Raw genomic sequence first — 56,104 nt, forward strand, 5'->3', positions numbered from 1 at the left:
CCGACACCAAACAACAACAAACAACTCAATACAAACAACGAAGAGACCGTTAAAGCACCATCATTGCTTTAACGGTCTCCTTCTCGTTTTCACAACGCGGCAGGTCTGCACTTCCAGGTCTGAACAAATAGCTTTTTACTGACAGATTCATTAGGCCCCGCCTCGGCAATTGGGCCTAATCATGTTCACCTGAAAGCGCTGATAAACAAGGCTCATACCCACCCGGGTAGCTGCCTAGTTCCTAACTACTGCGAAAGGGCCACGGAAGTATGATCTACCCCACCAATGCTCGGGCGTCTCGTCCTCATACAGAATTGTAAACTGGGCACCGAGTTTTCTGGCTAAGTAGCCAACCCGGTCCGGGATTAGGGTACGGAGAAGATGTTTGAATTCCTTTTGTTTCTCGTTCCTTCAGTGCTTTATATCATTTTTCAGCGCAAGAGAATTGGGGTTTCTCAAGCTCGGGCAAATGTGGGTTGGCGATTGGGAAATTGGCAAACAGTAGTACTAGGCATCATCCTTTTCCCCGTGCTGATTGGAATAGGATACGTTGGTATCCGTCTTGTATCGACGGCTAGTCTGGCCATACCGGGGGTGGTTCTGTCTCAAGGGGTAAGCCTTGCTGTCATTTTCAGGGCTATAGGCGAGGAAGTGTTTTTCCGAGGATTTGTTGGCGGTTTACTTCTTCGATCCTGGGGGTTCTGGGGTGGTAACACGCTCCAAGCGGGAGTTTTTCTTCTGCCTCATTTGATGTTGTTGAGCTTCGATGCGCAGTTGTGGCCCATACTTCCGGTTCAGTTTCTCTGCGGGTGGATCCTGGGAGTGGTGCGATACCGCTCGGGAAGCGTCATTGAATGCGCAATATTGCACGCTGCTATTAACCTTGCAATTGGACTGCTTGCGGGATAAGCGAAGGATTGTGCGCGGGCGCTCAGGGCGGTTAGTGGCTGTCAATTCGCACCAAAGATTGGGGCGCGTGCCTATTTGTCACGTAGCAGTCCTCGTACGGCTTCGCGGACACTCTTCTGTATCCAGTTAGATTCCTAAGACGGTCTTTGCAATGAAGAAGTAGATGATCAAGCCCGTTGCATCACAGAAGGTAGAGATGAATGGGTTAGAGAAGACCGCAGGGTCCGCGCCAACAGTCTTAGCCACAATGGGCATGAGACCACCAACAGTCGCGGACATCGAACAAATGAGAAACAGCGTGGAGCCGATGACGAGGCCGATATCGAGGCCATAGATGACCGTCGCCAAGACAAGACCGGCCAGCCCCAGTACGGCGCCGAGCAACATTCCGACGCGCAATTCCCGCCACATGACTGCCAAGAGGTCGCGCGTGCGGACGTCGCCAAGCGCGAGCGCGCGGGTCACAGTAGTAGCTGCCTGGTTTCCTGTATTGCCGCCCGTGCCGGTGAGCAGAGGGATGAACAGAGACAGTACAACTGCCTTGGCCAAGGTGTCCTCGAAGGAATCGAGAACCCGCACGGTCAACAGAGCCGATACGGCGAGAACGAGCAGCCAGAGAATGCGGGAGCGGACGAGCTTGAGAAGGGGCGTCGACAAGTACGGCTGCTGGAGAGCTTCCGTACCGCCGGAACGAGCCGAGTCCTCGCTGTCCGCCTCTTCCATAATGTCGGTTGCATCATCCCAGGTAAGAAGGCCAACGAGGCGGTGTGAATCATCCACAATCGGTAGCGCCAGCATGTCGAGGGGCAAGAACCAGCGGACGGTCTCTTCGGCGTCGGCAGTCGCGTATGCATACACCGGCTCGTTCATGATGTCCTCAATGAGAATGCCGCGTTCAGCCGTGAAGAGCTCGCGCAGGCTGACGACGCCCACCAGACGCCGGTCCTTACGCGTCACAGGAACGGTATAGATGGTTTCCAGCTCATCGGCGTTGTCGCGGAGGGTGCGCAGGGCATCTTCCATGCTCATTTCCGGGTGGATATTGGGCACCTCCGGCGACATACGGCGGCCGACGGATCCCTTCGTGTACCCGAGAATCACTCCGGTCACATCGCGCTGAGTCTGAGTCAGCGAACGGAGGAGGCGATCCGCAATTTCCGCAGGAAGCTCGTCCAACAGCGCCACGCGGTCTTCGGGATCCAGCTCGTCGAAGAATTCGTAGACATCGGCGTTGCCCAACTCGTCAATGATGTCCGCTTGGTGTTTGGCATCAAGCGCATCGAAGACCGCGATAGATTTTTGACGCGGCAGCAGCCTTAACGCCAATGCGGCGCGGAGAGCATTCTGGCGCTCCACAATCGCGATGAGCTCTTGACGTGGAACGCGAGCTAAGAGCTCTTGGAGCCGAGGAGCCTTTTGGGGGTCGATGGCGTCTTCTTGCTTGAGCCACTCCTCAACAATTTCGGCGGCCTGCTCAATCGTTTCTGCCATCGGCCTTTCGCCCTTCTACTCGACGTCAACCTCCTCAGACTACGCCATGGAGCGCTGCGTAGCCTTTTCACGTATGTACTATTGCGGCATGCTTTCCCTCTACCGTGAATTCTCGGACAATGACGTCGTCAGCTCTATCCTGCGCTGCGAGGAGGCAGAGTTTCTCTTCGTTGTGGCAGATGTGCCGAAGAAGTGGGTGAGCGATGATCCCTACGCTGAGGACAAGACGCATATTCAGCTCATGAACATGCCTGGAGTCGCCTTAAAGATTTTGCCTGAGGGCGAGCTGATTACTGGTGACGTCGACGTGCGCTATCCGCAGCTCTTCCAGACAGTCGCAGGAAAGACGCTGTGGGATCCGCGCGAAGTTGCAGAGCTTGAGCCTTTCACGGTGATTCATGCTCGGGGCAGCCACCACTTCCACGAGAGGAACAAAGAACACTACGTCGATATCTGGGAGATCCTCCCAGATGCGGAAGACGAGGCAATGGAGCAGCTCCTCGCTCGGATTGCCGTTCCGGTAGAGCTCGATTCCAAGTTCGGTCCGTTGGTGCTCGATCGCAGTACGAACACGTTCGACGGTAGGGCAGAAGAGCTCGGAGTTGATTTCAGCATCTGGTACGAAGGGGAGGAGCTTCTCCTCGCGGAGAGCGCGAACCTGAGGCGAAAATTCAAGGCACCCCTCACCGTTATCAATAAGGTCCTCAGTGCTGAGTTCATCGATGAGGCCCGGCGCTTTGCCGCCAAAAAAGCTCTTCGAGCTGCGAACCGCTGGCGCCATGACGTCGCCCTGTCCGAGGGCGCAAACGTCCCGGCACCTGAGCTCACGGCCGGCGACGTATACGCCAAACTCACGCCCGTTGCCGTTGAAGTCCCCCAACGCGGACACCTCAGCGTGGAATTCGATGATGGCTATCTTTTTGGTGGGCACGCCGTGACGGTGAAGACTAAACGCAGCGGTGCACCCGCAGCCCTTGAGCTTGACGCTTAGTGCTGTTCGCGCATCCGCGTGATGACATTGTGCGCGGAAATGAGGCACATCGGTACACCAACACCCGGTACCGTCGTACCGCCCGCGTAGTACAGGTTCTTGAGTTTTCGCGAGGCATTGCGCCCGCGGAAGAAGGCGGATTGCCGCAACGTATGCGCGGGTCCCACCGCGCCACCAGCCCAGGAGTTGTAGCGCCGCGCAAAATCAGAGGGGCCGACCGTCCGGCGCACCACGATGCGCTCAGCAAAGTCGGGAATGCCAAGCCACGTGCCGAGTTGGTGAATCGCGGCATCGGCAATTGCGCCAACGCGGGGCGATTCTTCTTCGCCATAGGCGTTACCCGCGCCGAAGTTTTCCTCCGCCGGCACGGGGACCAGCACAAAGAGATTCTCGCAGCCCTCCGGCGCCACGGCAGGATCCGTCGCGGAGGTCTTCGACACGTAGATGGACTCCGACGCCCCCAGCGGGCGCGAAGCCTCCGGAGCGTGATACACCGCCCGGAAATCGGGCTCCCAATCCTTGCTGAAAAGAAGGGTGTGGTGGGCCAGCTCCGGCAGCGCGCCCCGCACGCCGAGGAAGACCAACACCGTGCCGAGGCCCGGGTCGCGTCGCGCGAAATAGCTCTCGGGATATGTCCGCGCTGACTGAGGCAGCAGAGCAGTTTCAGTATGGCGCAGGTCCGCCGCGGACACGACGGCCTCGGCGGAGATGAAGCGGCCGTCGTCCAGCCGCACGCCAGTCGCACGACCTTCTGCGCGCTCAATCGCCGTCACCGCCGTATCCATGAGGAAGGTTGCGCCTTGTGCCTGGCGCGCAATCGCCGCGACCACCGCGGCGAAACCACCTTGCGGGTAGCGCACGCCTTCGACCAAATCGGTGTGGCTCATCAAGGAGTACAGCGCCGGTGCAGCTGTTGGCTCCGTGGACAAAAACACCGCCGGGTAGGTTAGCACCTGGCGCAGGCGGTAGTCCTGAAACTGTGCTGCCACCAGCCGGTCCAAGGACCGCGTGAGAAGTAGCGCCAGCGTACCCAGCCGCGTGAGCACGTCCCGGGTTAAAAGCTGCGTGGGGTGGGAAAACGTGGTGTACAAAAAGCTGCTTAGCGCCACGGCATAGATATCAGAGGAGCGCGCTAAGTAGGCGCGCACGCGCTCGCCTGCGCCCGGCTCGATGGACTCAAAAAGCCGAACAACGTTGTCCACGCCGCTGTGAATGTCGAGGAAGGCGCCGTCGTCGTTGTAGACGCGATAGGCGGGGGAGAGGTCAACCAAGTCCAGCTCGCGCGCGGTGCTCGTCCCGCAGGCACGGAAAAACTCGTCGAAGGCTTCCGGCATGAGGTACCAGGACGGGCCCGTATCGAAGCGGAAACCGTCGACCTCCAGTTCGCCTGCGCGCCCGCCGACGCTGTGCTGCTTCTCGACGACCACCACGTCCCAACCCTCACGCAGCAACAGCGCCGCGCTGGCCAGGCCAGCGATGCCCGCGCCGATGACGACAACACGCTTGCCCATAGCTACTTCACCGCCGATGCCGCTGCCCGGCTCACCAAGAATGCCTTGCGTGCCGGCGAGACGGAGACTCGTGTCGTGAGAATATCGGCGGCGGGGGTGGCCGCGAGCTGGTCGGTGAGCTCGGTAAACAGGGCCGTCGCAGCCGCCACGCCCACCCGCGAACCACGCGGCAACTTCTCCATCGCGCCGCGCGCTACAGCCAGGTCGCGCCGAATATCAGCGATGATTGCCGTTTTCCGCTCCTCATCCAAGCTGGCCGGGTCCGGCAGGTCCGGGAAATAGGAGCGGCCCAGCTCTGCGGAATCCTCGCGCAGGTCGCGCAAGAAATTGATCTTCTGAAAGGCCGCGCCCAGGCGCCGCGCGCCTTCCTCGATTCCGGACGGGCGGGGCCCGCCGGCGTAGAAGGCGTCCAGGCACAAGAGCCCAATGACCTCCGCGGAGCCGCACACGTAATCCTCGAAGGAGTCGTGGGTGTGCGTGCGGTGCGTCAGATCGCAACGCATGGAGGAAAAGAACTGTGCAACGTGCTCATCGCTGAACCCGCAACGCCGCGCGGAAAGCGCAAAGGCATGCACGATCGGATCAGCGTGAAAACGCTGGGACGGGGCGGCGCGGACGGTGGCCTCGTAGGCGTCGAGAAGCACGGCGGCGTCCTGGGGATCGAGCCCGGCGTCGACGATTTCATCGGCGGTGCGCACCATGGCGTATAAATTGCGGATGTCCACCCGGACCCTGGGGGAAAGAAGCCGCGTGGCCAGGGAAAAACTGGTGGAGTAGTGGCGCATGATTTGAGCCGCGGCGGCTTCGGCACAGCGGTCGTAATGTTCCAGAGCGGAAAGAGATGCGCGCATGGAGCATATTTTAGACCACACGCGTCACATAACTTACCCAGGGCAGGATAGGGTAGGGACGTTACTTTCCCCATCTATAAGGAGAACACGTCCATGACAACCCCAACGATGACTGCTGCGGCTCGCGCCGTCGACCTGTTCAAACAATACGGTCAGGGAGATACCGCAGTTACCGCGTTGGACCACGTCGACGTTGAGTTCGCGCGCAATACCTTTACCGCCATCATGGGCCCTTCGGGCTCCGGCAAGTCCACGCTCATGCACACCATGGCGGGGCTCGATTCGGCGACGTCCGGCTCGGCCTTCATCGGTGACACCGACATGTCGCAGCTCAGCGACAAGGATATTACCGCCCTGCGCCGCGACCGCTTGGGCTTCATCTTCCAGTCCTTCAACCTGGTGCCCACGCTGACCGCGGCAGAGAACATCACGCTGCCCACCGATATCGCTGGCAACAAGGTAGATAAGGAATGGTTCGATGAGGTCACTTCCCGTCTGGGCCTGTCCAACCGCTTGAACCACCGCCCATCAGAGCTCTCCGGTGGCCAGCAGCAGCGCGTGGCTTGCGCGCGCGCTCTGGTTTCGCGCCCGGAAATCATCTTTGGCGATGAACCGACCGGCAACCTGGACTCCAACTCTTCCGCCGAGGTGCTCGATATTTTGCGCACCGCAGTGGATCAGGACGGCCAGACCGTCGTCATCGTGACGCACGATGCGAAGGCCGCATCCTACGCAGACCGCGTGGTCTTCCTTGCTGATGGTCGCCTGGTCAACGAGCTGAACAACCCGACCATGGAGTCCATCCACGCCGTGATGGCAGAAATCGAGGGCTAGAGCATGGCCACAAAGAACACCATGCGCACGGTGTCCGTGCGCAATATTCTCGCGCACAAGCTGCGCCTTGCCCTGACCCTACTGGCGGTGGTGCTCGGCACCGCCTTCATCTCGGGGTCCTTCATGTTCACCAAGTCTTTGTCGAACACCTTCGACTCTGCGGTGTCTACCGCATTTACCGGTGTGGATGCGGCTGTGAGCCAGAAGGAAGGCGGCCCAATCCTCGACCAGAAGATGCGCGATGACATCGCCGCCGACCCCGACGTGCGCGCAGTCAACATGCAAAGTAGCCAGACCGTCGTGGTTGCCAACAAGGATGCCGAGGCCTTTCAAACCGGTGGCGGCACCTCCAGCGTGCAGCCCTACTACCCGGAGGACCAGTCCGTCGGTGAGCCCGCCACGCTTGTCGACGGCTCCGCGCCTCACGGGACCGGTGAGGTTCTCATCAACGACTCGGCTGCGGAAGAGTTCGATATCAAGATCGGCGACAGCCTCCTCGTGGTCCACCCGGACCAGCGTGATGAGGTTAAGGTCGTGGGCGTCGTCAAGCCTGTGGTGGACCAAGGCCCCAGCCTGACGCTGCTCATGGACCACGAGGCCTTCGTCGAGCGATACGGCAATTCCGAACAGCTGAAGGTCGCTGCGGCCGAGGGAGTGAGCGCCGATGAGCTCGTGGATCACCTCAACGAGACCTTCGAGGTTAAGGCGGAATCTGGCCAGAAGCTGGCCGATGAGATTTCGGATCAGATTTCCTCTGCCCTGAAATTCGTCAACTACTTCCTCATCGCCTTCGGCCTCATCGCGCTGCTGGTGGGCACGTTCATCATCGCGAACACGTTCTCCATGATCGTGGCTCAGCGCACCAAGGAGTTCGCGCTGCTGCGCGCACTCGGTGCATCCCGCGGCCAGATTACGCGCTCGGTGGTGACGGAGGCCTTCATCGTGGGCCTCGTGGGCTCTGCCGTGGGCGTGGCAGCGGGCATGGGCCTGGTGGCGATCATTAAGGCCGTCTTCGAAGCCAAGGGCATGCCCATGGGCGGCGGCCTGGGCCTGAGCTTGAGCGCTGTGCTTGTGCCGTTGATTCTGGGCGCATTGGTCACCATCGTTTCCGCGTGGGCACCGGCGCGCCGGGCAGGCGCGGTCAAGCCCGTGGAAGCCATGCGCACCACCGAGTCCGCGGCGGGCGCTTCGCTGCTGGTGCGCAGCGTGCTGGGCGGGCTGCTGCTCGTCGTCGGCATTATTTTTGCGCTCGTGGGCGTGCTTGTCGACGCCTCCACGGGCATCCGCGCCACACTCGTGGGCCTCGGCTCGCTCAACCTCATCCTCGGCTTCTTCCTTGCGGGACCGGCCATCTCCTTGCCTATCGTTCCGGCGATCGGCCGCGTGGTTGGCGCGCCCTTTGGCGCGGTCGGCAAGCTGGCATCGACGAACTCGGCGCGCAATCCGCGCCGTACCGCGGCGACTGCGTTCGCTCTCATGCTGGGCGTGGCGCTGGTGACATCGATCGGCATGTTGGGTGCGACGATGAAGGCCTCGGTGGCCGACGCCGTCGAGCAGGACGCCCGCGCGGACTTCTTGCTGTCCGGGCCGACGTCTGGAAACTTCCCGACGCCGAACGAGACGGTGCAGCGCGCCCGCGATACCGAGGGCGTCGGACAGCTCGTGGCGATGAGCACAGCACCCCTGCAGGTGGATGGTCAGGCTTCGATGAATTATGGCCCGGAAATGATGATCAGCCAGATCATCGATGGCAACGCCGATGACATGCTCAACCTGACCTTGGTAGATGGTGCCCTGAATACGGGTGAGGAACCGGGCTTCATCGCCGACTCTGCCCTGGCTGAGAAGCAAGGTTGGGAGGTCGGCCAGAGCTATGAGCTGGCGGGGCCCGATCCCTCGCGTACCGCGCAGGTAAAACTCCTCGGCACCTATGAACCTTTCCAGATGCTTCCGGGCCTGGCCGTATCCCAATCCGCGGCAGAAGAGGTCATCGACCCCAGCAGCCTCGACGTCACGGTGGTTTCCGTGAACGCGGAAGAAGGCTATGACAAGGAGAAGCTGCGCGCCAACCTGGAGAAGTCCGTCAGGGACCTCGTTGTGGTACAGGTGCGCACCAGCGAGGAATACGCCGGCGAGGCCGCCGGAATGATTGACCAGATGCTCACGATTCTCTACGCGCTGCTGGCTTTGGCTGTGGTCATCGCTGTCCTGGGCATTGTCAATACCCTCACCCTCGGCGTGATCGAACGCCGTCAAGAGATCGGTATGCTGCGCGCGGTGGGTACTCAACGCCGCCAGATTCGCACAATGATCACGGTGGAATCGGTACAGATCGCCCTCTTCGGCGCGCTCATGGGCATCCTCATGGGATTGGGGATGGGGTGGTCCTTCATCTCCGTGCTTTCCGACGAAGGCCTCGATTCCGCGACGGTGCCGTGGATGATGCTCGCGGTCATGTTCGTGGGCTCGGGAATCGTCGGTGTGCTGGCGGCCCTGTGGCCGGCGCAGCGCGCGGCGAAGACCCCGCCGTTGGACGCTATCGCCGACTAACACAGCCTGTGGCTGCACAAGGGGCGTGGGAGGCGGGTTAGGCCAGCAGCGAGCCGACCCACGCCCCGCGCCAGGCCACGATGATTCCTAGGCCGATGGTCCAGAAGAGATAACGTGCCAAGCGCCACCAACGCTTGGCCTTTATCATTTCACCGAGTTCCTTGGCCATCGTGGACCACGTGGATAGCCCGCCGGCGAGTCCGGCCGCCAGCAGGGGTAGGAAATACTCGGGGGCGTGTGCATGCGTGGCATAGCCATAGGCCACACCGGCCACCGCCGCGCCGACGAGGTTGGCGGCAAAGGTACACGTGGGGGAGGGGAGCACACGGGTGAGCAAGTAGCGCCCGCAGCCGCCAACAAAGCCGCCGGCGAGGACCGCCAAGATGGAGAGGATCATGCGCGGCCCCGATCCTGGAGACGGTCACCCATGAGATAAGCGGCAGTACAACCGGCGACTGTCGCAACGACGTACGCCCCCGCCTGCGCTGGGCCGAAGCCGGAGGTGAGGAAGGCGAAAGCGGCAAAGCTAGTGAAGCCGCCTAAGAAACCCGTGCCCCAGAACGCTGGTGGCTTGGCATAGCCCATGACAGCACTGCCAAGAACGTTGATGAGTAGCAGCGGCAGCGCGCCACCCCCGAGAAGCGTAGTGAGGACGAAGCGAGTCAGCGCCCCGAGCGCGGTCCCGCAGCCCACAAGAAGGATCTGTGGCATAGGCACCATCCTAATTGGGATGCGAAACCAACGTGAAGCAGGCAAGCTTAGGGTGTATCCACGTCTCCAAGGAGGAACCCACCATGGCACACGAGCGCGCCGGCCAGCTAGCCCAGCCTTCCGATCTCATCGATATTGCAGAACTAGTCACCGCGTATTACACCCGCACCCCCGATGCAGATAACCCCGACCAGCAGGTCGCCTTCGGCACCTCAGGGCACCGCGGCTCCGCCTTGGACACCGCCTTCAACGAGGCTCACATCTTGGCGATTACCCAGGCCATCGTGGACTACCGCGCTGAGCAGGGGACCACGGGCGCCATTTTCATCGGCCGCGATACCCACGCTTTGTCCGAGCCCGCCATGGTCTCCGCCCTTGAGGTTCTCCTTGCTAATGGGTTGGAGGTTCGCGTGGATGACCGCGGCCGCTACACCCCGACCCCGGCCGTCTCCCACGCCATCCTGACCAACCCGGGCACCGATGGCATCGTGATCACTCCCTCCCACAATCCGCCGCGCGATGGCGGCTTCAAGTACAACCCGCCGACGGGCGGCCCAGCAGACACGGATGCCACCGACTGGATTGCAGCCAAGGCCAACGACTATCTGCGCGCCGGGTTGGAGGGCGTCAAGCGCGTGGCGGTTGACGGCGTGCTCGATGAGCGCTGCGTGAAGCACAACTACCTCGACTCCTACGTGGCTGACCTAGCCAACGTTGTGGACATGGCGGCCATTAAAGAGGCCGGTGTGCGCATCGGCGCGGACCCGATGGGCGGCGCCTCGGTGGACTACTGGGCGGCCATCGCCGAGCACTACGGGCTCAACATGACGGTGGTGAACCCAGAGGTAGACGGCACCTTCCGCTTCATGACTCTGGATACTGACGGCAAGATCCGCATGGACTGCTCCTCCCCGGACGCCATGGCTTCGTTGGTTCAGAACCGCTCCAAGTACGACTTGGCCACGGGCAACGACGCGGATTCTGATCGCCACGGCATCGTCACCCCGGATGCGGGTCTGATGAATCCGAACCACTACCTAGCGGTGGCCATTGAGTACCTGTTTAGCCACCGTCCCGAGTGGGGTGAGGCCGGGGTGGGCAAGACCTTGGTGTCTTCCTCCATGATCGATCGCGTCGTGGCCAGCCTGGGCCGTGAGCTCGTGGAGGTTCCGGTGGGCTTCAAGTGGTTTGTGCCGGGGCTTGTCGGCGGCACCCTGGGCTTCGGCGGTGAGGAATCTGCTGGTGCTTCCTTCCTGCGCTTCGATGGGACCGTGTGGTCCACCGATAAGGATGGCATCATCATGGATCTCTTGGCTGCCGAGATCTTGGCGGTCACGGGCAAGACCCCGTCTCAACGCTATGCGGAGCTGGCCGAAGAATACGGTGCGCCAGCTTATGCGCGGACCGACGCCCCAGCTACCCGCGAGCAGAAGGCCATCCTGAAGAAGCTTTCCCCGGAGCAGGTGACGGCGACTGAGCTGGCTGGGGAGAAGATCGTGGCCAAACTCACCGAGGCCCCCGGCAACGGCGCAGCGATTGGCGGCCTGAAGGTGGCGACGGAGAACGCGTGGTTCGCTGCCCGCCCTTCCGGCACGGAGGACAAGTACAAGATCTATGCCGAGAGCTTCCGTGGCGAAGAACACCTTAAGCAGGTGCAGGAAGAGGCGCAGGCGTTGGTGTCGCAGGTTCTCGAAGGCTAGGTCTGAAGGCCAGGGCTGAAGTCTGGGTCCGAAGCCAGGTCCGAGACTAGGCTAATGAATTATGACATCCGCAAAATCCATGTCGGCCGCCGATCTGATGAGCGCGCTGGTGCGTTTTGGAATGGCTGCCGTGTGGATTATCGCCGGTATTCAGAAGCTGGACGCCAGGATGGAGATGACCCAGGCCATCGAGGCCTACGGCATCTTCACCCCGGAATGGTCCGGATACTTGGCCTACCTCATCGGACCCTTGGAACTCATGGGTGGGGTGCTGTTGCTGCTGGGGTTGTTCTTGAGGGAGGCGTCGGCAGTCGCGGCGGTGGTCTTAGTCCTCTTCATGGTGGGAATCTCCCAGGCATGGGCGCGTGGGCTGGTGATCGATTGCGGTTGTTTCGGCTATGACCCCGCCGACGTGAGCCAAGGCATGAACTACGCGCTGACGCTGCTGCGTGATGCAACCTTCTTGGTCCTCACCCTTTGGACAATCTGGCGCCCGTATCGCCGTTACGCTCTCCACCCTTAACTTGTTAGGCTGTGCTCGTGATCAAAGACAAAATCAGCGCCGCCCTTGTGCTTGACGTCATTAGTGCATTCGCGCGCTTTTATATGGCCTATGTGTGGATCAAAGCGGGAGCGTCGAAGCTGTCGGATCAGCTCGCGGTATCGCAAAGCATCAAGGCCTATGAGATCTTTACACCAGAGTGGTCTCAGTATTTGTCCTACCTGATTGGCCCGTTGGAAGTGTGCGGCGGCCTGTTGCTGCTGCTGGGGCTGTTCCTGCGCCAATCGGCATGGGTGGGACAGATTGTCCTCGTTCTATTCATGATTGGCATTGCGCAAGCGTGGATGCGAGGGCTCGGGATTGACTGCGGTTGTTTCTCCGTTAGCCCTGATGAAGACGCGCAGGTGATGAACTACATGATGACACTGCTGCGTGATGTCTTCTATTCTGTGTTAATGGTGTGGACAATCAAGCGTCCCTTCACCAAGTTTGCATTGCACCCTTAACAGCGGTGTGTAGGATTTCGGTTCGTTCCATTTACGTCATACAAGACAAGGTTTCTCAATGAGTACAGTTAAAGACCCCACCGCCAATAACAACAGCGGATTCCTGTGGGGCATCGGTGTTCTGCTGGTGATTATTGCCGTCGTGCTCGGCTTTATCTTCTACCAAAACCGTGGTGCCAGCGTTGAGGGCTTGGAAGGCTACACCAAGCAGGACGTCAATATGGAGATGTCCTTTGCTGATAACGCCGTGACCCTCAAGGCTACCGACGCCAAGGATGCGCCGGAGGTCGAGCTGTACGAGGACTACTCTTGCCCTCACTGCTCTGATCTGGCCAAGCAGACCGATGATCAGATGAAGGAAAAGATTGAACAGGGCAAGCTCATCGTTAAGGTGCGCACCCTCAACTTCCTGGATGGCAGCCCGAATGGCATCGAGAGCATCAAGTCCAACGAGGGACACTCCTCCAAGGCCGCGGCTGCGATGGAGCAGGTGGCCAAGTCCGGTGACGTACAGCTCTACTGGAACCTGCGTAAGTACCTCATGGATGAGCAGTCCAAGGTGTACAACAAGTGGGAGATGAAGGACTTCGCGCAGGCCGCTAAGTCCTTGGGCGCGGATAAGGACACCGTCAAAGCCATCGAGGATGCACCGGTGGGCAAGGGCAACGCCCTAGTAACCGCGAACTACGAGAAGCTGGAAGCCGACACCGGCAGCGTGTCCTCGCCGCGCATCATCAAGGACGGCAAGGACATTCCGGAGGATGACAAGACCTCCATCATGGAGTGGGTCGACCTCGTCGCCGCTAAGTAGGGGCGTGCAAATACCGCACCTAAACTCGCGATTTGGTGAGTGAAAACGGAGGCGATATATTGATACGAGTTGCAATCACAAAGGTTGCACCTCGTATAAGGGGCTATGGCGCAGTTGGTAGCGCACCACACTGGCAGTGTGGGGGTCACGGGTTCGAATCCCGTTAGCTCCACTTCATAATTCAATACAGCTCTGGGGCTATGGCGCAGTTGGTAGCGCACCACACTGGCAGTGTGGGGGTCACGGGTTCGAATCCCGTTAGCTCCACTTTCGGCCGTCTCCTTGAATGGGGGCGGCCTTTTCCTATGCTGGGGCCATGGATGTATTCACCAAGACCGTGTCCCGTCCTGATCAAGCTGGCGCCGAGGCTGCTGGGTTGAGATGGCTTGCGCAGGCGCTTGCCGCCGTCGTCGTGGACGTCACCGAAGTCACCTCTACTTCTCTTAGCACGCGGCGGGTGGAGCAGGCGCGGCCGAGCGCTCCTGCTGCCCGCGCCTTTGGCGCTGCGCTGCGCACGGTCCATGAAGCGGGAGCGCCCGCCTTCGGCGCGCCACCGGCGGGCTGGGAGGGCGCGAACTTCATTGGACGCGTGGAGCAACCCTGCGAACCATGCGAATCCTGGGGCGAGTTCTACGCTGAGCAGCGAGTGCTGCCTTTCGTGGATGGACTGCCTCAGGGATTGCAGGGGATTGTCCGACAAGCATGTGAGGCCATAAAAGCCACTGACTGGGACGTGAAACCGGCTCGCATTCACGGTGACCTGTGGGCAGGCAACGTACTGTTTACTGACGCTTCGGCCGTGATGATCGACCCAGCTGCACACGGCGGTCACCCGTGGACGGACCTCGCCATGCTCGAACTGTTTGGCACGCCGTTCTACGAGGAAATCCTCCGCGGGTACGGGGCGCCCAAGGAATACGAGAAGTGGGTGCCCATGCATCAGCTGCACCCGCTGGCGGTGCATTCCTTAACACATGGGCCCGCGTATTACGGCCCGCTCGAACAAGCAGCGGAGGCCACGCTCGACGCGTTGCGTTAGCGCGATTCCATTGCTTAAGAGCGCCCTGCAACCGGCAGAAGATTATTGCGGCCCAGGCGGCATGGTGCGCTTGTGGGCGCCGCGGCGCCACAAGGTCTCGATGCGCGATTGGGCGGCGGCAGGCACGTCCTTGCCCTCGAGGTAGTCATCGATGTGGGAGTAGGTGACGCCGAGCGCTTCTTCGTCAGAGAGTAGGGGGCGGTCATCCTCTAGATCTGCGGTGGGAACCTTCTTCCACGTAGATTCTGGTGCGCCGAGATGCTTCAGAAGCTGAGCACCCTGGCGCTTGTTAAGCCCGGCGAGGGGCAGGACGTCGGCAGCGCCGTCGCCCCACTTGGTAAAGAAGGCGGTGACGTTTTCGGCGGCGTGGTCTGTACCGATGACCAGCGCGCCGACTTCGCCGGCCAGCGCGTACTGCGCGGCCATGCGCAGGCGGGCCTTGAGGTTGCCTCGATTGAAGTCCCCCAGGGAGTCCTGGTGTAGGGCGTTGGCCACGGCGCCGTCGAGAGCCGCGGTGGCCTCGGCGATGTTGACGGTGAGGCAGTGGTCGGGCTCGATAAAGTCGAGGGCGATCTGTGCGTCATCCTCGTCGGCCTGTACGCCGTGGGGAAGGCGCACGGCCCAGAAGTCCGCGCCATCGACGCGGGCCACCGCCAGCTGTGCCAAGCGCCCAGCCAGGGTGGAGTCCTGGCCGCCAGAGATGCCCAGGACAAAGCCCTTCGCGCCGGTTGTGCGTAGGTAGTCCACCAAAAAGGCGACGCGGCGCTCAACCTCTTCTGCCGGATCGATACTGGGTTTTACGCCGAGGGCCCCGATGATGTCGTGCTGGAGGTCTATGGATTCATGTGACATGACGCCAATGGTAGCCGCCTGCGACAATAGGAACCCGTGAACAAAGATACGTACGTCATGATGGTCGCAGGCGTCGCCGCCCTGGGTGGCCTGCTCTTTGGATATGACACCGGAGTGATGTCCGGCGCCCTCCTCTTCGTTGGGCCGGAATTTGGCATGTCCGCCCACGAGGAGGGGCTGGTGACCTCGATGCTTTTGGTTGGCGCGGCAGCCGGCGCGCTGGTCGCTGGGCGTGTGGCGAGCATGATCGGGCGGCGTCGCACTCTCATCGCCGGTGGGCTCATCTTTGTGGCTGGTTCCGTGTGGTGCGCGCTTTCAAGCTCGGCCGCTGAACTCGCTGCCGCCCGCGCATTCCTCGGCGTGGCAGTGGGTGCGGTGTCGATCGTCTCCCCGATGTATATCTCTGAAATCACCCCGGCGGCTGTGCGGGGCCGGATGGTCTCCCTCAATACGCTCATGATCGTCGTGGGGCAGCTGCTGGCGTATGGCGTGAACTCGCTATTGGCTGAAAGCGGCAGCTGGCATTGGATGCTGGGGCTGGCCGCGGTCCCGGGCGCGGCGCTGGCGCTCGGCATGGTCTTCCTGCCCGATACCCCGGCATGGCTCGCGGCACAAGGGCGACCGCGTGAAGCTGCCGCGGTCAGCGCTCGGGTCGGCGCGCAGGGAGCGGAGTTGGAGCTTAGTCCACGTCCGAGCACGGGTGAATGGCGAGCTTTGCGACGCCACCGTTGGATGCGCTGGGCCATCGCGCTTGCCATGCTCATGGGGGTGACTCAGCAGATTACGGGTGTGAACGCCATTGTGTACTTCGCGCCCACGATGATGAACCAGGTGGGTATCTCCACTACTAACTCGGTATATACGTCGATGGTGATCGGTGCGGTATCCGTCGTAGCGTGCCTCGTGGGCATGCGCGTGATTGACCGGCTGGGACGCCGCCGGCTGCTGTTGGCGGGCCTAGGCGGCAACGTGGTCTCACTCGTGGTCCTCGCGGTGGCCTATCACTTCGCCCATGACTCCATTCCGCTGGCCATGCTGTCGTTGGCGTGCATGGCGGCGTTCATTGCCTTTCAGCAGGCGGCAGTCTCCCCGGCCACGTGGTTGCTCATGTCAGAAATCGTGCCGCCAGAGGTCCGCGGCGTGGGCATGGGAATTGCTGGGCTGGCACTGTGGGTGAGTAACTGGGCGGTGGCGCAGTTCTTCTTGCCGGTGGTCGAGTGGCTCGGCGGCTCGCTGGCCTTTGGAATCTTCGCGGTCTTAGGCCTCGTCGCGGTGGGATATACCCGCGCACTCGTTCCGGAAACGGCGGGGGAGAGCCTCGAGGATGTTGCCGAGCAGCTGCGCTCCCGCTACTCCGAAAGCTGAGTGTTTTGGTAATGACGCGCGTGTGGGGTAACATTTTTCCTCGTGTCATTGCTGGGTGTCTTCCCAGCTATGCTTTGAACTAATCAATCGCATCAAGATTGCGCATAACGAAAGGAGCGCCCGATGAAGGTTCGCAAGTCGCTTCGGTCGCTGAAGAAGAAGCCGGGCGCCCAGGTTATTCGCCGCCACGGTAAGGTCTTCGTGATCAACAAGAAGGATCCGCGCTTCAAGGCTCGCCAGGGCTAAGAAACGAGTTTCCTCGTCTCCGCCCTCCCCGCTTTGTGGGGAGGGCGGATTTTTTATGCCCATGTGCCTGGACAGATGCGATTTAATGAATATAATTATCGGGCGGACTTTAGCAGGGGTCCGAAAGATAGTTGAAAGAAAGAAGAATAATGAAGAAGCGTCTCGCGGCGGCGGTGTGTGCTGCTGCAGTTGGGTTCACTGTTCCGGTAGCTCATGCTGTGGACTTTGAGTTTGAAAGCTTGGTGGATCCCTCGCTGGGAATCAATGATCCCTCGTGCGAGCCGAGCGGCGAGGTGCGTGAGCCGGTGGTGCTTCTCCACGGCACGTCGGACAATTCCTCGACGTGGAACGAACTGATCCCGGTCCTGCAGGAGGAAGGGATGTGCGTGTGGGCCTTTGACTACGGCGCGGACGACGTGACGCTGCAGAATGCGAATCCTCGTGCCAAGGCGATTGCGGACTTGGATGAGTCTGCGCGCGAAATTGCAGGGCAGATTGATTACGTGCGCGAGGTGACCGGAAGCGACAAGGTTAATCTGGTGGGTCACTCGCAGGGTGGGCTGCACATCAAGACCTACACGCAGATGTACGGTTCGGCTGAGCACGTTTCCCACGCTGTGGCCATTGGTGGCAACCTCCATGGCACAACCCTTAACGGGATGGGCGAGGTTCTGGCCAAGATGATTGCGGCGATGCCACACTTTGCTCGGTTCTTGGCGAGCTCTGCAGGCATCCAGCAAGTTGTCGGCTCCGAGTTCATGGAGAACCTCAACGCGCTGCCTGATACGGCGCCGGGGCCGCTCTATACCTCGATCTATTCGCCTGCCGACGTCACGGTGACCCCGAACTCTTCCTCCATGCTTACACCTGTCGACGGTGCCGACGTGGTCAACATCGATCTAGGGGAGCTGTGCGGAGCGGAGCCGCTGCATCCGGACCTGCCGCGGGATCCCATGACGATGAGCCAGGTCCTCTTTGGTCTGACCCGCGAGGCGGGGCAAGGGGCTGATTCTGGAACCTGTGTCGAGCCAATGCTTGATTAGATTTCATTGGCAATAAAGGGGCCGGTATCGAGGGCGTGGCCTAGAGCCGTGCCCTTTTGTGGACTTTGTCACAAACTAAGTGAATCTTCGGTAAACGTGCAGGGAATATCAACGGTGTAGTTACCGCCGTGGGGACGGGCGGAGTGATGGGGTGTCAACATGTGGGGTCGGGCCAAGTTACATCCTGGGAATACCAGGCATGTAACTACTACATGTAGTGCTAGTTGCGGGGTGCGGGCACAAAGTATAGTGTCGTTGATGTTGCTTGAACGGCGGTCCGATATCGCTGTTCAGAGCCTGTAGGCAGAGCCGTTGAACGCTCTGCCAGTATCGAATTCAACAGTCACTCCGCGTGTAGCGCCGAAGGAAGCCAAAGGAACGTCACATGAGCATCACTGTCTACACTAAGCCCGCTTGCGTCCAGTGCAACGCCACCAAGAAGGCTCTCGACCGTGCTGGTCTCGAGTACGAGTTGGTGGATATCTCCCTCGATGATGATGCCCGCGACTACGTCATGGCCCTCGGATACGTCCAAGCGCCGGTCGTGGAAGCGCACGGCGAGCACTGGTCCGGCTTCCGCCCGGATCGCATCAAGGCCCTCACTGCGATGGTGGCGAGCGCCTAGGTTAACGCCATGTTGGTCGTGTATTTCTCTTCCGCTACGGAAAACACCCACCGCTTCGTCGAGAAGCTCGGCCTTCCCAGCGCCCGCATCCCGCTGCGCCTTAATGACGAGCCCCTCACCGTGAATGAACCTTATGTCTTGGTGTGCCCGACATACGGGGGAGGGGCGTCGGTAAGCGGGCAGAACACGCGGCCTGTACCCAAACAAGTCATTCGTTTCCTGAATGATGAACACAACCGCAGCTTCATTCGCGCCGTTGTAGCCGGAGGAAACAGCAACTTCGGCAGTGACTTTGGCAAGGCGGGTGACGTTATCGCCGCCAAGTGTAAGGTTCCTTATGTGTATCGCTTCGAGCTTCTCGGAACCGAGGAAGATGTCACAATTTGCCGTGAAGGCCTCCTGGCCAACGCGGCCGCTTTAGGTTTGGCTGCCTAAAGCCTCATCCGTACTATTTCGTCTCTCCATTTCGCCATAGCAAAGAAAGGCCCGTGAACGTCGTGACCACGCAACTGGGTAAGACCGTCGCCGAACCTGTGAAGCCGGCCGAGCAACTGGATTATCATGCACTTAACGCGCTGCTGAACTTGTATGACGAGAACGGCAAGATTCAGTTCGACAAGGACCGCGAGGCCGCGAACCAATTCTTCCTCCAGCACGTCAACCAGAACACTGTCTACTTCCACGACTTGGAAGAGAAGATGCGCTACCTGGTGGAAAACAAGTACTACGAGCCGGAGCTGATCGAGCAGTACGACTTCGATTTCATCAAGTCCCTGTTCAAGCGCGCCTATGCCTTTAAGTTCCGTTTTAAGACCTTCCTTGGCGCCTACAAGTACTACACGTCGTACACCCTGAAGACCTTCGACGGCCGCCGCTACCTCGAGCGCTTCGAAGACCGTGTGTCCATGACCGCACTCTTCTTGGCGGATGGTGACACGGAGGTGGCTGAACACCTCGTGGATGAAATCATGACCGGTCGCTTCCAGCCGGCTACCCCGACCTTCCTTAACGCCGGCAAGGCTCAGCGTGGCGAGCTGGTGTCCTGCTTCCTGTTGCGCATCGAGGACAACATGGAGTCGATTGGGCGCTCTATTAACTCCGCTCTGCAGCTGTCCAAGCGCGGCGGCGGCGTGGCCCTGTTGCTGTCCAACATCCGTGAATCCGGTGCGCCCATCAAGCATATTGAGAACCAGTCTTCCGGCGTCATCCCCGTGATGAAGCTGTTGGAGGATTCCTTCTCCTATGCCAACCAGCTGGGCGCTCGCCAGGGCGCTGGTGCGGTGTACCTCAACGCGCATCACCCGGACATTATGAGCTTCCTTGACACCAAGCGTGAGAATGCGGACGAGAAGATCCGTATCAAGACCCTTTCGCTTGGCATCGTGATCCCCGACATCACCTTCGAGCTGGCAAAGCGTAACGATGACATGTACCTGTTCAGCCCGTACGATGTCGAGCGCGTCTACGGCAAGGCCTTCGGCGATATTTCCATCACCGAGCACTACGAAGAGATGGTCGAGGATCCGCGTATCCGCAAGAAGAAGATCAACGCTCGCCACTTCTTCCAGACCGTCGCGGAGCTGCAGTTCGAGTCCGGTTACCCCTACATCATGTTCGAGGACACCGTGAACCGCGCCAACCCGGTCAAGACTGGGCGCATCAACATGTCGAACCTGTGCTCCGAGATTCTGCAGGTGAACGCCCCGTCAGAGCTCAACGACGACCTCACCTACAAGGCCCTGGGTAGCGATATTTCCTGCAACCTTGGCTCCCTCAATATCGCGGCTACCATGGATTCCCCGGACTTCGCCTTGACAGTGGAAACCGCTATCCGTGGCTTGACGGCTGTGTCGGACAAGACCTCTATCGACTCCGTTCCCTCCGTGCGCAAGGGCAACGATGATTCCCACGCGATTGGCCTGGGGCAGATGAACCTGCACGGTTACCTTGGCCGCGAGCACATTGAGTACGGCTCCGATGAAGGCTTGGACTTCACCAACGCTTACTTCGCCGCCATCATGTACGCCGCGTTGCGTGCGTCCAACAAGCTGGCCCGCGAGCGTGGCGAGTACTTCACCGAGTTCCCCGAGTCTGACTATGCCAGCGGTGAGTTCTTCGACCGTTATGATCCGGCTGACTTTGCTCCGCGCACGGAAAAGGTCAAGGAGCTCTTCGCTAAGTCCTCGATTCACACCCCGTCGGCGGAGGAGTGGGCTGCGCTGAAGGCGGACGTCGCCAAGCACGGCATCTACAACCGCAACCTGCAGGCAGTGCCGCCGACCGGATCGATTTCGTACATCAACAACTCGACGTCCTCGATTCACCCGATCGCCTCCAAGATTGAAATCCGCAAGGAAGGCAAGATTGGCCGCGTCTACTATCCGGCGCCGCACATGGACAACGACAACCTGGAGTACTTCAAGGACTCCTATGAGATCGGCTACGAGAAGATCATCGACACCTACGCCGAGGCCACGAAGTACGTTGACCAAGGTCTGTCGCTGACGCTGTTCTTCAAGGACACCGCCACTACCCGCGATATCAACCGCGCCCAGATCTACGCATGGCGAAAGGGTATTAAGACCCTCTACTACATCCGCCTGCGCCAGATGGCTCTGGAGGGAACCGAGGTTGAGGGCTGCGTTTCCTGCATGCTCTAGTTCTTGTTAGTCCTTGTTCGCACGCGCCTCAATTAGGATGGCGCGTGCGATTTTTTCTGCCTCGGGGGAGTCGCCGCGGTGGATTGCTTCCGCTAGGTCCAGGTGGCGCTGTTCGGTGCCGGCCGTGGGGTTGCGTTTGCGGGAGCCAAAGAGGGAACGCCCGCGCACCATGGACAGCAGATAGGGGCTGAGAGCTGAAAACATCTCATTGCCCGAGGCATGGAGAACCATGGCATGAAAACGCAGGTCGGTAGCGAGGTGCTCACCGACGCGCCGCGTTGGCGTGTCTTGGAGGCGTTGGGCCAGCTCTAAGATCTCTTCCTTGTCTTCTTGGGACGCATGCAGCGCAGCGAGGCCGGCGGCGACGGGCTCGATGGCAAGGCGCAGTTCGTTGAGTGAGGAGCGCTGCCTGTCGCGGGATTTCTCTGAGCTCAGGCGCCACGAAATGATGGCGGGATCATAGACCGCCCACTCGCTGATGGGGAGCACCGTGATACCTACGCGGCGTGAAGAAGAGACCATGCCTAAGTGCTCTAGTGCGCGCATTGCCTCGCGGGCTACGGTTCGGGAAACTCCGAAACGCGCGCAGAGATCGGTGAGTGTAAAACGCTCACCGGCGGCAAGGGTGCCGCTGACGATGTCGGCGCCCATGGTGTCTAGAACGGTGCTGAGTAGGGGAGCGGAGGGCTCAGTCACGGGGAGCCGGTACCTCCATCGACATTCGGGGGCGTGTGAACAGGGCTTAAGTATAAAACACGCAGGAATTTTGGCCCCTAGTTTTACCGGGTACCATGGCACCAGACTCACAATAACTAGTAAGATGAGGTGACGTGCGTGTCTCACGAGTACGACGATTACATCGCTAGCCACGAGGCTCCGGTGAAGGCGATTAACTGGAACACGATTCCAGATGAGAAGGATCTCGAGGTGTGGGATCGCCTCACCGGTAACTTCTGGCTTCCGGAAAAGGTGCCGGTGTCTAACGATATCCAGAGCTGGAAAACTCTGACTGAGAAGGAGCAGGAGACCACCATGCGTGTCTTCGCTGGTCTCACTCTGCTCGATACCATCCAGGGCACCGTCGGTGCGGTATCGCTGCTTCCCGACGCCACCACTCTCCACGAAGAGGCGGTCTATACCAACATCGCCTTCATGGAGTCCGTTCACGCGAAGTCCTACTCCAATATCTTCATGACGTTGGCGTCGACTCCTATGATCAACGACGCCTTCCGCTGGTCCGAGGAGAATGAAAACCTCCAGCGCAAGGCAAAAATCGTTATGTCCTACTATCAGGGCGATGACCCGCTGAAGAAGAAGGTTGCGTCCACCTTGCTGGAATCCTTCCTCTTCTACTCAGGCTTCTTCCTGCCGATGTACTTCTCGTCGCGCGCAAAGCTGACGAACACGGCCGATATCATCCGCCTCATCATCCGCGATGAGGCCGTCCACGGCTATTACATCGGCTACAAGTTCCAGCAGGGCTACAAGAAGCTCTCGGAGTCGGAGCAGGAAGAGATGAAGGGCTACGCCTTCGACCTGCTCTATGAACTCTACGAGAACGAGATCGATTACACCGAGGATCTCTACGATGAGTTGGGCTGGACCGAGGATGTAAAGCGCTTCCTTCGCTACAACGCCAACAAGGCGCTCAATAACCTAGGCTTCGAGGGGCTTTTCCCGGCTGATGAAACCCGCGTGTCCCCGGCCATCCTGTCCTCCTTGTCTCCGAACGCGGATGAGAACCATGACTTTTTCTCTGGCTCCGGTTCCTCCTACGTGATTGGCAAGGCGGAGGAAACCACCGACGAGGACTGGGACTTCTAAGTAGCATCCACTGCCACGCCGCACCTCCTAGAACGATCAACCGAAAGTTTGATTCTTTCAGGGGGTGCGTTTTCGGGTTTTAGGGGCCGACACACCCGACCATCTGTGTTCTAGATCACCGCCTGGTGGGGCATGGCGTGGCAGGTCTGCCACGTACAAGGGGTTATCCGGATAAAACGGGGCTAACAAGGGCTATGGGGAATATCAGAGCGCTGGAAATTTGGCCCTGAGGTGCCCTAATATAAGGCGAGTAAACCTAGGTGTTTAATCACTGGGCGTGTGGCGCGATAAAACGCGTGATACCGATGTGGTTAGACGCTTGTTCTTCAGGAGGATTTTATGACCGCTGTGGCGCCACGGCTCGACGATTACGTCGCGCCTACACGTCCGGAGCCGACTGGTAACGCAAAGACCGGTTCCAAGGCGTGGATGTTGCTAACCACCACCGACCACAAGCAGCTGGGCATCATGTACATGATCATGGCCTTCAGCTTCTTCTTCCTCGGTGGCTTCATGGCTCTGCTGCTTCGCGCTGAGCTTTTCACCCCAGGATTGCAGTTCCTGTCCAACGAGCAGTTCAACCAGCTCTTCACCATGCACGGCACCGTCATGCTGCTGCTGTTTGCAACACCAGTGGTGTGGGCATTCGGTAACTATGTTCTGCCCCTGCAGATTGGCGCACCGGATGTGGCCTTCCCGCGTCTGAACGCTTTCGGTTTCTGGATTACCCTGACCGGCGGCGTCGTGATGCTCGCGGGCTTCTTGACCCCGGGCGGCGCTGCTGACTTCGGCTGGACCATGTACGTCCCGCTGTCTGACTCGGTTCACACCCCGGGTATCGGCGCCGACATGTGGATCGTCGGCGTGGGCGCTACCGGTGTCGGTACCATTGCTTCCGCCATCAACATGATCACCACGGTCCTCACCCTGCGTGCACCGGGCATGACCATGTTCCGTCTGCCGGTCTTCACCTGGGCAGTGTTTACCGCATCTGTCATCGTTCTGATGATCTTCCCGCTGCTGACCGCTGCGGCGCTGGGTGTTCTTTATGACCGCAAGCTGGGCGGCCACATCTTCGACTCCGCCAACGGCGGCGGCATCCTGTGGCAGCACCTCTTCTGGTTCTTCGGCCACCCGGAGGTCTACGTCCTGGCACTCCCGTTCTTCGGCATCATCTCTGAGGTTGTCCCGGTCTTCGCTCGCAAGCCGGTCTTCGGCTACATCGGTCTGGTCTTCGCCCTGCTGGCAATCGGTGCGCTGTCCATGGCCGTGTGGGCTCACCACATGTTCGTGACCGGTGCTATTCTGCTGCCGTTCTTCTCCTTCATGACCTTCCTCATTGCGGTTCCGACCGGCGTGAAGTTCTTCAACTGGGTCGGCACCATGTGGAAGGGCCACATCACCTGGGATACCCCGATGATCTTCGCCATGGGCTTCCTGGCAACCTTCCTCTTCGGCGGCATGACCGGTATTATGCTGGCCTCCCCGGCACTGGACTTCCACCTTGCTGAGTCCTACTTCTTGATTGCTCACTTCCACTACACCCTCTTCGGCACCGTGGTGTTCTCCGCCTTCGCTGGCCTGTACTTCTGGTTCCCGAAGATGACCGGCCGCATGCTCGATGAGCGCCTGGGCAAGATTCACTTCTGGCTGACCTTCATCGGCTTCCACGGCACCTTCCTGGTTCAGCACTGGGTGGGCAACATGGGTATGCCGCGTCGTTACGCCGACTACCTGGAGTCTGATGGCTTCACGGTCTTCAACCAGATTTCCACCATCTTCTCCTTCGTCCTCGGCGCCTCGGTTATCCCGCTGATTTGGAACGTCTTCAAGTCCTGGCGCTACGGTGAGATCGTCACCGTGGACGATCCGTGGGGCTATGGCAACTCCCTCGAGTGGGCCACCTCCTGCCCGCCGCCGCGCCACAACTTCGTGTCGCTGCCGCGCATTCGTTCCGAGCGCCCGGCCTTCGAGCTGCACTACCCGCACATGGTTAAGCGCATTCGCGAGGAAGCACACGTCGGCCACTAAGCACTCACTAGCTGAGTACTCCTGAAAACGCCGCCTCCCCATCACTGCGATGGGGAGGCGGCGTTTGCCGTAGGTGAAAAGGTCACGAACGTGGTGTGAGATAATAAGCCCCGTGGATAATCAAAGTGAACAAGTCTTCGCCGTTGTTACCGCCTCCGGCCCCGATAAGCCCGGCGTGTCGGCGGCCTTCTTCCGCGTACTGGGCTCTCATGATGTGGAGCTCGTCGACGCCGAGCAAGCCATCTTCTCCGGTCGGATTTCGCTGTCCGCCTACATCCGGGTTCGTTCCTCGCGCCTCGAGGCTTTGGAGCAGGGATTGCGAAATACGCTGAGCATCTACGCGCAGTCCATCAACGTGGATCTGCGAGAAGAAGAGTCAACCTCACGCCCGCGCTCGACGCACGTCGTCGTGGTTCTGGGACGCCAGCTCAACGCCAGCCAGATGTCTGCCATTGCTAAGGAACTGGCTAACCTCAACGTCAACATCGACCGTATCCGCGGGCTCTCCACTTATCCGCTCAATGGCTTGGAGCTGTATATCACGATCGATGGTGCTGCCGATCCTGTGCGCGCCATGCTGGCCCGCCTAGCTACCGAGCAAGGTGTCGACATCGCCATCGAGCGCTCCGGCCTGCAGCGCCGTTCGAAGCGGCTTATCTGCTTTGACTGCGATTCCACCCTTATCACCGGCGAGGTCATCGAAATGCTGGCCGCCCACGCCGGCAAGGAAGCCGAGGTTGCCGCAGTGACGGAGCGCGCGATGCGCGGCGAGCTGGACTTCGAGCAATCCCTACGCGAGCGCGTCGCCACCTTGGAAGGTTTGCCGGAGTCCGTCATCGCAGAAACCGCCGCCGATATTTGCCTGACCCCGGGCGTGCGGACCACCATCCGCACCCTCAAGCGCATGGGATACCGGGTTGCGGTAGTCTCTGGTGGCTTTATCCAGGTCCTCGAAGATCTGGCACAGGAACTCGACCTCGACTACGTGCGCGCCAACACGCTCGAAATCGTGGACGGTAAGCTCACCGGCCGCGTCATCGGTGACGTGGTGGACCGCAAGGCCAAGGAGAAGTTCCTGCGCGAATTCGCTGCGGATTCGGGCCTGAGCATGCTGCAGACCGTTGCCGTCGGCGATGGCGCTAACGATATCGACATGATTTCCGCCGCCGGCTTAGGCATCGCCTTCAACGCCAAGCCAGCGCTGCGCCAGGTTGCGGATACCTCCGTAAACCACCCATACATGGATGAGATTCTGCAGATCCTCGGTATCCCGATGGAAGAAGTTGCCAGTGAGTAATCTCCGCGAGGCCCATCGCCGTCTTGCGGCTGCGTGTAGCGAGCGCAGTTGGCGCGATGATCCTGAGGACCCGAACAAACCCGAGACCATTCAGGCGATGCAGATCGCGCTCAACCTGCCCAAGCAGGATCCGCCCGCGCGCACGGAGGTGCTCGAGGCGGCGGCTAAAGGCGTCGTCAAGCTCTGTCTCGATGATAGGGCTGGCCAGGATGGGGCCTTCGCCGAGGCCCTAGGGCAGTGGTACGGGCACCGCATCCGCAAGGTGGCGCGCCGCGCACGCAACAAGGCCTGGCGCGATGTGCAGTCCCTGCCCGGCGTCACCGTGGATGATCGCGCGCGCGTCTTCCTCCCCTCGGCGGTGCAGGACGTGCACCCACTCGTGGCGAAGCTGCAGATCGGCCACACCGACCTGCCGAAGGATGAGCCAGGGCCCGCGCTTGGCGACGCCCCCGTGATCTACGTCGATGCCTCCCTCGCCATGAGCGCGGGAAAGGCCGCAGCACAGGTAGGACACGGTTCGATGCTGTTAGCCGCGGCGATGAGCGCCGAGGAAGTGGAGAACTGGGCGGCAGAGGACTTTGCGCTGTCCGTCCGCGAAATCCCCCATGAGGAATTTGCCGTGGCTTGTGCGCGTCCGGGAGCGGTGGTGGTGCATGACGCCGGTTTCACCGAGGTCGCCCCAGACTCAGCTACGGTGTGCGCGCTGCGCCGTCCCTAGCGGGCCTCAACCAGGCGCTTGAGAGCGCCGCGCACAACCTCTGGGTCGCTCGTCGGCCACATCTGCGGCATGGAGGCTCGCAGGTAGGATCCGTAGCGCTTGGTTTCCAAGCGGCTATCGAGGACTGCGACGACCCCGCGGTCCGCAGTGGAGCGCAGCAGGCGGCCCGCTCCCTGGGCCATAAGCAGCGCCGCGTGCGTAGCGGAAACCTCCATAAAACCGTTGCGCCCAGCCGCCTTAGCTGCTTCGGTGCGCGCTTGCATCAGGGGATTATCCGGGCGGGGGAAGGGGATGCGGTCGATGAGCACCAGGGAACACGCGGGGCCCGGGACGTCGACACCCTGCCAGAGAGTGAGCGTGCCGAAGAGACAGGAGTTCTCGTTCTTCGTGAACTTATCCACGAGCGCGCCGATGGAGTCCTCGCCTTGGAGATAAATATCGAAAGGGAGCGTGGGCTTGAGCTCCTCGGCCGCTTGTTGTGCGGCCCGGCGTGAGGAGAAGAGACCGAGGGTGCGCCCGCCCGCGGCCATGATGAGCTCGCGGATTTCCTTAAGGGTCTGCGGGCTGAGTCCGTCGCGGCCTGGCTGCGGCAGGTGCGCTGCGGTATAGAGGATGCCGCTGCGCGCGGGGTCGAAAGGATAGCCCACGTCGAGACTGTCCCATGTACCTTTGGGCAGGCCCCATTGTGCGGCCATGGCGTCGAAGCGCCCGCCCAAGGCAAGCGTGGCGGAGGTCAGCACCACGGTCTGTTCGCCGAAGAGCTTTTCGTGCAACATGCCGGCGATGGAGAGCGGGGCCACGGCCAGGGTGTCGTTTAGCGTGCGCTCGTCGCGTTCCAGCCACACCACGTCGGCGTGCGCTGCGGGGTCACCGGTGGCGAAGACGTCGAGGATGCGGGCGATGGCTTCGACGAGGCTGCCGAGGTGATTGGCCAGGTTTTGGCGCTCGGCAGACTTTTCCGGATCCTGGGCCTGTTCGCCTTCGGGGGCGCGGGCGATGGTCTCGCGGCAGTCGCTTAACGTGTCCGCGAGGCTCATGAGTTGCTGCTTGGCTTCCTCCGGAAGATCGGTCCAGCGGCCCGGCGTGAATTCACCGAGTAGTTGGCTGAGCTCATTGGCTTGTTCGCTCAGCCGCTGGTCTTTGCCATTGGTGCCGAGGGACTTGGCGCGGTTGGCCGCCATTTTGAGGGCGCGCCCGGTGATCTCGGCGGTAGAGACCGAGGTGATGCGGCCATCTAGCTCGTGTGCCTCATCGATGATGACGACATCGTGCTCCGGCAGGATGTTGATGTCTGCCACCGCATCGATGGCGAGCAGCGCGTGGTTGGTGACGACGATGTCGACGTCCGCCGCGCGGCGCCGCGCGAGCTCCGCGAAGCAGTCCTCGCCGTGCGGGCAGCGGGTAGCACCAAGGCACTCATTGGAGGTGACGGAGACCTGCCGCCAGGCTAGATCGGGCACTCCCGGTTCGAGGTCCTCGCGGTCACCCGTCTCGGTGTCCTCCGCCCACTCGTAGACGCGCTGGACATGGCGGCCGAGGCTGGAGATGGCGTCCTGGTCAAGCAGGGCGTCTTCGTCGTCAAGCTCAGCGGCGCGAGAGACCTTGTTGAGGCAGACGTAGTTGGAACGCCCCTTCATGATGGCGAAGGTCGGCTTCTTTTCCAGGTGCGGTTCGAGGGCCTCGGCGAGGCGCGGCAGATCTCGTTCCACCAGCTGGCGTTGCAGTGCCAGCGTGGCCGTGGAAACAATCACGGTGTGCCCGGTCTCTTGCGCGTGGCGAAAAGCAGGGACGAGGTAAGCCAGTGATTTACCCGTACCCGTTCCAGCTTGCACGGCGAGGTGGCGCTCTTTTTCCAACGCGGTGGTCACGGCTTCCGCCATGCGCACCTGGCCGGCACGCCGCGCACCTCCGAGGGCGGAGACGGCGGCGTCGAGGAGGTCAACCGTTGAGTCCTGCATTTGAGTCAGTCTAGTCGGTTGCCTCCCGCACGCATCCTATGAGCCGAACCCGATGAAGCGGGTCGGCACCGCAGGTTCGTCGCGAGTCAGAGCCAACCCTTCCCACGGCAGAGTGGTGATGGCTTGGGCTAGGTACTCGCGGGCTTCGTGGAGGGTGGGCAGATTGTCCAGGATCTCTCCGTCGCGCATGAGCGGCACCGTCATGTCGCGGGTGCTCAGCGTCCCGGTGTCTGGGTCTTCGGCGGAGAAGGGGAGCACGAGCTCCTCGACGGCCACCCCGGAGGAGCGGTAGGTGCGCAGGGAGCGCTTTGCCCCGCCCTGCGACTTCTTCGAGGAGGAACGCTTGGCCACGGGATGGCCATCAACCTCGACGACCTTGTACACCATGCTGGCGGTTGGGGCGCCAGAGCCGGTGACCACCGAGGTACCGACGCCGTAGACGTCGACGGGATCTCCGCGCAGACCAGCGATGGCGAACTCGTCCAGGTCGGAAGAGACAACGATCTTCGTGTTGTGGTTGCCCAAGTCATCGAGCTGTTTGCGCACGCGGCGGGTGACAGCGGCCAAATCGCCGGAGTCGATGCGAACGCCGCCCAGCTCGGGGCCGGCCACCCGCACGGCGGTTTCCACGCCCTTGGTGATGTCGTAGGTATCCACCAACAGGGTGGTGCCCACGCCGAGGGTTTCGATCTGCCCGCGGAATGCCGCCTCCTCGTTCGGGGTTCCGTCTTCGTTGACGTGCGCGAGCGTCCATGCATGCGCCGCAGTACCGGAGACCGGGATGTCGTAGCGGTAGCCAGCTTCCAGGTTGGAAGTGGCCTGGAAACCGGCTAAGTAGGCGGCGCGGGCGGCGGTGACGGCGGCATACTCGTGCGTGCGGCGCGAGCCCATCTCGATGATGGGGCGGCCATCCGCAGCCACCACCATGCGTGAGGCCGCAGAGGCCACGGCGGAATCGGAATTCATGATGGACAGGATCACGGTTTCCAGGATCAGGCATTCGCCAAAGGTTCCGCGCACGGTCAGCAGTGGCGAGTTGGGGAAGTACAGCTCGCCTTCGCGATAGCCGTCGATGTGCCCGGAGAAACGGTAATTAGCCAGGTACTCCTTGGTCTCTGCATCGAGGAAATCCATCTCCGCCAGCTGCTGAGCGGTGAAGCGGAAGTCCCGGACTGCGCGAAGGACACGCTCGGTGCCGGCGACAACACCGTAGCGCCGCTCGTTGGGGAGGCGGCGGGCAAACACTTCGCAGGCCACCTGGCGGTGCGCGGAGCCATCGCGCAGCGCAGCCTGCAGCATGGTCAGCTCATACTTATCGGTAAGCAGGGCCGTAGAACGATCGCTGGGCCCGAGCCCAGAATCCTGGACGTTGTCTGAGGTAGTAGTCACATCGAAGATGCTACTCAGCGCGTACCGAAAAATCAGCAGTTCTATGCTTCGAGCTGAATGACAACGTAGACTTCGCCGTCGCTGTAAGCCGTGCCCACCGCAGCGGTGGTCATGCGGGGATCGCGCAAGGCGGCCACGTGGGAGGGGGAAGCTCGGAAGGCTTCGACAAATTCATAGGCGCTAGCTTTGTCCAAAGGAAGGTGGTGCTGGACCATTTGCACGTTTTCTTCTGATGGTCCTTCCTCGTGTGTTACCGCGTTGCACTCCGCCTTTTCGCGGGCTGCGGTTTGGCGGTCGATCCAGGGCACCAGCGGGGCTAGACCATCCTCCTTGCGCCACGTGTTGAGCGCCTCTATGAGCTCATCTTGGATGGTGGCGAGCTGGCGTTGGACGGGGACGTCGGGAAGCTCGTAATCGCACGTCGCCGGTGCGGGAGGCTCAGAATCCTGTGAGCTGCCGTTATCGGAGGGGCTGGTCAAGCTGAGCACGGCGGTCACGAGCGTGCCACCGAGGACCAATACGGTGATGATGCGCTGCACGAGAGGCACAAGGTCCTCTCTTGAGGGTTGGCGTCCCGCGAGAATGTCAGTAACGGCTGGGGGAAGGGAGAAAGAATTCATCGATGCCACCTGCAAACGACAATCAGGTTAAAGGTCGAAGACAGTATAACTGTTCGCGCGATGAAAAAATTTGGCTAGTGTAGAGGACATGAAAGCGCACAACGAAACGTCCGCAGTCGTGGTGATGAGTTCGCCCATGGCCGCCCCGGAGCTGGATGAGGCGATTGACGTCGACGTCGCCACGAGCGAAAACCTGCCGTGGATGTGCATTGTCTGGGATGACCCAGTCAACCTAATGAGCTACGTTTCCTACGTGTTCCAGACTGTTTTGGGTTATGACAAGAAGCGAGCTAACGAGCTGATGATGCAAGTCCATACCGAAGGTAAGGCGGCGGTGTCCTCGGGTGAACGCGACAAGGTTGAAGCTGACGTGAAGAAACTACAGGTCGCCGGCCTGTGGGCCACGATGCAGCAGGCAGGATAAGAGTATGCAGACGTGGAAGAAGAAAAAGTCCTTCATGCGTGGTGCGAAGTACACCACCGTATTCGAGCCCATGGAGCGTGAAGTCCTCGGTGATCTCACCGCGACGGTCTCCGAGGCCATCATCGCCCGCGCGCAGTCAGCGCCGAAGGATGAATTAGCGGACATGCTCGACATGCCCACTGGCCACACCGAAGCACCGGAGGATCCGTCACTGGCCCGTCTCTTTCCAGACTTCCAGAAGCCAGGGGATGAGGAGTTCGATGGTGATAATTCGCTGCTGCGCTCGCTGCACGAGAATGACATCGCGCGCGCCAAGCTGGAGAATCTCCAGGTGATTAACACCGCCCTTGGCCCCACTGGCGGGGTAGAGGTGGCTATCAGTGAGGAAGAGGCACATGCTTTCCTCGCCGGCCTCAATGACCTGCGCCTCTACATCGCTGCTGGCGACGTGCCGCAGGATACCCCCGGGGCAGACCGCGATGCGCTCGTGGAATGGCTGGCCTTCTGCCAGGATTCGTTGCTCAACGTCATCATGGACTAGCAGAAGCGCAGGCCGGGATTGGAGACGTAGTCCTTGCCTCACGCTTGCTAAAGTTGGAGGCATTATGACCACGAGTGGACCCTTTGGCCAGCAGCAATCGCATGAGCCCAACCCTTTCCAACCCCGCCCGGCAGGACCGGGAACGGGGCACCAACCCGTACTCAACAAGGGGGACTCGAAGAACTACACCCGGACCGGACGTTTAAAAACGGCTGCGTCTTTAACGGTGGGCTTCCTGGCCGTCGAGTGGATCATCCACATCATCAACTTCCTGTTCTTTGGAAGCGAGCTGGGGCAGTACGGCATTCACCCGTTGGATTTCAACGGTATCTGGGGGATCTTCACCGCGCCGCTGCTCCACGCAAACTTTGAGCACCTCATCGGTAACTCGCTGCCAGGTGCGGTGTTTTGTTTCCTGATTGGCCTATCCGGGCGTAAGGCGTGGTGGGAGGTCACCATCATCGTGGTACTCATCGCCGGTGTTGGCACGTGGCTGCTGGGCGGGCCGGGAACCTCGCATATTGGCGCCTCGGGCGTGGTGTATGGCTGGTTGGCATACCTTATCGTGCGGGGTATCTTTAACCACTCGTTGAGCCAGTTCCTCGTTGGCTTAGGCCTTGGTTTTGCCTACTCCGGCCTCATCTGGGGCGTGCTGCCCATCTATGAGGGAGTGAGCTGGCAGGGCCACCTTTTCGGTGCCATTGGCGGCATCGTTGCGGGCATGGTGATCACCTCTGATGACCCGATGAGAAAGGTTAAGCCTGCGCCTCGAGGAGTGATGAACTAATGGCTGATGCAACCTCTCCCATTGGGATTTTTGATTCAGGTGTAGGCGGACTCACCGTTGCGCGCACAATCATTGAGCAGCTTCCCGACGAATCCATCGTCTACATCGGCGATACCGCCCGTGCCCCTTATGGCCCGCGGCCCATTGCCCAAGTCCGTGAGCTGTCCACCGCGATTGCTGATGAACTCGTGGAGCGTGGCTGCAAGATGCTGGTGATTGCGTGCAACACCGCCACCGCAGCCTTCCTCCACGATGCCCGCGAGCGCTACGACATTCCGGTCGTCGAGGTGATTCGTCCGGCCGTGCGCCGTGCCATTGCCACCACCCGCAACGGCAAGATCGGCGTGATCGGCACGGAGGGCACCATTAATTCAGGTGCTTATCAAGATCTTTTTGCGGTCAACCCGAACGTCGAGTGCGAGGCAGTTGCTTGCCCGGACTTTGTGAACTTTGTCGAGCGCGGCATTACCGCTGGGCGCCAGATCCTCGGTGTGGCGGAAGGCTACCTCGCTCCGCTGCAATCGGCAGGGGTCGACACACTCGTCCTCGGCTGCACGCACTACCCGCTGCTCACAGGCGTCATCCAGCTCGCTATCGGTGACAACGTCACCTTGGTGTCTTCCGCCGAGGAGACCACGAAGGACGTTTTGCGCATCCTCACCAAGACGGACATGCTTGCCCCGGCGGGGCAAGTGCCAACCCGCAGTTTTGAGTGCACTGGTGACCACGCGGCGTTCGAGCGTTTGGCTACGCGATTCCTGGGACCCAAGATTTAGCACCGGCAAAGATGTACAATCGAGCCAAATCTCGCATCCCCCATTGTTTCGTGGAACTATTGAACGCATGAAGCTGACCATCCTAGGCTGTTCCGGGTCGGTGCCCACTGTGGGTAATCCGGCCTCTGGCTACCTCCTGTCATTCCCCTCGGCTCCGTCCATCATCATGGACCTCGGCCCGGGTACGCTTGCTCGCCTGCAGGAACTCCAGGATCCTTGCGATGCCCACGTGGCATTAACGCATCTCCACGCTGACCACTGCCTAGACTTCCCGTCGCTGATGGTCTGGCGCCGTTTCCACCCCACGGCCCCGGCAGCTTCTCGCAATTTTTGCCTCGGCCCGGCGGCGACTGAAACCCACTTGGGCCGGTTGTCATCGGATGCCCCGGATGGGGTGGATGATATGAGTGATTCCTTTGCGTTTAGTCCCTGGGTGGACCGTGAGCGCCAGCTTGTCGACGATGTCTACATCACGCCTTTCCGTACCGTGCACCCGGTAGAAACGTATGCCCTGCGGGTCGAGCACACGAAGACCGGCGCAACTGTGTGTTACTCGGCGGATTCCGCTTATACGCCCGCACTCGTTGAGGCTGCCCAAGGCGTGGATGCTTTCCTCTGCGAGGCTGCATGGGGCGAGACTTCGGAGGATAAGGCTCCAGACATGCACATGTCGGGAGCAGAAGCTGGGCGCCTAGCGCGTGAGGCAGGGGTAAAGAAGCTCGTGCTTGTTCACCTACAGCCGTGGGGCGATGTCGCCGCAACATATGCCGCCGCTGCCCGCGAGTTCGACGGAGAGATCGTCGTCGGCGCCGCTGGGATGGAGCTCGACTTTTAACACGCGCGGTAGGGTAGTGGGCATGACTGATTTCACTCGTGCTGATGGTCGCACGCTCGACCAACTCCGTAGCGTTCGCATTACCCGTAATTTCACCACCAATCCGGCTGGGTCGGTGCTGGTGGAGTTCGGCAACACCCGAGTCATGTGTACGGCTTCCGTGGAATTCGGGGTGCCGCGTTTTAAGAAGGATTCCGGCGAGGGCTGGCTGACTGCTGAGTACGCCATGCTGCCCTCTGCAACCCACGAGCGCATGCCGCGCGAGTCGATGAAGGGCAAGGTCAAGGGCCGTACCCACGAGATTTCCCGCCTGGTGGGCCGCAGCCTGCGCGCCGCCGTGGACCTGTCTGAGCTGGGGGAGAACACCATCCAGCTGGATTGCGACGTGCTGCAGGCAGACGGCGGTACCCGCACGGCGTCGATCACCGGCGCGTATGTGGCGCTTGCTGATGCGATTGCTTACCTCAAGGAGGAAGGCGTCGTCCCGGGCGAGCCGCTGCTGGATCCCATCGCTGCTGTTTCCGTCGGCATCATCGACGGCCACGTGTGCCTCGACCTGCCCTATGAAGAGGATTCCCGCGCGGAGGTCGATCTCAACGTGGTGATGCAGGAAGGCGGAGACTTCGTTGAGATTCAGGGCACCGGCGAGCACGGTTTGTTCGGCCGCGCGGAGCTCAATGACATGTTGGACGTGGCGCAGGCTGGTTGCGCCCAGCTTATCGACGCTCAAAAGGCGGCCCTCGGATGGTAAAGCTCCTCGTCGCTTCGAATAATGCCAAGAAGCTCAAGGAACTAGAGAAGATCCTCGCCGACGCCGGCATCGCGGGCATCGAGCTGCTCCCGCTTTCCGCGGTGGAGGCTTACCCGGAGCCCGTGGAGGATGGCCGCACCTTTGCCGACAACGCGTTGATTAAGGCGCGCGCCGGGGTGCAGCACACCGGCTTGGCAACGATTGCGGATGATTCCGGCCTCGCGGTGGAAGAACTCAACGGCATGCCTGGTGTGCTCTCGGCCCGGTGGTCGGGCGGACACGGCGACGATGAAGCGAATAATCGTTTGCTGTTGGGGCAGATGTCCCACGTGCCCGCGGAGCGTCGCGCAGCAGCATTCGTGTCGGTCTGCGCGCTGGTGACCCCGGATGGCCAGGAGCACGTGGTGGAGGGCCGCTGGCCAGGCTCCTTGCTCACCGCTCCACAGGGCGAAAATGGCTTCGGCTACGATCCCCTCTTCCAGCCCGAGGGTGAATCCCGCTCCGCCGCGGAGATGTCCCCGGAGGAAAAGAACGCGGTGTCGCACCGCGGCCGCGCACTGGCGCAGCTGCGCGAACCTTTGGCGGCCCTCGCCGGGCAAGCCTAAGCGCGCGGAACTGGGAATAACAAAAGCCCCGCTCGAAATTTGCCGAGCGGGGTTTGAAATTGTGCGCCCGGTGAGACTTGAACTCACACGTCATAAGACACTAGAACCTAAATCTAGCGCGTCTGCCAATTCCGCCACGGGCGCTGGTTTTGTTGCTGCGGAGTACTACCTTCTCTGCGCAACGTCCACTAGCCTACAGGGCAGCAGGCCGCGGAAGGAAATCCACTTTTCACGGCGTGGTGGGTAGGCTGTTGTGGGTGAGCACCAACCCAGCACCGAAAAAGCGGATGAAGGTTCGATGGTGGCACATCGTCCTCATCGTGTTCTTTGTCGTGCTCTTTTTGTTCCTTGCCTATTGGCAGTGGACTCGGTTCCGCTCTGGCTCGGGAACCTTCCAAAATCTGGGATACGCCTTCCAGTGGCCGCTCTTCGCGGTGTTCGTGGTCTACGCATACCGCACCGCTATGCGCTACGAGAATGAGCGTATCGATGCAGAGAACGAAGCCCTCGAGCGGGGAGAAGAACCAGCTCAGTATGAAGCAAAGAGCGTGAGGTCAACCAAGGAACAAGCCGTGACCAAGATCGACGAGGATTTCCTGCCACCTCGGCCGCAGGTTGATGTGGAAACCTTCAACGCCATGAACAAACAGCGCCGCCGTCGCGGCACCGAAGAGGAGAATTAATGAGCAACTCAGTGAGCAACGCCGTCCACCCAGACCGCCAGGCCCGCATCCGTGGTCCGCTGAAGTTCTTTTCCATCGCCGCCACGGTTACCGGTATCTTCCTTCTTATTTTGGTTGTGCGCATGATCCTGCAGTACGGCGTAGGCATGGAAATGCCGTCGTGGGCCACGCTCATTGCCCAAGCCCACGGCGTGGCCTATATGGTCTACCTCGTTTCCATCCTGGTTCTTGGGCCGCGTGTCATGTGGCCGGTGAGCAAGTTGTTCACCACGGCGCTTGCCGGTGTTGTCCCGTTCCTGTCCTTCTGGATGGAGCACAAGCGTCGCACTGAAATCGTCGAAAAGTTCCAGCTTTAGGCGCCTTCCACCGGCACCATCGTGAGGTTGGCGCCGGCATCGACCACATCCTGGGCTAGATCCTGGGATAGGTCAGTCGTTGTGATGACCGTGTCTACTTGATCAAATGTGGCCACGCGGTGGGCTGACATGCGCGTGAATTTCTCTGGTGTGGTGACAACGATGACTCGTCGGGCGGCTTGGAAATAGGCCCGCTTAATGGTCGCCTCGGTGAGGTTCGGGGACATAAGGCCTACCGACGGAGTGCACGCGCAGATTCCGACAATCGCGAGGTCGAAGCGCATAGACAGGACTGTTTCAACCGCTTCCGCCCCGTACACCGCAAGATCGTCGCTGTTGACGGTTCCGCCGGGAATGATGACGTCACTGCCCGGCGTCTTGGCTAATGCTGCGCCCGCGTACAGGGACATCGCTAGTGCTGTGATGTCCATGCCGGCGAGATTGCGGGCAACGGCAGTTGGTGTTGTCCCTGAGTCAACGAGCACGCAGGAGCCTGGTTCAACGAGGCGGGCAGCCTCCGCAGCAATCGCCCGTTTGCCGGCGGGATCCTCTTTTCGGCGTACCTCCAGGGGATAGCGGGCGCCCCTTCGAACCGCGGGGCGCGCTCCTCCGTGAAATCGTTCGAGGGCCCCTACTTCTTCCAGCGCCGCGAGGTCGCGGCGGACGGTAATAGCGGAAGCTCCGGTGAGTTCTTGTAATTGGCTGACCGTTTTGCTTCCTGAGTCAACGGCCCAAATGATTCTGCGCTGGCGTTCTTCCTTGTCCATGGGCTTGATTGTATCGGCATGAAATGACCATGGTTGGTGAACGCTTCAATCTTTAATCTGTAGCTTGTCAAGGCAAAAAGCCACGTCAAGCACGATTAAGGAAGATGATTGAAATGCGCAAGACCATAACCCTTGGGCTTATGATGAGCAAACGGCTCGCAGATGACATCGCCGCTTATGCGCCGCAAGGAGTCTCTGTCCGGTGGATCGGTAGCGAAGCGGAAGCGCGTGCGTGCGACGGCGTGATTGTCGACGCCACAGAATTCGCTGGTGTTCTTCCCGGCCAGGTTGTGCTGGTGCTTGGCGACGTCAACGGAGCCGCCGAAGAACGCCTTCGGAAGTCGGGGTCGGTGGTCATGGATCGTCACCTGCGCACGCATATCGACACCCTGTTAATGGCTTTTGCTGCTTTCGCTGAGCAGCAGGCTCTCATCTCGGTGGTTGCAGGTGACGTGTACTAAAACTGCGGAGACTAATCTGGAGCGTAGCTATCTCTACTACGCACGAAGGGCTAAGCCTCATGTCTCCTCGCAAACTCAGCACCACGCTCATCGCGTTGGTGGTGCTTCTCTCACTCGCCTGTGCCGGTTTAGGTGTGTATGCCGTGCGCCAACCACAAGAGGTGTATACCGCGCCGGTAGAGTCAACCAATTCGCAGGTAATCAACGCAGTCGAGCGCGAGGAGCAAGTCGTCTTGCTTAGCCTCGGTATCCAAGGACTCACAGAGAAGTCTTCCGCTGGGCAGGTATTTGGCGTGAGGGTTCCGTGGACCGACCGCACCCAGTTTGTGCAGTATTCCTACAAAGCCAAGCTTGGTATTGAGGGTAAGGACGTGAGCGTCACCGAAACCGGCGAGCATTCCTACACGGTCCACATCCCGGACTTCATCTTCATCGGGCACACCGACGAGGAGTTTAAGACCGCCGTGGAGAACAACGGAGTTCTCAGCTGGACCACGCAGCCACTCGACGCTGCATCCACGGTGTCGGACGTCCTCAGCGCCGATAAGAAGCGCAAGGACATCAACGACAACCGCGAGCTCTTACAAGACCAAGCCCGCAGCTTTTATGAAGGCATCATTCGCGGAGTGGACTCCGAAGCCCAGGTCACCATGGAGTTCCACAAACCTTCGCCCGCCAAGTGACCTTGAAGGCGGAATGAACCTTCTCCTACTCGGAATGAACCTATTAACGTCGAGTGGCCTTGTACGTGGAATGAACCTTTTCTACGTCGAGTGACTTCTGGTCACTCGACCTCCGTGAACTTGCGGTCCCAATAAGCCCGAACTGGGTTGGCGTCCGCGAGGAGGATGTCGAAGCGGTCGTTGGCAATCTCGATGATTTCGCTCAAGACCACGCGCTGTTCCAGCTCATCCGAGTTGGACAAGCGGCGCACGCCCGCATCGATAACGCGGTCGGCCGAGTCGTTGGTGTCCAGGTATGCCACAAAGGGCATGTCGAAGCGCTTGCGGTAGGCCGTTGAAACGTCGATAAGCTGCTGCGTCTGTACATCATCGAGGTCATCCAAGGCCAAGGATCCGCGGTCGGCGGAGATGGTGGCGGCCGAGTCAGCGTCGACAAGCAGCAGCTCATCCATCGCCGGGTAGTCGTGGATCAGTGCGCGGTGCTTCTCACTCGGGGCGGTGAGCACCGCAACCTGGATTGCTTCCCGCAGTTGGCTGACGTCCTGGAAGGGACGCAGCTCCCAGGCGGCCTCAAGCGGCCAGGTCTCGTTGTTAAAGAGCGGGCGCAGGGCGCTGACGAAGCTGTCGCGCTCCATCTCGTTGAGCTCCTTAAGGGAGACGCCGGCGCCGTCGAGGCGGCTGACATCATCACCCGACTGCGCACCGACGTGGAAGAACAGTAAGTTGAGGAGAATCGCCGTAATTGCGCCGATGGACATTCCGGAGGAGACAAAGATCTGCGCCCACTCCGGGAAGGCGGTGGCTACGTCCGGTTTGAAGGTGACCAGCATGGCCAAGCCCAGCGCGGTGGTAACGATGGCGGCGTTGCGGCCGTCGGTGATGTCTTCTTTCGCAATGGTCTGCAGGCCGGCCCAGGCAACGTTGGCGAAGAGCGCCAACGAGGCACCGCCGAGCACCGGGGAGGGGATAGCCGCCACCACGGCGGCGGCCTTGGGCAGTAGTCCCAGGATGATCATGAAACCGGCTGCCGATGCTGCCACCCAGCGCGATTTCACACCGGTCAGGCGAACCAAGCCGACGTTTTGCGCGAAGCAGGTATACGGGAAGGAGTTCATCACGCCGCCCAGGGTGGTGGAGAGGCCATCGGCGCGGATGGCGCGCACAACGTCATCGCGCTTGATGCGCTTCTTTACAATCTCACCGGTGGCGAAAACATCGCCGGTGGTCTCCACCATGGTGATGATCATGACGATGATGAGGGAGAGAATCGCCATGATGTCGAAGCGCGGCATGCCGAAATAGAAAGGCGTGGTCATGCCGATGGCGTCGGCCTCACGCACACCGTCGAAGGACGTATCACCCAACACGAGCGCCAAAGCGGTGCCGATGATCAAACCAAGCAGCACCGACAGCGTCCCCAGAAAGCCACGGAAGAAGCGCTGAACCACGATGATGATGGCCAGCGTGCCGAAGCCATACAGCAGATCGCGCGCGGCCGGAACCCCGTCGGCGTAATTGACAAAGTCATTTGCAGATACCGCCAGCAGCGATGTACCCATGACCAAGAGCACGGTGCCGGTGACAATCGGCGGGAAGTATTTGAGCACTCGTCCAAAGACCGGCGCGGCGAAAAACGTAAAAATACCGGCGGCAATAATTGCGCCATAAATCGTAGGCAGCGGCTGGTCACCCGCGCTGAGTCCGATAGCAATGATGGGGCTGACCGCCGTGGTGGTCACACCCTGGATGATGGGCAGGCGAACGCCGATGTGCTTGCCGACGCCCACCGCCTGGATCAACGTCGCCAGACCACAGGTCAACAGGTCGGCGTTGATGAGGTGGATCGTTGTGGCCTCATCCAGCCCCAGCGAGCCCGCGATAAGCAGCGGGACGATGACCGCGCCAGCATAAAATGCGAGGACGTGCTGGAGTCCGAGCGCTGCCAACTTCGGGGCTGGTGGGACGGCGTCGACCGGGTGTGTGGGCTGAGGGGCGGTTGCGATGTCGGACACGCGGGGAGGCTCCTTGCTAAAAAGCGAGACGAGGATACTGCGCATAACAATAGAGCGCGGCAAGGACACGCACCAAGAGCTCGCCCCAAAAAGTGTGGGAAAGGCCACGTCAGGGGGTACTTTACCCCCGCATCCAACCGTACGGCCGTTACCTATGACGGAGCTGACCTGTGCAGTGCTCACACTGGCACCCTTGGTGGTGCGCGGCCCGCATTTGCCGATATGAGCTTGTGCGTCTTTACCCCTACTATGGGCTACAGAGAGGGGTTCGGTGACGGACGGGTTGACCGAATTGCCCGTGAATTGAAGTCACCTAAAGCCCTTCTGCGACTAAGCATTACGCGTCGTGTGAACTACGAAGGGAGTCAATATAGTGACCACCGCAACTGAACAGTCCGTGCAGTTCGAGGCATGGAAGGGCTTCGAGCCCGGCCCGTGGACTGAGAACATTGACGTTCGTGATTTTATCCAGCGCAACTACACCCCTTATGACGGGGATTCCTCCTTCCTTGCTGGACCCACCGAGAAGACCAAGAATGTGTGGAATCACCTGGAGGAGAACTACCTGTCCATCGAGCGCCAGAAGCGCATCTTCGACGTGGACACCCACACCCCGAGCGATATCGATGCTTTCCCGGCCGGCTACATCTGTGAGGACGACAACGTCATCGTGGGCCTGCAGACGGATTCTCCGCTGAAGCGCGCCATGATGCCCAACGGCGGCTGGCGCATGGTCAAGCAGGCTATCTTTGAGGCCGGCAAGGAAGTTGACCCAGACGTAGAGAAGATCTTCACCCGCTACCGCAAGACCCACAATGACGCGGTCTTCGATATCTACACCCCGCGCATCCGCGCAGCGCGTTCCTCTCACATCATCACCGGCCTGCCGGATGCCTATGGCCGCGGCCGCATCATTGGTGACTACCGCCGCGTGGCCCTCTACGGCGTGGATTACCTCATCGCTGAGAAGGAGGCATCCAAGCACGCAGTCGGTGATATCGGATTCTCCGAGCACTGGGCACGCTACCGCGAGGAGCACGCCGAGCAGATCAAGGCTCTGAAGAAGCTCAAGGTCATGGCTGAGTCCTATGGCTTCGATATCTCGAAGCCCGCGAAGACCGCCCACGAGGCAGTCCAGTGGACCTACTTTGGCTACCTGGCCTCCATCAAGTCCCAGGACGGCGCCGCCATGTCCATCGGCCGCCTCTCCGCATTCTTCGACTGCTACTTCGAGCGCGACCTTGCCGCTGGCATCATCACCGAGGAAGACGCCCAAGAAATCATCGACCAGCTGGTGCTCAAGCTGCGCATCGTCCGCTTCCTGCGCACCGAGGACTATGACCAGATCTTCTCCGGTGACCCGTACTGGGCAACCTGGTCCGATGCCGGCTTTGGCGACGATGGCCGCCACATGGTGACCAAGACTTCCTTCCGTCTGCTGCAGACACTGATCAACCTGGGCCCGTCCCCGGAACCGAACATCACCATCTTCTGGGATCCGCAGCTGCCGGCGGGCTACAAGGAATTCTGCGCCCACATCTCGATTGAGACCTCCTCGATCCAGTACGAGTCCGATAAGCAGATTCGTGAGCAGTGGGGCGACGACGCCGCAATTGCGTGCTGCGTGTCCCCGATGGCCGTCGGCAAGCAAATGCAGTTCTTCGGCGCCCGCGTCAACGCTGCGAAGGCCCTGCTCTACGCCATCAACGGCGGCCGCGACGAGGTCAGTGGCAAGCAGGTCGTCGACGGTTACGAGCCCATCAAGGGCGATGGACCGCTCGACTTCGACGAGGTCTGGCAGAAGTACGAGGAGATGCTGGACTGGGTTGTGGGCACCTACGTTGAGGCCCTCAACATCATCCACTATTGCCACGACAAGTACGCCTACGAGGCCATCGAGATGGCGCTGCATGATTCCGATATCGTGCGCTCCATGGGCTGCGGTATCGCCGGCCTGTCCATCGTGGCTGACTCGCTTTCCGCCATCAAGTACGCCAAGGTCTACCCGGTGCGCGATGATTCCGGGCTGATCGTGGACTACAAGACGGAAGGTGACTTCCCCTTCTACGGAAACGATGACGACCGCGCCGATGACATCGCTGCCACCATCGTTCACACCGTGATGGAGAAGATTAAGGCCATCCCGATGTACCGCAACGCCATCCCCACCCAGTCGGTGCTGACCATTACCTCCAACGTTGTCTACGGCAAGGCCACCGGTGCCTTCCCGTCCGGCCACGAGGCGGGCACCCCGTTCGCGCCGGGTGCCAACCCGGAGAACGGCGCGGATAGCCACGGCATGGTTGCCTCCATGCTGTCGGTAGGCAAGCTGGACTACAAGGATGCACTCGACGGCATCTCGCTGACCAACACCATCACCCCGTCCGGATTGGGCCGCACCCCGGAGGAGCGCATCACCAACCTGGTGGGCGTCCTCGACGCCGGCTTCATCATGGATTCCGAATAGACCACATCCACACCACTTCCTAAGGAGAACACAACATGGCAACCAAAACTTTCGACGAGCGCCTCGCTTCCATGAAGGCCAGCCGCACCGCCAACAACATGAACTCGGGCCTCTACCACGCCAACATCAACGTCCTGGACAAGTCCACCCTGGAGGACGCCGTTGAGCACCCGGAGAAGTACCCGAACCTCACGGTCCGCGTTTCCGGCTACGCGGTGAACTTCGTGAAGCTCACCCGCGAGCAGCAGCTCGACGTCATCTCCCGTACCTTCCACCAGGGCTCCTAAATGGCAGATGGCATTACCGGCGTCGTGCACCTCAACCCTGAAGAAGGGGAGAAGGTGCGCGGCGCCGCCGCCGGTTTAGGAACGGATAATGACCTCGAGGGCTACACCCGCCCGGAGTTGATGCAGGCCCGCCGCTCTGGCGATGTCGCGCTCGTGCACTCCTGGGAGCTGGTGACGGCCGTGGATGGACCCGGAACCCGCATGACCATGTTCATGTCGGGTTGCCCGTTGCGCTGCCAGTATTGCCATAACCCCGACACCATGGAGATGAAGGTCGGAACCTTGGAGCGCATCGAGGATGTGGTCAAGCGCATCAAGCGCTATAAGCCCGTCTTCAAGGCCTCCGGTGGTGGGCTGACCATTTCGGGCGGTGAGCCGCTCTTCCAGATCGCCTTCGCGCGGCGCCTGCTCAAGGAAGTCCACGATGCAGGCATCCACACCACGATCGACACCTCGGGTTACCTCGGCGCGCGCCTGCGCGATGAGGATCTAGACAACATCGACCTGGTGCTGCTCGACGTCAAGTCTGGTGACGAGGAGACCTATAAAAAGGTCACCCGCCGCGAGCTGCAGCCGACGATCGACTTTGGGGATCGCCTCAACGCCATAGGCAAGCCGGTCTGGATCCGCTTCGTGGTGGTGCCGGGGCTTACCGACAGCCCCGAGAATGTCGCCAACGTGGCCAACATTGTCTCCCGCTGGAAGAGCAACGTTGAGCGCGTCGAGGTGCTGCCCTTCCACAACATGGGCGCGGACAAGTGGCACGAGCTGGGCTACCCGTACACCCTGGAGGATACAAAGCCGCCGAAGCCGGAAGACGTGGAGAAGATTCGCGAGGTGTTCCGCAAGGAAGGTTTCGTGGTCTACTAGAAGCATGAAACGCTTCGGCCACACCATCAAGGAACACACCATCACCGTCCCCTGGGACTATGACAATCCAGCCGCGGGGGAGTTCGAGCTCTACGCCCGGGAGATCATCCCGCCGGGCGGTGAGAATTACCCGGCGCTGCTCTATAACCAGGGCGGGCCGGGTTTCCCGGCACCGCGGCCGACGGGTGCCACCGGGCTCATCGGGAAAGGCCTGGAGCGCTACCGCTGGATCCTCATGGACCAGCGCGGCACTGGGCGCAGCCACCGCATCGATGAGCTCAGCCCCGCTGAGGATCGCAGCGCTGCGCGCCTAGCGCAGCTGCGGCAGGAGAATATCGTGCGCGATGCCGAGCACCTGCGCGAGCACCTCGGCGAGGACTCCTGGGATCTCTACGGCCAATCCTTTGGCGGCTTCATCATTACCGCCTATATTTCGATGTTCCCCGATTCCATCGGCCGCGCCTTCCTTACCGGCGGCCTGCCCACCCTGACCAAAGGTGCGGATGATCTCTACCGCACGACCTTTGCCAAGCTCAAGGTGCGTCACGAACGTTTCTATGCCCAGTTCCCGTGGGCTCAAGCACGCATCGAGGAGCTCATCCACCACCTGGACAACTCGGAAGAGCTGCTGCCGACAGGGGAGCGCCTGTCCTCCCGCCGCTTCCGCACTATCGGCATCGAACTGGGCCGCGGTACCGGATTCGATTCTCTGGGTTACCTGCTGGAGGAGCCTTTCCGCACCGTGAACGGCGAGAAGCGCTTGCGTTCGGACTTCCTCAACAACGTCGGTAGCCGCGTGAGCTTCCAGGCCGGTCCTCTCTACGCGGCGATTCATGAGTCCATTTACGGTGGCGTCGGCGGCCAGGCTGTGACTGGTTGGGCGGCGCACCGCGTGCGCGAGGAATTCCCCGAGTTCGCCGAGGAAGGCACCTATCTGACCGGCGAGCACATTTTCCCTTGGCAGTTCGACGAGGACCCGGCGCTGCGCCCCTTCAAGCAGGCCGCCGAGGAACTCGCCGCCCACGAGTGGGTAAGCTCGCCGTACGATGCTGCCGTGCTTGCCGACGCCCCCGTGACCGCCTCCGCCGCCATCTACCTTGACGATATCTTCGTGCCCTTCGAAGATTCCCTTGCCACGGGGGAGACCTATCGTGACTTGCGCCCGGTGGTGACCAACCGCTTCCAGCACAACGGTATTAGCGAAGACGGCGCGGGGATTTTGGGCGAGCTCTTCCGGGCGGCTGACGAGCGTTAACGGGCGTCGAGTGCGTTCGGGGAGCAATCTCCCCCAAGATGTGGTGGTGGTCACCGTGTGGCAAACTGGTTAGGAAAATCCAACCGAAGCAGAAAGGATAAGCCTATGGGCGGACTCATCGTCATCGGCGTGATTCTTCTAATTATTATTGCCACCGCCTTCGACGGTTTCTACATCGTCCGGACGAAGGAGGCCGCCATCATTGAGCGGATGGGCAAGTTCGTGAACGTTGCTCACGCGGGCTTGCACTTCAAGGTGCCTTATGTCGACCGCGTGCGCGCCAAGATCAGCCTGCAGATCCGTCAGCTCGACGTCATGGTGGAAACCAAGACCAAGGACAACGTCTTCGTCCAGATCCCCGTTGCCGTGCAGTACGAGGTAGTTCAAGGCAGCGAGCGCCAGGCCTTCTACACCCTGTCCAACCACGAGCAGCAGATCGTGGCTTACGTTCAGGACAACGTCCGCTCCTCCGTGGCAAACATGAACCTGGATGATTCCTTCTCATCCAAGGACACCATCGCCCGCAACGTGGCGATGTCCCTGCGCGATAACATGGCCGCCTATGGCTGGAACTTCGTCAATACCCTGGTCACCGATATCCGCCCGGATGCCCGCGTGCGCGAGTCCATGAACTCCATTAACGCGGCGCAGCGTGAGCGCGAGGCGGCCGTTGCCCAGGCAGAGGCCGAGAAGATCCGCGTGGTCAAGGAGGCCGAAGGTGCTGCCGAGGCCAAGAAGCTGCAGGGTCGCGGTGTGGCTGACCAGCGTAAGGAGATCGTCGAAGGTATTGCCCAGCAGTATGAGCTGCTGCGTGCTGCCGGCGTGCAAGAGAACCCCGAGACCCTCATGCTGGTCTCCCAGTACCTCGACGCCATGGTAGACGTGGCCGACCGCGCCCACACCAATGTGCTCTACATGCCGTCTAATCCGGGCGGCATGCAGGATCTCTTCGGCGGTATGCGCGACGCACTGCTGTCCACCAACGCTATTAATGAAGCGCCGAAGCCGTCGGTTTCCCTGTCCGACAACAAGCACAGCCGTGAGGATTCCGGTGCTGCACGTCGCCGCCGCGAGGAGCAGGAGCGCCATGAGCGCGACGAGCGCGCCCGCCGCGATGCTGAGATGATGGAGCAGGCGCAGCGCGCGCAGCAACAAGCACAGCAGCAGGTGCAGAACGCACCACAGCAGGGCCAGGGCTTTAGCCAGATTCCGAGCTTCCCTTCCCCGCCGCAGGGCAATAACCAGCCGCAGAGCGCGCGCGACTATTTTGACCAGCTGCGCAACCAGCTCAACAAGGGCAATAACTAAGCACAGCGCTTAAGACTAAGCTCAGCACATAAAAAGAGGGCCTTCCCGCTTGGGGAAGGCCCTCTTTCGCTGCCTTGGGTGGTGCTAGGCGGCCGTTACTTACTTGGTGTAGCCGATGTTCTCCACCTCGATGACGGCGAAGGAGTTGGCGCCGAAGTTTGCGATATCGGGGTGGGTCGCAACCATGGTCGGGCCGTTGAAGATAGGAATGATGCCGTACTGGGCAAGGGCCTCTTTCTCCAGCTCATTGGATTTTTTGATCTGCTCGTCTGGGTCAGCGATCTGGGATAGCTCGTCGATCTTCTTGTCCAGTTCTGGTGTGCCCGTGCCGGAGCGGTTGAGCTGGGAGCCGGTGCGATAGGTCTGGCCGAAGTAAGCGACACCGAAGGGATCGCCGGAGGAGAAACCCATAGGCAGAATATCGAAGTCGTACTTGGAGGTGATCTCGGAGAAGTCAGAGACTGGGCGTTCCTCCACCTTCAGGTCCACGCCGATATCCTTCATCATCTTTTGGGTGGCGGTGGCCATGGCCTTGCTGATGGAAGAATCTCCCAGCAGCGTGTAGCGCATGGACAGCTTCTTGCCGTCCTTCTCGCGGATGCCGTCGCTGCCTTCCTTCCATCCGGCCTCATCGAGGAGCGACTTAGCTTTCTCCGGGTCGAACGTGATGACCGCGCCAACGTTGTCCTCGTAGCCCTTCTGGGTTTGGTAGAGGTTGAAGGAACCTGGCAGGTCCTCGGTGTAGCCGTTGAGTCCGTTGAAGCGGATGCCGGAGAGCGTGGCGCGGTCGATGCCAGTCATGATGGCTTCGCGCACCTTGATATCAGAGAGGATCTCGTTCTTGGAGTTGAGCGTGTACAGGTTCTTGCCTGGGGTCATGGCGGTGCGAATTTCAACGTCTGGCATGTCCTTTACGGCCGCCAGGCGTTCCTTGTTGGCCACGCCGGTGGCGTCAATTTCGCCGGCCTTGAACGCGTTGATTGAGGCCTGGTCCTCCATCTGGCGGTAGGTCACCTTGTCTAGGAATGGCTTATCACCCCACCACTTCTCGTTCGGAACGAAGGTAGCGCTGCCGTTCTTGAAGTCGACGCTTTCGACCTTGTACGGGCCCGCACCCCACTCCGGGTGGACCTTGCCCAGGTAGGCCTCGTTGAACTTCTCCGCGGAGTCAACCTGTGGCGGGAGCAGGACGTTGAACAGACCCTGCCACCACGGATAGGCCTGTTTAAAGGTGATGACGGCCTGCTTGTCGTTCTCACCCGGCTTGACGGACTCGATGAGCTCGTAGCCGTCGGTGGCGCTAACGTTGACGTCCTTGTTCTCACCGTTGTTGAACTTCCACGTGTTCTCAAAGGATTTCCAGTCAATCGGAGTACCGTCGTTGTACTGCGCCTTCTCGTGGATGGTGAAGGTGACGACAGTCTTTCCGTCCTTTTCTTCGTCTTTGACGTCGGTGATGTAGTCATTGTTGACGTGGAACTCCCCCGCGCCATCGAAGAGGCCAATTTGCGGGTTGTAGTACTTCCACAGGCTCAGGGTGTATGAGGTGGCGTCGGCCTGGAAGGTGTTCTGCTGCTGGGAGATCTCGTCGATAGCCAAGCGCAGCTCGCCACCCTCCTTGAGCTCGGAGCGGTCCTTGGGGTTGTAGGAGCCGTCCAGCTTGACGTCGAGCTTCTCGCCGGAGGCGGAATTGCCTGATCCATCGGAGCCGGAGCCGCCATCGGAGGCGCAGCCGGTCAGGATGAGGGCAGAGGCGGTGACCACTGCGAGGGCGGTCCTGCGGAGCTTCATATTCATGTGTGTGTCCTTTCGAGAGGAAACATGGAGACAAAGGTGAGTATTTAGTTATAAGTCTTGCTAAGCCGGGGTTTCGGCGGGCTGGTAAATCTCGCGTACCCGGTCACGTTCCACGGCTGGATCCGGCACCGGGATGGCGGAGAGCAGCGCGCGGGTATAGGCGTGTTGCGGGTTGTCAAAGACCTCGTCCGTGGGGCCGTATTCCACGAAGTCGCCCTTGTACATCACGGCGACCTTGTCGGAAAGGTGGCGCACCACGGAGAGGTCGTGGGCCACGAAGACCAGGGAGATGCCCAGGCGGTTCTTCAGGTCGTGCAGCAGGTTGATGATGCCGGCCTGGATGGACACATCGAGGGCGGAAACGGGCTCGTCGAGCACCACGATGGAGGGGTTGGTGGCCAGAGCACGGGCCAGGCCGATGCGCTGGCGCTGTCCGCCGGAGAAGTGTCCGGGGAAGCGGTCCACCTGGTGGGACTCAAGACCGACGAGCTGCATCAGCTCGGCCACGCGCTGGCCGACGTCCCCCTCATACCCCAGCGACTCCAGCGGCTCGGCGATGATCTCGCGGATGGTCATACGCGGGTTGAGCGAGCTCATCGGGTCCTGGAAGACGATTTGGATATCCTTGCGCAGCTTGCGGCGCGCCGACGCGCTCAAACCGGAGGTGTTGGTGCCGTTGACCACGATGGTGGAACCCTCTGGCGGGTTGAGGTCCATGATTTCCAGCAGGGTGGTGGTCTTGCCGGAGCCGGACTCGCCCACGATGGCAAAGCACTCGCCCTGGTGCACGTCGAAGCTGACGTTCTTGACCGCGTGTACTGTGCCGACGCGGCGTTTGAGAATTGCTCCCTTGATGAGCGGGAAGTCTTTGACCAGGTTCTTGACCTCCAAGGTAACCGGCCGCTGCTCGTAGGGAGTATCGCCCAGGGTATCGGCGGAAATCTTCGGCAACGGGTACATGCGCTCGCCGCCGATGGTGCCGTCCTCGATCTCATCGGAGCGCAGGCAGGAGGCGAAGTGCCCGGGGACGTCGTCAAGCGCGCGCAGCTCCGGTTCCAAGGTTCGGCACTCATCCTTCACCACCGGGCAGCGGTCCGCGAAGGGGCATTCGGCGGCGACGTCGATAAGCTGCGGCGGGGTACCCACGATGGGGGTCAGTGGTTCGTCGGTGGCCTTGTCCACGCGCGGCGTCGACCCGAGAAGACCCACGGTATAGGGCATCTTGGGGTTGTTGAAGATAGTGTCGACATCACCGAGCTCCACCGGGCGCCCGGCGTACATGACCAGGACGTCGTCGGCGGTGCCGGCGACTACACCCATGTCGTGGGTAATCATGATGACCGCGGCGCCCGTTTCGCGCTGGGCCACCTTGAGGACCTCCAGGATCTGGGCCTGGATGGTGACGTCGAGCGCAGTGGTGGGCTCGTCGGCGATGATGACGCGCGGGTTGTTGGCCATGGCAATAGCGATGACGACGCGCTGGCGCATGCCGCCGGAGAATTCGTGCGGGAAGGACTTCACGCGCTTTTCCGCCTCCGGGATGCCGACGAGCTCGAGCAGGCGAATGGCCTCTTTCTCCGCTTCCTTCGTGGAGACATCGCGGTGGGTTTGGATGGCTTCGATGAGCTGGTCACCGATGGAGAACACCGGGGTCAGGGAGGAGAGAGGATCCTGGAAGATCATGGCGATATCCTTGCCGCGGATCTTCGACATTTCCTTGTCGGACTTGCCAATGAGCTCGGTGCCGGCATAGACCACGGAGCCTTCCACCTTGGCGTAGTCGGGCAACAGGCCCATGACGGCCAAAGAGGTCACGGACTTACCGGAGCCTGACTCGCCCACAATCGCCAGGGTGCGGCCCGGCATGAGGTCGAAGTCGACGCCACGCACCGCGTGGACGGAGCCGGCCTCCGAGGGGAAGGTGACGGTGAGGTTGCGCACGGACAGCACCGGCTCGGTGGATGCAGTGGAGTCGGTGGCGCGGCGGGCCGGGACGGCGTTGGCGGTGTGTGCAGTATTCTGCGGGGTCATGCTCGGCCTCCGGAGTTCGAGTTGGGGTCAATGGCATCGCGCAGGCCGTCGGCGATGAACGCCATGGAGACGGTCAGCAGCGTGAGGATGCCTGCGGGGAAGTAGAAGAGCCAGGGCGAGGCCTCGACGGCGTTGGCGCCGCCGGCCAGGAGGGTGCCCAGGGAGACGTCGGGAAGCTTCACGCCCAAGCCCAGGAAGGACAGTGCGGTCTCCGACATGATGGTGGACACCACGCCCAGGGCCGCCTGGATGATGAGCAGCGAGCCGATATTGGGAACCACGTGGCGGAAGATGGTGCGCAGACGCGAGACTCCCATGTAGTCGGCGGCACGGACATAGTCGTTCTCGCGCACGCTGAGCGCCATGGCCCAGATGACGCGCGCCGGGTACATCCAGCCGAAGGCGATGAGCACCACGATGAGCAGCTTCCAGTCACCGCCGGAATCAGACACCACCAGGGCGATGAGCAGGAAGGTCGGGATAGCCAGCAAGAAGTGAATGACTGCCAGGATGACCTTTTCCACCGCGCCGCCGTACATGGCCGCGGCCGCGCCGATGAAGGCGGACAGCAGGGTAGAAGCCAGCGAGACGATGAGTGCGATGATCAGCGAGCGGCCCAAGCCGTGGACGGTCTGCGCAAAGAGATCGTTTCCGGAGTCCGTGGTTCCGAACCAGTGCTCCGGGGAAGGCCCGGTGGAGAGGTTGAAGAAGTCAGGCTCGTCGAAGGACCACGGGGTGAGGTAGCTGCCGAAGATGGAGAGTAGCGCGAGTAGCACGAAGATGACGAGTCCGACGGCAGCTGCCTTGTTGCGGAAGAAGCGGCGAACGTACAGCTTGAGTTTGGAGGTGCCGCGGAAATCGCTGCTGGAGAATTGCTTGCGCTGTGCGTCATCGACGTCGACGCCGGAGCCGAGTGCGGATTGTGCGCTGGGTTCGGTCTGCGGTGAAAAGTCCGCAGTGGCGGCATGCGGGCGCACGCCGAGGTTATCAGCTGCCGTATCGATAGCGAGGTCGTTGCGGCGGTGGCGCTCGGTGTGGCGCGCTTCGGAGCGTGGCGACGTAGATTTCTTTTCTGGAGACATTTAGCTCACCCTTACTCGCGGATCGAGGGCGACGACGACGAGGTCAGCCAGGATTGCGGAGAAGGCAATCATGACGGCACCGAATGCGGCGACGGCGGTGGTGCCGTTGACGTCGTTGCGGCTGATGGTTTCGATGAAGTACTGGCCCATTCCCTTCCACGCGAAGATGGTTTCCGTCATGATGGCGCCGGTGAAGATACCGGGAACGGAGAAGGCCACGGAGGTTGCGACCGGAATGATGGAGGTGCGCAGGGCGTGCTTGCGGATGGCCTGGGAGCGCGTGAGGCCCTTGGCCCGGGCGGTGCGCACATAGTCGGCGTTCAAGTTATCCAGCAGCAAGGTGCGCTGCATCATGTGGTAGCCGGCGTAGCTGATGATGATGAGCGAGATGGACGGCAAGATGAGGTGCTGCGCCATATCCAGCAGCTTGGGGAAGAAGCCTTCGACGCCGAGGCTGGAAGCGCCCGTCACGTAGACTACGCGGTGGCCGGTCACGCGGTTGATCCACAGACCACCGGCGACGACCAAGATGGAGGCCACGACGACGTGCGTGTTCATCGTGATGATGGAGACTCCCTGCCAGAAGCGGTCGGCCGCCTTGTACTGGCGGGAGGCGGTGTAGACGCCGAGGGCGACGCCGATGACGACGGAGAGAATCGTGGCCACGAGCAGTAGCTGTGCCGAGACGAGAGCGCGGTGCCCGATTTGTGCGCTGACCGGGTCACCGAGAGGGGAGGTACCCCAGTCCCAGTGGAAGATGATGTTGGACAGCCATCCCCACCAGCGCTCAATGAGAGGGGTCTCCGGGTTGAGGCCGAGTGGCGTGAGGATGCGGCCGATTTCTTCCGGCCCGAGCGGTGGGTTGCGGCCGACATAATTTGATCGGGGATCAAGGAAGGTTGCGGCCAGGAGGTACGCGATATTAGTCGCGAGGAAGATGACTACCAGCCAGCTGGCGGTCTTCTTGATGATGTACTTGAACATCACTATTCCTTCGCAGGGTGTGGTCTCAACGGGTTTGGGAAGTATGGAGCCGTGAAAACTCACGGCATCCATGTGACCTAGACCTCAGGCTAGGTGCTGTGTCACATATTAAAAGAAATGTGAGACAGGAGGGAAAGATTTATTGTTTTTGTTTCATGGGGGGTATCACCTGCACGTCCGTAGGTTGCATTTATTACATATTAATAGGCCTATAGAAATTATCGGGCGTGAGGAATGTAGGTGCAGTGCGCACCAAGGTTCCCGCCGCCGAAAACCCTGCATAACCGTTTAGGGGTGAGTGAATATTATGCGCATAATTTCGGGGGTAGTGGGAGGGGTATCAGGGCATCTAAAAGGGGTAAAAATACTCAGCAAGCATTCAGTAGCCGACGGAGCGCATCCTTCTCCGCCGCCGTGACCCAGATTTCATAGGCCGCCTTCACCTCTACGATGCGGCGCGCATATTCGCAGCGAAATCCTTTGTTAGGTGGCAGCCACGTGGCGGCATCGCCAGCGCCTTTTTGCTGGTTGAGGGGACCATCGACGGCAAGGAGGTTGCGGGGATCATTAGCAAAGTCGCGGCGTTTTTCTGGTGACCATTGCTGGGCGCCTTTCTGCCAGGCGTCGGCAAGCGGCACAACGTGATCGATCTGTACCGCACGGGATGTCTGCGCCCCGCGCTGGAACTCAATGTCCTGGCCCGAATAGGGATCGTGCAAGGTGCCGGAAAGCGCCACGCAGTCGTGAGTTCCTTCCTTGAGAACAAGGCTCTCTGGATCCAGGTCCCTGCGAAGGATGTCATTGCGGGTATCGCAGCCGTTGTGGCCGAACTCCACCGTGACGTCATCGGACCACGCCTGGCCAAACTCTTCGCGCTCATAGCCGGTTTTGGGCGCGCGGCCTTTGACCTCCAAGGATTCTAAGGCGGCGAGAGCTTCGGCGATGTCCGGCGCAATGCTTGGCGCGGGTGTGGCCTCTTCGGCTTGTTCTTCTGCTGGGCCTTTCTGCGTGGGCGCCGCTGACGTAGTGGAGCTGGGCCGCTCGGGCGTAGGTTCGGTTGGGGCGGGGAGGATAAGGCCGATGGCCACTAGTACTGCTACCGCGGCGTTGAGCAGCGCGGCGATGAAGAACGGGGTACGAGAGGCCATGACGCATTGATCCTAGTGGGTAGAATCGGCACACGGTATGAGTATCGATATGTTCTTTGACGAGTACCTCGCTGAACGCGGTCTGACGCGCTCGGCCGAGGTTGTCCCGGACCACGCCTGCCAGGTCTTTTGTGATGCGCCTGAGCCGAAGGCCCAGTTTTCCCTCGAAGAGGCGGTTCAACTCGTCGCCCACACCTTGGGGGAGTAGTGCAGGTGTCTGATTTTCACGTCTCTGCGCCTTTGTCGCCTTTGTCTGCGCGCTTGGGCTCCGAGCCCTTTGCGCTGTCTTTCTCCGGTCAGGGTTATGCCTGGCTGCCGACGTTGCGCGATGCCCTCGCCACCGGCGTCCGACCCATGATAGCGGCGTTCCTCTCCGCGGCCGAGGAACTCCTCGCCCCGCTGGAGGAGGAGCTTCTGGCTGCTGCTCCGCACGGGTTTGCCCCTTTGGCCTGGGCAGACGAGGAGCCGGCGTGGGCGCACGCGCTTGCCGACGCCTCGCTTTCCACCCCCGGCATCCTCACCGCGCAGCTAGCGGTCCTCGAATCACTGCGTGCGCAGGGAATAGAACTCGAGGATGCCGTCACCAGCATCGGACATTCCCAGGGCGTGCTTGCCGCGGCGGTCGTTGAGGGACGCATGAGCCCAGCCGAGGCTCTGGCGCTGGCACGCCTCATCGGCGCGGCTCTGGAGACAACCGCACGCAGTGCTGGGCTGGTCCGCACCCCGCAGGGCGCGCCCATGGCGGCGGTGACCGGCGCGACGAAGCAGCAACTACGCGACGCCGGCGCCCATATCGGACTCGATAACGGGCGGGGGCGCTTCGTCATCGTCGGAACACCGGCTGAGCTTTCCCGGGTGAAGGACGCGCTGCAAGAGGACGCGACTCAGGCGGAAGGGGAGGAAGGGAAGCCCGCCGCAGTTACCGTTTCCGACCTTGACGTGTCAGCCGCTTTCCACCATCCCACCATGCAGTGTGCGGTGGAACAGGTGGAAATCTGGGCGGACCGGATCGGACTGGATCCTGAGCCCACCGCGCAGCTCGCGCGGGCGGTATTGTCCGATTACGTGGATTGGCCCGAGCGCGTTGACACAGCGCTTCAGACCGGGGCGCGTTGGATTTTGGAAATCGGGCCCGCCCGCGGGGTGGAGCCGTTGACGCGGGACATTGTTGCCGGGCACGGCGTGGGCACGCTTGCCGTGGGGACGGCGGAAGGACTGGCTCGGCTCGTGGAGCCGGGCTACGCACCCGTTCTGCCACGCGCGTGGTCCGAGTGGGCACCGCGCGTGGCGGACGGGCGTCTGGTGACTGCCTTTACGCAGGCCACTGGTTGCTCACCGGTCATGCTCCCCGGGATGACCCCCACCACGGTGGACCCGGCCATTGTTGCCGCAGCCGCCAATGCCGGGCACTGGGCGGAGCTGGCCGGCGGGGGTCAGCACACCGATGACATCCTGCAGGAGAACCTGCATACCCTGCGCCGGCTGCTAAAGCCAGGGGTGAACGCCCAGTTCAATGCGCTGTACCTCGCGGCCTCCCAGTGGCGCCGCCAGATTGAGGGGCCAAACTCGATTCTGCGAGCGCGCGCCGCAGGAGCACCCATCAACGGCGTGGTGATTTCCGCCGGCATTCCTCCTGTGGAGGAGGCGGTAGAGCTGGTGGAGAAGCTCCACGCCGCGAACATCCCGTGGGTCGCTTTCAAGCCGGGAACTTCGGCGCAGGTGGAGGAGGTTCTCCGCATCGCGGATGCTCTCCCTCGCACCATCGTCATCGTGCAGCTGGAAGGTAGCGCGGCCGGTGGCCACCATTCCCTAGAAGGCCTCGATGATGTTCTGGCTGCCACCTACGCGCGGATCCGTGAGCGCGACAATGTCCTCCTCGCCGTTGGCGGGGGAATTGGTACCCCGGCGCGTGGCGCGGAGTACCTGCTGGGTACGTGGGCGCAGCGCTTCGGCCTGCCCGCAGCACCCGTCGATGCCATCATGGTGGGCACCGCCGCCATGGCGGCGAAGGAGTCCACCGCATGCGAGTCGGTGAAGCAGGCTCTTGTCGCCGCGCACAGCGGGGACGTTGTGTCGGGCCGCTCGGACCTGGGCGCGGACATCCATGAGCTGGACAACTCTTTTGCTCGCGCCGGGCGCCTGCTGGATGAGGTGGCCGGT

General features: G+C 61.0%; 54 protein-coding genes and 3 tRNA genes (1 of these 57 cut by a window edge). 39 read left to right on the forward strand and 18 right to left on the reverse strand.

Annotated elements, in window-relative coordinates; genetic code table 11:
- Positions 1 to 381 precede the first annotated feature (381 nt).
- Complete coding sequence (locus HMPREF2912_RS07320; protein ID WP_070683743.1) at positions 382 to 909, forward strand: CPBP family intramembrane glutamic endopeptidase; 528 nt, start codon at positions 382 to 384, stop codon at positions 907 to 909.
- Positions 910 to 1,035: 126 nt separating this feature from the next.
- On the opposite strand, the gene mgtE is transcribed toward HMPREF2912_RS07320, so the two are convergent.
- A complete protein-coding gene (gene mgtE, locus HMPREF2912_RS07325; protein WP_070683745.1) occupies positions 1,036 to 2,400 on the reverse strand; it encodes a magnesium transporter in 1,365 nt (454 codons plus the stop codon).
- 88 nt (positions 2,401 to 2,488) lie between these two features.
- Between mgtE and HMPREF2912_RS07330 the strand changes: the two genes are divergently transcribed.
- Positions 2,489 to 3,391, forward strand: coding sequence for a DUF2262 domain-containing protein (locus tag HMPREF2912_RS07330; protein WP_232755608.1), 903 nt, complete (start codon positions 2,489 to 2,491; stop codon positions 3,389 to 3,391).
- Here the strand turns inward: HMPREF2912_RS07330 and crtI are convergent.
- Both crtI and HMPREF2912_RS07340 read right to left on the reverse strand, forming a co-directional pair.
- A complete protein-coding gene (gene crtI, locus HMPREF2912_RS07335; protein WP_070683747.1) occupies positions 3,388 to 4,902 on the reverse strand; it encodes a phytoene desaturase family protein in 1,515 nt (504 codons plus the stop codon). The two genes, HMPREF2912_RS07330 and crtI, sit on opposite strands and share 4 nt — an antisense overlap.
- 2 nt (positions 4,903 to 4,904) lie before the next feature.
- A complete protein-coding gene (locus tag HMPREF2912_RS07340; RefSeq protein ID WP_070561768.1) occupies positions 4,905 to 5,753 on the reverse strand; it encodes a phytoene/squalene synthase family protein in 849 nt (282 codons plus the stop codon).
- Between the two features lie 93 nt (positions 5,754 to 5,846).
- Between HMPREF2912_RS07340 and HMPREF2912_RS07345 the strand changes: the two genes are divergently transcribed.
- Positions 5,847 to 6,587 carry an ABC transporter ATP-binding protein gene (locus HMPREF2912_RS07345; RefSeq protein ID WP_070530082.1) on the forward strand — a complete coding sequence of 247 codons (741 nt, stop codon included), beginning with the start codon at positions 5,847 to 5,849 and terminating at the stop codon, positions 6,585 to 6,587.
- 3 nt (positions 6,588 to 6,590) lie between these two features.
- On the forward strand, positions 6,591 to 9,137 hold the full coding sequence (locus HMPREF2912_RS07350) for an ABC transporter permease (protein ID WP_070683749.1): 2,547 nt from the start codon (positions 6,591 to 6,593) through the stop codon (positions 9,135 to 9,137).
- Positions 9,138 to 9,174: 37 nt separating this feature from the next.
- On the opposite strand, the gene HMPREF2912_RS07355 is transcribed toward HMPREF2912_RS07350, so the two are convergent.
- Positions 9,175 to 9,534, reverse strand: coding sequence for a fluoride efflux transporter FluC (locus HMPREF2912_RS07355; RefSeq protein WP_070522464.1), 360 nt, complete (start codon positions 9,532 to 9,534; stop codon positions 9,175 to 9,177).
- Complete coding sequence (locus tag HMPREF2912_RS07360) at positions 9,531 to 9,848, reverse strand: fluoride efflux transporter family protein (RefSeq protein ID WP_070530075.1); 318 nt, start codon at positions 9,846 to 9,848, stop codon at positions 9,531 to 9,533. Before HMPREF2912_RS07360 ends, HMPREF2912_RS07355 begins: the two co-directional genes overlap by 4 nt.
- 83 nt (positions 9,849 to 9,931) lie before the next feature.
- On the opposite strand from HMPREF2912_RS07360, the gene pgm reads away from it, so the two are divergent.
- From pgm to HMPREF2912_RS07395, 7 genes are all read left to right on the forward strand, one after another.
- Complete coding sequence (gene pgm / locus HMPREF2912_RS07365; protein ID WP_070522455.1) at positions 9,932 to 11,548, forward strand: phosphoglucomutase (alpha-D-glucose-1,6-bisphosphate-dependent); 1,617 nt, start codon at positions 9,932 to 9,934, stop codon at positions 11,546 to 11,548.
- Positions 11,549 to 11,609: 61 nt separating this feature from the next.
- Positions 11,610 to 12,071 (forward strand): MauE/DoxX family redox-associated membrane protein, encoded by a 462-nt coding sequence (locus tag HMPREF2912_RS07370; protein ID WP_070522452.1) that lies wholly within the window; start codon positions 11,610 to 11,612, stop codon positions 12,069 to 12,071.
- Between the two features lie 17 nt (positions 12,072 to 12,088).
- A complete protein-coding gene (locus HMPREF2912_RS07375) occupies positions 12,089 to 12,556 on the forward strand; it encodes a MauE/DoxX family redox-associated membrane protein (RefSeq protein ID WP_070522450.1) in 468 nt (155 codons plus the stop codon).
- A gap of 58 nt (positions 12,557 to 12,614) precedes the next feature.
- Positions 12,615 to 13,367 (forward strand): DsbA family protein, encoded by a 753-nt coding sequence (locus tag HMPREF2912_RS07380; RefSeq protein WP_070522447.1) that lies wholly within the window; start codon positions 12,615 to 12,617, stop codon positions 13,365 to 13,367.
- Between the two features lie 99 nt (positions 13,368 to 13,466).
- Positions 13,467 to 13,539, forward strand: a tRNA-Ala gene (locus tag HMPREF2912_RS07385).
- A gap of 22 nt (positions 13,540 to 13,561) precedes the next feature.
- Positions 13,562 to 13,634 (forward strand) — tRNA-Ala (locus HMPREF2912_RS07390).
- A 49-nt stretch (positions 13,635 to 13,683) separates the two neighbouring features.
- Positions 13,684 to 14,406 (forward strand): fructosamine kinase family protein, encoded by a 723-nt coding sequence (locus tag HMPREF2912_RS07395; protein WP_083304481.1) that lies wholly within the window; start codon positions 13,684 to 13,686, stop codon positions 14,404 to 14,406.
- 42 nt (positions 14,407 to 14,448) lie between these two features.
- Here HMPREF2912_RS07395 and nadE read toward each other — a convergent pair whose 3' ends face one another.
- On the reverse strand, positions 14,449 to 15,258 hold the full coding sequence (nadE, locus tag HMPREF2912_RS07400; RefSeq protein ID WP_209167934.1) for an ammonia-dependent NAD(+) synthetase: 810 nt from the start codon (positions 15,256 to 15,258) through the stop codon (positions 14,449 to 14,451).
- Positions 15,259 to 15,294: 36 nt separating this feature from the next.
- On the opposite strand from nadE, the gene HMPREF2912_RS07405 reads away from it, so the two are divergent.
- The 6 genes from HMPREF2912_RS07405 to nrdE all read left to right on the forward strand — a co-directional run bounded on the left by HMPREF2912_RS07405 (position 15,295) and on the right by nrdE (position 21,197).
- The gene (locus HMPREF2912_RS07405; protein ID WP_070522440.1) at positions 15,295 to 16,623 is read left to right on the forward strand and encodes a sugar porter family MFS transporter; all 1,329 of its coding nucleotides are present in this window, start codon (positions 15,295 to 15,297) and stop codon (positions 16,621 to 16,623) included.
- Positions 16,624 to 16,746: 123 nt separating this feature from the next.
- Positions 16,747 to 16,869, forward strand: a complete 123-nt coding sequence (gene ykgO, locus HMPREF2912_RS07410; RefSeq protein ID WP_003847162.1) for a type B 50S ribosomal protein L36 — start codon at positions 16,747 to 16,749, stop codon at positions 16,867 to 16,869.
- 149 nt (positions 16,870 to 17,018) lie between these two features.
- Positions 17,019 to 17,912 (forward strand): esterase/lipase family protein, encoded by an 894-nt coding sequence (locus tag HMPREF2912_RS07415; protein ID WP_070522437.1) that lies wholly within the window; start codon positions 17,019 to 17,021, stop codon positions 17,910 to 17,912.
- A gap of 385 nt (positions 17,913 to 18,297) precedes the next feature.
- Positions 18,298 to 18,537, forward strand: coding sequence for a glutaredoxin-like protein NrdH (gene nrdH / locus HMPREF2912_RS07420; protein WP_070522434.1), 240 nt, complete (start codon positions 18,298 to 18,300; stop codon positions 18,535 to 18,537).
- 9 nt (positions 18,538 to 18,546) lie between these two features.
- Positions 18,547 to 18,972: a class Ib ribonucleoside-diphosphate reductase assembly flavoprotein NrdI gene (nrdI, locus tag HMPREF2912_RS07425; RefSeq protein WP_070522431.1), complete on the forward strand. Its 426-nt coding sequence runs from the start codon at positions 18,547 to 18,549 to the stop codon at positions 18,970 to 18,972.
- Positions 18,973 to 19,034: 62 nt separating this feature from the next.
- A complete protein-coding gene (nrdE, locus tag HMPREF2912_RS07430) occupies positions 19,035 to 21,197 on the forward strand; it encodes a class 1b ribonucleoside-diphosphate reductase subunit alpha (RefSeq protein ID WP_070683788.1) in 2,163 nt (720 codons plus the stop codon).
- 6 nt (positions 21,198 to 21,203) lie between these two features.
- Here the strand turns inward: nrdE and HMPREF2912_RS07435 are convergent, their stop codons facing one another.
- Positions 21,204 to 21,848, reverse strand: a complete 645-nt coding sequence (locus HMPREF2912_RS07435) for a FadR/GntR family transcriptional regulator (RefSeq protein ID WP_154762484.1) — start codon at positions 21,846 to 21,848, stop codon at positions 21,204 to 21,206.
- 183 nt (positions 21,849 to 22,031) lie between these two features.
- On the opposite strand from HMPREF2912_RS07435, the gene nrdF reads away from it, so the two are divergent.
- From nrdF to HMPREF2912_RS07455, 4 genes are all read left to right on the forward strand, one after another.
- The gene (nrdF, locus tag HMPREF2912_RS07440; protein ID WP_070522424.1) at positions 22,032 to 23,021 is read left to right on the forward strand and encodes a class 1b ribonucleoside-diphosphate reductase subunit beta; all 990 of its coding nucleotides are present in this window, start codon (positions 22,032 to 22,034) and stop codon (positions 23,019 to 23,021) included.
- A 339-nt stretch (positions 23,022 to 23,360) separates the two neighbouring features.
- Entirely contained in the window at positions 23,361 to 25,052 is a 1,692-nt protein-coding gene (ctaD, locus tag HMPREF2912_RS07445) for an aa3-type cytochrome oxidase subunit I (RefSeq protein WP_070522420.1), read from the forward strand.
- Positions 25,053 to 25,155: 103 nt separating this feature from the next.
- Entirely contained in the window at positions 25,156 to 26,349 is a 1,194-nt protein-coding gene (gene serB, locus HMPREF2912_RS07450; protein ID WP_070530098.1) for a phosphoserine phosphatase SerB, read from the forward strand.
- Positions 26,342 to 27,067: a peptidyl-tRNA hydrolase gene (locus HMPREF2912_RS07455; protein WP_070625006.1), complete on the forward strand. Its 726-nt coding sequence runs from the start codon at positions 26,342 to 26,344 to the stop codon at positions 27,065 to 27,067. Before serB ends, HMPREF2912_RS07455 begins: the two co-directional genes overlap by 8 nt.
- Here HMPREF2912_RS07455 and HMPREF2912_RS07460 read toward each other — a convergent pair.
- Genes HMPREF2912_RS07460 through HMPREF2912_RS07470 form a run of 3 tightly spaced genes read right to left on the reverse strand, consistent with a single transcriptional unit; the run spans position 27,064 to position 31,034 of the window.
- On the reverse strand, positions 27,064 to 29,025 hold the full coding sequence (locus HMPREF2912_RS07460) for an ATP-dependent DNA helicase (RefSeq protein ID WP_070683751.1): 1,962 nt from the start codon (positions 29,023 to 29,025) through the stop codon (positions 27,064 to 27,066). The genes HMPREF2912_RS07455 and HMPREF2912_RS07460 overlap by 4 nt on opposite strands.
- Before the next feature lie 36 nt (positions 29,026 to 29,061).
- Positions 29,062 to 30,414: a nicotinate phosphoribosyltransferase gene (locus tag HMPREF2912_RS07465; protein WP_070530062.1), complete on the reverse strand. Its 1,353-nt coding sequence runs from the start codon at positions 30,412 to 30,414 to the stop codon at positions 29,062 to 29,064.
- Positions 30,415 to 30,455: 41 nt separating this feature from the next.
- Positions 30,456 to 31,034: a CAP domain-containing protein gene (locus HMPREF2912_RS07470; RefSeq protein WP_070530060.1), complete on the reverse strand. Its 579-nt coding sequence runs from the start codon at positions 31,032 to 31,034 to the stop codon at positions 30,456 to 30,458.
- Between the two features lie 88 nt (positions 31,035 to 31,122).
- Between HMPREF2912_RS07470 and clpS the strand changes: the two genes are divergently transcribed.
- From clpS to rdgB, 7 genes are all read left to right on the forward strand, one after another.
- Positions 31,123 to 31,458, forward strand: coding sequence for an ATP-dependent Clp protease adapter ClpS (gene clpS, locus HMPREF2912_RS07475; RefSeq protein WP_083312491.1), 336 nt, complete (start codon positions 31,123 to 31,125; stop codon positions 31,456 to 31,458).
- A gap of 4 nt (positions 31,459 to 31,462) precedes the next feature.
- Entirely contained in the window at positions 31,463 to 31,999 is a 537-nt protein-coding gene (locus tag HMPREF2912_RS07480; RefSeq protein WP_070522403.1) for a DUF2017 domain-containing protein, read from the forward strand.
- A 64-nt stretch (positions 32,000 to 32,063) separates the two neighbouring features.
- On the forward strand, positions 32,064 to 32,786 hold the full coding sequence (locus tag HMPREF2912_RS07485; RefSeq protein ID WP_070683753.1) for a rhomboid family intramembrane serine protease: 723 nt from the start codon (positions 32,064 to 32,066) through the stop codon (positions 32,784 to 32,786).
- A complete protein-coding gene (murI, locus tag HMPREF2912_RS07490; protein WP_070683755.1) occupies positions 32,786 to 33,562 on the forward strand; it encodes a glutamate racemase in 777 nt (258 codons plus the stop codon). Before HMPREF2912_RS07485 ends, murI begins: the two co-directional genes overlap by 1 nt.
- Positions 33,563 to 33,629: 67 nt before the next feature.
- The gene (locus tag HMPREF2912_RS07495; RefSeq protein ID WP_070522394.1) at positions 33,630 to 34,397 is read left to right on the forward strand and encodes an MBL fold metallo-hydrolase; all 768 of its coding nucleotides are present in this window, start codon (positions 33,630 to 33,632) and stop codon (positions 34,395 to 34,397) included.
- 22 nt (positions 34,398 to 34,419) lie between these two features.
- Positions 34,420 to 35,148 (forward strand): ribonuclease PH, encoded by a 729-nt coding sequence (rph, locus tag HMPREF2912_RS07500; protein ID WP_070530053.1) that lies wholly within the window; start codon positions 34,420 to 34,422, stop codon positions 35,146 to 35,148.
- Positions 35,142 to 35,753, forward strand: a complete 612-nt coding sequence (rdgB, locus tag HMPREF2912_RS07505; protein ID WP_070516103.1) for an RdgB/HAM1 family non-canonical purine NTP pyrophosphatase — start codon at positions 35,142 to 35,144, stop codon at positions 35,751 to 35,753. Before rph ends, rdgB begins: the two co-directional genes overlap by 7 nt.
- 62 nt (positions 35,754 to 35,815) lie before the next feature.
- Here the strand turns inward: rdgB and HMPREF2912_RS07510 are convergent.
- Positions 35,816 to 35,897 (reverse strand) — tRNA-Leu (locus HMPREF2912_RS07510).
- A gap of 143 nt (positions 35,898 to 36,040) precedes the next feature.
- On the opposite strand from HMPREF2912_RS07510, the gene HMPREF2912_RS07515 reads away from it, so the two are divergent.
- Together HMPREF2912_RS07515 and HMPREF2912_RS07520 are read left to right on the forward strand one after the other, a co-directional pair.
- Positions 36,041 to 36,436, forward strand: a complete 396-nt coding sequence (locus HMPREF2912_RS07515) for an SURF1 family protein (protein ID WP_070530048.1) — start codon at positions 36,041 to 36,043, stop codon at positions 36,434 to 36,436.
- Positions 36,436 to 36,792: a DUF3817 domain-containing protein gene (locus HMPREF2912_RS07520; RefSeq protein WP_070530046.1), complete on the forward strand. Its 357-nt coding sequence runs from the start codon at positions 36,436 to 36,438 to the stop codon at positions 36,790 to 36,792. Before HMPREF2912_RS07515 ends, HMPREF2912_RS07520 begins: the two co-directional genes overlap by 1 nt.
- On the opposite strand, the gene HMPREF2912_RS07525 is transcribed toward HMPREF2912_RS07520, so the two are convergent.
- On the reverse strand, positions 36,789 to 37,559 hold the full coding sequence (locus HMPREF2912_RS07525) for a DeoR/GlpR family DNA-binding transcription regulator (RefSeq protein ID WP_070683757.1): 771 nt from the start codon (positions 37,557 to 37,559) through the stop codon (positions 36,789 to 36,791). The two genes, HMPREF2912_RS07520 and HMPREF2912_RS07525, sit on opposite strands and share 4 nt — an antisense overlap.
- A gap of 113 nt (positions 37,560 to 37,672) precedes the next feature.
- Here HMPREF2912_RS07525 and HMPREF2912_RS07530 point away from each other — a divergent pair, with 113 nt between their 5' ends.
- The gene (locus HMPREF2912_RS07530) at positions 37,673 to 38,020 is read left to right on the forward strand and encodes a hypothetical protein (RefSeq protein ID WP_227485862.1); all 348 of its coding nucleotides are present in this window, start codon (positions 37,673 to 37,675) and stop codon (positions 38,018 to 38,020) included.
- Positions 38,021 to 38,079: 59 nt separating this feature from the next.
- Complete coding sequence (locus HMPREF2912_RS07535; protein ID WP_070530038.1) at positions 38,080 to 38,703, forward strand: hypothetical protein; 624 nt, start codon at positions 38,080 to 38,082, stop codon at positions 38,701 to 38,703.
- A gap of 101 nt (positions 38,704 to 38,804) precedes the next feature.
- Here the strand turns inward: HMPREF2912_RS07535 and HMPREF2912_RS07540 are convergent, their stop codons facing one another.
- Positions 38,805 to 40,715 carry a solute carrier family 23 protein gene (locus HMPREF2912_RS07540; RefSeq protein ID WP_070530036.1) on the reverse strand — a complete coding sequence of 637 codons (1,911 nt, stop codon included), beginning with the start codon at positions 40,713 to 40,715 and terminating at the stop codon, positions 38,805 to 38,807.
- 373 nt (positions 40,716 to 41,088) lie between these two features.
- On the opposite strand from HMPREF2912_RS07540, the gene pflB reads away from it, so the two are divergent.
- The 5 genes from pflB (at position 41,089) to HMPREF2912_RS07565 (ending at position 46,902) form a co-directional block, all read left to right on the forward strand.
- Positions 41,089 to 43,182 carry a formate C-acetyltransferase gene (pflB, locus tag HMPREF2912_RS07545; protein ID WP_070530034.1) on the forward strand — a complete coding sequence of 698 codons (2,094 nt, stop codon included), beginning with the start codon at positions 41,089 to 41,091 and terminating at the stop codon, positions 43,180 to 43,182.
- Between the two features lie 35 nt (positions 43,183 to 43,217).
- Positions 43,218 to 43,469: an autonomous glycyl radical cofactor GrcA2 gene (gene grcA2 / locus HMPREF2912_RS13320; RefSeq protein ID WP_070525314.1), complete on the forward strand. Its 252-nt coding sequence runs from the start codon at positions 43,218 to 43,220 to the stop codon at positions 43,467 to 43,469.
- On the forward strand, positions 43,470 to 44,339 hold the full coding sequence (pflA, locus tag HMPREF2912_RS07555; RefSeq protein ID WP_070624991.1) for a pyruvate formate-lyase-activating protein: 870 nt from the start codon (positions 43,470 to 43,472) through the stop codon (positions 44,337 to 44,339).
- A gap of 4 nt (positions 44,340 to 44,343) precedes the next feature.
- A complete protein-coding gene (locus HMPREF2912_RS07560) occupies positions 44,344 to 45,594 on the forward strand; it encodes an alpha/beta fold hydrolase (protein ID WP_070624989.1) in 1,251 nt (416 codons plus the stop codon).
- A 105-nt stretch (positions 45,595 to 45,699) separates the two neighbouring features.
- The gene (locus tag HMPREF2912_RS07565) at positions 45,700 to 46,902 is read left to right on the forward strand and encodes an SPFH domain-containing protein (RefSeq protein ID WP_070624987.1); all 1,203 of its coding nucleotides are present in this window, start codon (positions 45,700 to 45,702) and stop codon (positions 46,900 to 46,902) included.
- Positions 46,903 to 47,001: 99 nt separating this feature from the next.
- On the opposite strand, the gene HMPREF2912_RS07570 is transcribed toward HMPREF2912_RS07565, so the two are convergent.
- The 5 genes from HMPREF2912_RS07570 to HMPREF2912_RS07590 form a co-directional block, all read right to left on the reverse strand.
- The gene (locus tag HMPREF2912_RS07570) at positions 47,002 to 48,699 is read right to left on the reverse strand and encodes an ABC transporter family substrate-binding protein (protein ID WP_070624984.1); all 1,698 of its coding nucleotides are present in this window, start codon (positions 48,697 to 48,699) and stop codon (positions 47,002 to 47,004) included.
- 60 nt (positions 48,700 to 48,759) lie between these two features.
- Positions 48,760 to 50,730: an ABC transporter ATP-binding protein gene (locus HMPREF2912_RS07575; protein ID WP_070683758.1), complete on the reverse strand. Its 1,971-nt coding sequence runs from the start codon at positions 50,728 to 50,730 to the stop codon at positions 48,760 to 48,762.
- Positions 50,727 to 51,812, reverse strand: coding sequence for an ABC transporter permease (locus HMPREF2912_RS07580; RefSeq protein WP_070522354.1), 1,086 nt, complete (start codon positions 51,810 to 51,812; stop codon positions 50,727 to 50,729). Before HMPREF2912_RS07580 ends, HMPREF2912_RS07575 begins: the two co-directional genes overlap by 4 nt.
- The gene (locus HMPREF2912_RS07585) at positions 51,813 to 52,796 is read right to left on the reverse strand and encodes an ABC transporter permease (RefSeq protein WP_070530021.1); all 984 of its coding nucleotides are present in this window, start codon (positions 52,794 to 52,796) and stop codon (positions 51,813 to 51,815) included.
- Positions 52,797 to 53,164: 368 nt separating this feature from the next.
- Entirely contained in the window at positions 53,165 to 53,944 is a 780-nt protein-coding gene (locus HMPREF2912_RS07590) for an HNH endonuclease family protein (protein WP_070596645.1), read from the reverse strand.
- 37 nt (positions 53,945 to 53,981) lie between these two features.
- Between HMPREF2912_RS07590 and HMPREF2912_RS13020 the strand changes: the two genes are divergently transcribed.
- A complete protein-coding gene (locus HMPREF2912_RS13020) occupies positions 53,982 to 54,152 on the forward strand; it encodes a hypothetical protein (protein ID WP_168166648.1) in 171 nt (56 codons plus the stop codon).
- Positions 54,153 to 54,157: 5 nt separating this feature from the next.
- A protein-coding gene (locus tag HMPREF2912_RS07595) for a type I polyketide synthase (RefSeq protein WP_070683791.1) crosses the window boundary here: on the forward strand, positions 54,158 to 56,104 show its 5' portion. 6,987 nt of this gene lie beyond the right edge of the window; only the first 1,947 of its 8,934 coding nucleotides appear in the window; its start codon is at positions 54,158 to 54,160; the stop codon falls past the right edge of the window.

This window comes from Corynebacterium sp. HMSC056E09 (assembly GCF_001813425.1).
Classification (GTDB): Bacteria; Actinomycetota; Actinomycetes; order Mycobacteriales; family Mycobacteriaceae; genus Corynebacterium; species Corynebacterium hesseae.

Bases quoted from the DNA above. Each gene is read 5' to 3' on its own strand.
- HMPREF2912_RS07320 (WP_070683743.1), top strand. From the start codon at position 382: ATGTTTGAATTCCTTTTGTTTCTCGTTCCTTCAGTGCTTTATATCATT.
- mgtE (WP_070683745.1), bottom strand. From the start codon at position 2,400: ATGGCAGAAACGATTGAGCAGGCCGCCGAAATTGTTGAGGAGTGGCTC.
- HMPREF2912_RS07330 (WP_232755608.1), top strand. From the start codon at position 2,489: ATGCTTTCCCTCTACCGTGAATTCTCGGACAATGACGTCGTCAGCTCT.
- crtI (WP_070683747.1), bottom strand. From the start codon at position 4,902: ATGGGCAAGCGTGTTGTCGTCATCGGCGCGGGCATCGCTGGCCTGGCC.
- HMPREF2912_RS07340 (WP_070561768.1), bottom strand. From the start codon at position 5,753: ATGCGCGCATCTCTTTCCGCTCTGGAACATTACGACCGCTGTGCCGAA.
- HMPREF2912_RS07345 (WP_070530082.1), top strand. From the start codon at position 5,847: ATGACAACCCCAACGATGACTGCTGCGGCTCGCGCCGTCGACCTGTTC.
- HMPREF2912_RS07350 (WP_070683749.1), top strand. From the start codon at position 6,591: ATGGCCACAAAGAACACCATGCGCACGGTGTCCGTGCGCAATATTCTC.
- HMPREF2912_RS07355 (WP_070522464.1), bottom strand. From the start codon at position 9,534: ATGATCCTCTCCATCTTGGCGGTCCTCGCCGGCGGCTTTGTTGGCGGC.
- HMPREF2912_RS07360 (WP_070530075.1), bottom strand. From the start codon at position 9,848: ATGCCACAGATCCTTCTTGTGGGCTGCGGGACCGCGCTCGGGGCGCTG.
- pgm (WP_070522455.1), top strand. From the start codon at position 9,932: ATGGCACACGAGCGCGCCGGCCAGCTAGCCCAGCCTTCCGATCTCATC.
- HMPREF2912_RS07370 (WP_070522452.1), top strand. From the start codon at position 11,610: ATGACATCCGCAAAATCCATGTCGGCCGCCGATCTGATGAGCGCGCTG.
- HMPREF2912_RS07380 (WP_070522447.1), top strand. From the start codon at position 12,615: ATGAGTACAGTTAAAGACCCCACCGCCAATAACAACAGCGGATTCCTG.
- HMPREF2912_RS07395 (WP_083304481.1), top strand. From the start codon at position 13,684: ATGGATGTATTCACCAAGACCGTGTCCCGTCCTGATCAAGCTGGCGCC.
- nadE (WP_209167934.1), bottom strand. From the start codon at position 15,258: ATGTCACATGAATCCATAGACCTCCAGCACGACATCATCGGGGCCCTC.
- ykgO (WP_003847162.1), top strand. From the start codon at position 16,747: ATGAAGGTTCGCAAGTCGCTTCGGTCGCTGAAGAAGAAGCCGGGCGCC.
- HMPREF2912_RS07415 (WP_070522437.1), top strand. From the start codon at position 17,019: ATGAAGAAGCGTCTCGCGGCGGCGGTGTGTGCTGCTGCAGTTGGGTTC.
- nrdH (WP_070522434.1), top strand. From the start codon at position 18,298: ATGAGCATCACTGTCTACACTAAGCCCGCTTGCGTCCAGTGCAACGCC.
- nrdI (WP_070522431.1), top strand. From the start codon at position 18,547: ATGTTGGTCGTGTATTTCTCTTCCGCTACGGAAAACACCCACCGCTTC.
- HMPREF2912_RS07435 (WP_154762484.1), bottom strand. From the start codon at position 21,848: ATGGGCGCCGACATCGTCAGCGGCACCCTTGCCGCCGGTGAGCGTTTT.
- ctaD (WP_070522420.1), top strand. From the start codon at position 23,361: ATGACCGCTGTGGCGCCACGGCTCGACGATTACGTCGCGCCTACACGT.
- HMPREF2912_RS07460 (WP_070683751.1), bottom strand. From the start codon at position 29,025: ATGCAGGACTCAACGGTTGACCTCCTCGACGCCGCCGTCTCCGCCCTC.
- HMPREF2912_RS07470 (WP_070530060.1), bottom strand. From the start codon at position 31,034: ATGAATTCTTTCTCCCTTCCCCCAGCCGTTACTGACATTCTCGCGGGA.
- clpS (WP_083312491.1), top strand. From the start codon at position 31,123: ATGAAAGCGCACAACGAAACGTCCGCAGTCGTGGTGATGAGTTCGCCC.
- HMPREF2912_RS07480 (WP_070522403.1), top strand. From the start codon at position 31,463: ATGCAGACGTGGAAGAAGAAAAAGTCCTTCATGCGTGGTGCGAAGTAC.
- HMPREF2912_RS07485 (WP_070683753.1), top strand. From the start codon at position 32,064: ATGACCACGAGTGGACCCTTTGGCCAGCAGCAATCGCATGAGCCCAAC.
- murI (WP_070683755.1), top strand. From the start codon at position 32,786: ATGGCTGATGCAACCTCTCCCATTGGGATTTTTGATTCAGGTGTAGGC.
- HMPREF2912_RS07495 (WP_070522394.1), top strand. From the start codon at position 33,630: ATGAAGCTGACCATCCTAGGCTGTTCCGGGTCGGTGCCCACTGTGGGT.
- rph (WP_070530053.1), top strand. From the start codon at position 34,420: ATGACTGATTTCACTCGTGCTGATGGTCGCACGCTCGACCAACTCCGT.
- rdgB (WP_070516103.1), top strand. From the start codon at position 35,142: ATGGTAAAGCTCCTCGTCGCTTCGAATAATGCCAAGAAGCTCAAGGAA.
- HMPREF2912_RS07515 (WP_070530048.1), top strand. From the start codon at position 36,041: ATGAAGGTTCGATGGTGGCACATCGTCCTCATCGTGTTCTTTGTCGTG.
- HMPREF2912_RS07520 (WP_070530046.1), top strand. From the start codon at position 36,436: ATGAGCAACTCAGTGAGCAACGCCGTCCACCCAGACCGCCAGGCCCGC.
- HMPREF2912_RS07525 (WP_070683757.1), bottom strand. From the start codon at position 37,559: ATGGACAAGGAAGAACGCCAGCGCAGAATCATTTGGGCCGTTGACTCA.
- HMPREF2912_RS07530 (WP_227485862.1), top strand. From the start codon at position 37,673: ATGCGCAAGACCATAACCCTTGGGCTTATGATGAGCAAACGGCTCGCA.
- HMPREF2912_RS07535 (WP_070530038.1), top strand. From the start codon at position 38,080: ATGTCTCCTCGCAAACTCAGCACCACGCTCATCGCGTTGGTGGTGCTT.
- grcA2 (WP_070525314.1), top strand. From the start codon at position 43,218: ATGGCAACCAAAACTTTCGACGAGCGCCTCGCTTCCATGAAGGCCAGC.
- pflA (WP_070624991.1), top strand. From the start codon at position 43,470: ATGGCAGATGGCATTACCGGCGTCGTGCACCTCAACCCTGAAGAAGGG.
- HMPREF2912_RS07560 (WP_070624989.1), top strand. From the start codon at position 44,344: ATGAAACGCTTCGGCCACACCATCAAGGAACACACCATCACCGTCCCC.
- HMPREF2912_RS07565 (WP_070624987.1), top strand. From the start codon at position 45,700: ATGGGCGGACTCATCGTCATCGGCGTGATTCTTCTAATTATTATTGCC.
- HMPREF2912_RS07570 (WP_070624984.1), bottom strand. From the start codon at position 48,699: ATGAATATGAAGCTCCGCAGGACCGCCCTCGCAGTGGTCACCGCCTCT.
- HMPREF2912_RS07575 (WP_070683758.1), bottom strand. From the start codon at position 50,730: ATGACCCCGCAGAATACTGCACACACCGCCAACGCCGTCCCGGCCCGC.
- HMPREF2912_RS07580 (WP_070522354.1), bottom strand. From the start codon at position 51,812: ATGTCTCCAGAAAAGAAATCTACGTCGCCACGCTCCGAAGCGCGCCAC.
- HMPREF2912_RS07585 (WP_070530021.1), bottom strand. From the start codon at position 52,796: ATGTTCAAGTACATCATCAAGAAGACCGCCAGCTGGCTGGTAGTCATC.
- HMPREF2912_RS07590 (WP_070596645.1), bottom strand. From the start codon at position 53,944: ATGGCCTCTCGTACCCCGTTCTTCATCGCCGCGCTGCTCAACGCCGCG.
- HMPREF2912_RS13020 (WP_168166648.1), top strand. From the start codon at position 53,982: ATGAGTATCGATATGTTCTTTGACGAGTACCTCGCTGAACGCGGTCTG.